At 32.0% G+C, this 57,671-nt stretch carries 65 protein-coding genes and 2 riboswitches (1 of these 67 running past the window's edge); of the genes, 12 read left to right on the forward strand and 53 right to left on the reverse strand.

Annotated features, from left to right (window positions below):
• Positions 1-405: 405 nt before the first annotated feature.
• The 10 genes from COJ46_RS11175 to COJ46_RS11220 form a co-directional block, all read right to left on the reverse strand.
• Positions 406-1,380, reverse strand: a complete 975-nt coding sequence (locus COJ46_RS11175) for a YpdA family putative bacillithiol disulfide reductase (RefSeq protein WP_097977967.1) — start codon at positions 1,378-1,380, stop codon at positions 406-408.
• 142 nt (positions 1,381-1,522) lie between these two features.
• The gene (locus COJ46_RS11180; protein ID WP_097977968.1) at positions 1,523-2,803 is read right to left on the reverse strand and encodes a Glu/Leu/Phe/Val family dehydrogenase; all 1,281 of its coding nucleotides are present in this window, start codon (positions 2,801-2,803) and stop codon (positions 1,523-1,525) included.
• A 237-nt stretch (positions 2,804-3,040) separates the two neighbouring features.
• A complete protein-coding gene (locus tag COJ46_RS11185) occupies positions 3,041-3,649 on the reverse strand; it encodes a genetic competence negative regulator (RefSeq protein ID WP_025672362.1) in 609 nt (202 codons plus the stop codon).
• A gap of 76 nt (positions 3,650-3,725) precedes the next feature.
• The gene (locus COJ46_RS11190; protein ID WP_097977970.1) at positions 3,726-4,634 is read right to left on the reverse strand and encodes a MerR family transcriptional regulator; all 909 of its coding nucleotides are present in this window, start codon (positions 4,632-4,634) and stop codon (positions 3,726-3,728) included.
• 33 nt (positions 4,635-4,667) lie between these two features.
• Positions 4,668-5,318, reverse strand: a complete 651-nt coding sequence (locus tag COJ46_RS11195; RefSeq protein ID WP_176522611.1) for a hypothetical protein — start codon at positions 5,316-5,318, stop codon at positions 4,668-4,670.
• Between the two features lie 372 nt (positions 5,319-5,690).
• The gene (locus COJ46_RS11200; protein WP_097977973.1) at positions 5,691-6,347 is read right to left on the reverse strand and encodes a CBS domain-containing protein; all 657 of its coding nucleotides are present in this window, start codon (positions 6,345-6,347) and stop codon (positions 5,691-5,693) included.
• Between the two features lie 112 nt (positions 6,348-6,459).
• Positions 6,460-7,077, reverse strand: coding sequence for a LysM peptidoglycan-binding domain-containing protein (locus COJ46_RS11205; protein WP_097977975.1), 618 nt, complete (start codon positions 7,075-7,077; stop codon positions 6,460-6,462).
• Positions 7,074-7,658 carry a CPBP family intramembrane glutamic endopeptidase gene (locus tag COJ46_RS11210; protein ID WP_097977977.1) on the reverse strand — a complete coding sequence of 195 codons (585 nt, stop codon included), beginning with the start codon at positions 7,656-7,658 and terminating at the stop codon, positions 7,074-7,076. Before COJ46_RS11210 ends, COJ46_RS11205 begins: the two co-directional genes overlap by 4 nt.
• A gap of 9 nt (positions 7,659-7,667) precedes the next feature.
• Positions 7,668-9,185: a RecQ family ATP-dependent DNA helicase gene (locus COJ46_RS11215; protein WP_098565928.1), complete on the reverse strand. Its 1,518-nt coding sequence runs from the start codon at positions 9,183-9,185 to the stop codon at positions 7,668-7,670.
• On the reverse strand, positions 9,172-10,245 hold the full coding sequence (locus tag COJ46_RS11220; protein ID WP_176522612.1) for a YpbB family protein: 1,074 nt from the start codon (positions 10,243-10,245) through the stop codon (positions 9,172-9,174). The genes COJ46_RS11215 and COJ46_RS11220 overlap by 14 nt, the downstream gene beginning before the upstream one ends.
• 320 nt (positions 10,246-10,565) lie before the next feature.
• Here COJ46_RS11220 and COJ46_RS11225 point away from each other — a divergent pair, with 320 nt between their 5' ends.
• Together COJ46_RS11225 and COJ46_RS11230 are read left to right on the forward strand one after the other, a co-directional pair.
• A complete protein-coding gene (locus COJ46_RS11225) occupies positions 10,566-10,814 on the forward strand; it encodes a ferredoxin (protein ID WP_025672247.1) in 249 nt (82 codons plus the stop codon).
• A gap of 635 nt (positions 10,815-11,449) precedes the next feature.
• On the forward strand, positions 11,450-11,989 hold the full coding sequence (locus COJ46_RS11230; protein ID WP_176522613.1) for a YpiB family protein: 540 nt from the start codon (positions 11,450-11,452) through the stop codon (positions 11,987-11,989).
• A 122-nt stretch (positions 11,990-12,111) separates the two neighbouring features.
• On the opposite strand, the gene COJ46_RS11235 is transcribed toward COJ46_RS11230, so the two are convergent.
• The 13 genes from COJ46_RS11235 to rluB all read right to left on the reverse strand — a co-directional run bounded on the left by COJ46_RS11235 (position 12,112) and on the right by rluB (position 25,456).
• Entirely contained in the window at positions 12,112-12,681 is a 570-nt protein-coding gene (locus COJ46_RS11235; RefSeq protein WP_025672334.1) for an ECF transporter S component, read from the reverse strand.
• A gap of 218 nt (positions 12,682-12,899) precedes the next feature.
• Positions 12,900-13,036, reverse strand: a riboswitch (FMN riboswitch).
• Between the two features lie 63 nt (positions 13,037-13,099).
• A complete protein-coding gene (locus tag COJ46_RS11240; RefSeq protein ID WP_097977983.1) occupies positions 13,100-14,008 on the reverse strand; it encodes a phosphotransferase in 909 nt (302 codons plus the stop codon).
• 105 nt (positions 14,009-14,113) lie between these two features.
• Positions 14,114-14,260 (reverse strand): hypothetical protein, encoded by a 147-nt coding sequence (locus COJ46_RS24470; RefSeq protein ID WP_176522614.1) that lies wholly within the window; start codon positions 14,258-14,260, stop codon positions 14,114-14,116.
• Positions 14,261-14,547: 287 nt separating this feature from the next.
• On the reverse strand, positions 14,548-15,117 hold the full coding sequence (locus tag COJ46_RS11245) for a cob(I)yrinic acid a,c-diamide adenosyltransferase (protein ID WP_097977985.1): 570 nt from the start codon (positions 15,115-15,117) through the stop codon (positions 14,548-14,550).
• A gap of 29 nt (positions 15,118-15,146) precedes the next feature.
• Complete coding sequence (locus COJ46_RS11250; protein ID WP_097977987.1) at positions 15,147-15,932, reverse strand: ABC transporter ATP-binding protein; 786 nt, start codon at positions 15,930-15,932, stop codon at positions 15,147-15,149.
• Complete coding sequence (locus tag COJ46_RS11255; RefSeq protein ID WP_176522615.1) at positions 15,929-16,981, reverse strand: FecCD family ABC transporter permease; 1,053 nt, start codon at positions 16,979-16,981, stop codon at positions 15,929-15,931. Before COJ46_RS11255 ends, COJ46_RS11250 begins: the two co-directional genes overlap by 4 nt.
• Positions 16,947-17,906 carry an ABC transporter substrate-binding protein gene (locus COJ46_RS11260; protein ID WP_097977990.1) on the reverse strand — a complete coding sequence of 320 codons (960 nt, stop codon included), beginning with the start codon at positions 17,904-17,906 and terminating at the stop codon, positions 16,947-16,949. Before COJ46_RS11260 ends, COJ46_RS11255 begins: the two co-directional genes overlap by 35 nt.
• A 123-nt stretch (positions 17,907-18,029) precedes the next feature.
• Positions 18,030-18,202: riboswitch (cobalamin riboswitch) on the reverse strand.
• A 145-nt stretch (positions 18,203-18,347) separates the two neighbouring features.
• Entirely contained in the window at positions 18,348-20,132 is a 1,785-nt protein-coding gene (locus COJ46_RS11265; RefSeq protein ID WP_097977991.1) for an ATP-binding protein, read from the reverse strand.
• Positions 20,132-20,851: a response regulator transcription factor gene (locus tag COJ46_RS11270; protein ID WP_097977992.1), complete on the reverse strand. Its 720-nt coding sequence runs from the start codon at positions 20,849-20,851 to the stop codon at positions 20,132-20,134. The genes COJ46_RS11265 and COJ46_RS11270 overlap by 1 nt, the downstream gene beginning before the upstream one ends.
• A 235-nt stretch (positions 20,852-21,086) precedes the next feature.
• Positions 21,087-22,253: a c-type cytochrome biogenesis protein CcsB gene (ccsB, locus tag COJ46_RS11275; RefSeq protein WP_097977993.1), complete on the reverse strand. Its 1,167-nt coding sequence runs from the start codon at positions 22,251-22,253 to the stop codon at positions 21,087-21,089.
• Between the two features lie 20 nt (positions 22,254-22,273).
• Entirely contained in the window at positions 22,274-23,890 is a 1,617-nt protein-coding gene (gene resB, locus COJ46_RS11280; protein ID WP_097977994.1) for a cytochrome c biogenesis protein ResB, read from the reverse strand.
• A 28-nt stretch (positions 23,891-23,918) separates the two neighbouring features.
• Positions 23,919-24,446 carry a thiol-disulfide oxidoreductase ResA gene (resA, locus tag COJ46_RS11285; protein ID WP_097977995.1) on the reverse strand — a complete coding sequence of 176 codons (528 nt, stop codon included), beginning with the start codon at positions 24,444-24,446 and terminating at the stop codon, positions 23,919-23,921.
• A 281-nt stretch (positions 24,447-24,727) separates the two neighbouring features.
• Positions 24,728-25,456, reverse strand: coding sequence for a 23S rRNA pseudouridine(2605) synthase RluB (gene rluB, locus COJ46_RS11290; RefSeq protein WP_098565929.1), 729 nt, complete (start codon positions 25,454-25,456; stop codon positions 24,728-24,730).
• 244 nt (positions 25,457-25,700) lie between these two features.
• On the opposite strand from rluB, the gene COJ46_RS11295 reads away from it, so the two are divergent.
• Positions 25,701-25,979 carry a hypothetical protein gene (locus COJ46_RS11295; protein WP_097977997.1) on the forward strand — a complete coding sequence of 93 codons (279 nt, stop codon included), beginning with the start codon at positions 25,701-25,703 and terminating at the stop codon, positions 25,977-25,979.
• 67 nt (positions 25,980-26,046) lie between these two features.
• Positions 26,047-26,319, forward strand: a complete 273-nt coding sequence (locus tag COJ46_RS11300; RefSeq protein ID WP_088010721.1) for a hypothetical protein — start codon at positions 26,047-26,049, stop codon at positions 26,317-26,319.
• A 364-nt stretch (positions 26,320-26,683) separates the two neighbouring features.
• On the opposite strand, the gene COJ46_RS11305 is transcribed toward COJ46_RS11300, so the two are convergent.
• The 13 genes from COJ46_RS11305 to COJ46_RS11365 all read right to left on the reverse strand — a co-directional run bounded on the left by COJ46_RS11305 (position 26,684) and on the right by COJ46_RS11365 (position 37,065).
• Positions 26,684-27,157: an S-ribosylhomocysteine lyase gene (locus COJ46_RS11305; protein ID WP_056466815.1), complete on the reverse strand. Its 474-nt coding sequence runs from the start codon at positions 27,155-27,157 to the stop codon at positions 26,684-26,686.
• Positions 27,158-27,185: 28 nt separating this feature from the next.
• Positions 27,186-27,827: a class I SAM-dependent DNA methyltransferase gene (locus tag COJ46_RS11310; RefSeq protein WP_097977998.1), complete on the reverse strand. Its 642-nt coding sequence runs from the start codon at positions 27,825-27,827 to the stop codon at positions 27,186-27,188.
• On the reverse strand, positions 27,828-28,982 hold the full coding sequence (locus tag COJ46_RS11315; RefSeq protein ID WP_097977999.1) for a bifunctional cystathionine gamma-lyase/homocysteine desulfhydrase: 1,155 nt from the start codon (positions 28,980-28,982) through the stop codon (positions 27,828-27,830). It abuts the gene before it with no gap.
• 3 nt (positions 28,983-28,985) lie between these two features.
• The gene (locus COJ46_RS11320) at positions 28,986-29,906 is read right to left on the reverse strand and encodes a PLP-dependent cysteine synthase family protein (RefSeq protein ID WP_097978000.1); all 921 of its coding nucleotides are present in this window, start codon (positions 29,904-29,906) and stop codon (positions 28,986-28,988) included.
• 189 nt (positions 29,907-30,095) lie between these two features.
• Positions 30,096-30,626: a spore maturation protein gene (locus COJ46_RS11325; RefSeq protein WP_056466828.1), complete on the reverse strand. Its 531-nt coding sequence runs from the start codon at positions 30,624-30,626 to the stop codon at positions 30,096-30,098.
• Positions 30,627-31,220 carry a nucleoside recognition domain-containing protein gene (locus tag COJ46_RS11330; RefSeq protein ID WP_097978001.1) on the reverse strand — a complete coding sequence of 198 codons (594 nt, stop codon included), beginning with the start codon at positions 31,218-31,220 and terminating at the stop codon, positions 30,627-30,629.
• Positions 31,213-32,358: a D-alanyl-D-alanine carboxypeptidase family protein gene (locus COJ46_RS11335; RefSeq protein ID WP_420488136.1), complete on the reverse strand. Its 1,146-nt coding sequence runs from the start codon at positions 32,356-32,358 to the stop codon at positions 31,213-31,215. The genes COJ46_RS11330 and COJ46_RS11335 overlap by 8 nt, the downstream gene beginning before the upstream one ends.
• Before the next feature lie 145 nt (positions 32,359-32,503).
• Complete coding sequence (locus COJ46_RS11340; protein WP_097978002.1) at positions 32,504-33,427, reverse strand: superoxide dismutase; 924 nt, start codon at positions 33,425-33,427, stop codon at positions 32,504-32,506.
• A gap of 152 nt (positions 33,428-33,579) precedes the next feature.
• Positions 33,580-34,566: an aromatic acid exporter family protein gene (locus COJ46_RS11345; protein WP_097978003.1), complete on the reverse strand. Its 987-nt coding sequence runs from the start codon at positions 34,564-34,566 to the stop codon at positions 33,580-33,582.
• 166 nt (positions 34,567-34,732) lie between these two features.
• Positions 34,733-35,227, reverse strand: a complete 495-nt coding sequence (locus COJ46_RS11350) for a DUF3907 family protein (RefSeq protein WP_097978004.1) — start codon at positions 35,225-35,227, stop codon at positions 34,733-34,735.
• 18 nt (positions 35,228-35,245) lie between these two features.
• Positions 35,246-35,641, reverse strand: coding sequence for a hypothetical protein (locus COJ46_RS11355; protein ID WP_097978005.1), 396 nt, complete (start codon positions 35,639-35,641; stop codon positions 35,246-35,248).
• A 72-nt stretch (positions 35,642-35,713) separates the two neighbouring features.
• Positions 35,714-36,295, reverse strand: a complete 582-nt coding sequence (gene scpB, locus COJ46_RS11360; RefSeq protein WP_097978006.1) for an SMC-Scp complex subunit ScpB — start codon at positions 36,293-36,295, stop codon at positions 35,714-35,716.
• Positions 36,295-37,065, reverse strand: coding sequence for a segregation/condensation protein A (locus COJ46_RS11365; RefSeq protein ID WP_097978007.1), 771 nt, complete (start codon positions 37,063-37,065; stop codon positions 36,295-36,297). The genes scpB and COJ46_RS11365 overlap by 1 nt, the downstream gene beginning before the upstream one ends.
• Positions 37,066-37,273: 208 nt before the next feature.
• On the opposite strand from COJ46_RS11365, the gene COJ46_RS11370 reads away from it, so the two are divergent.
• Positions 37,274-37,390, forward strand: a complete 117-nt coding sequence (locus tag COJ46_RS11370) for a YjcZ family sporulation protein (RefSeq protein ID WP_084006686.1) — start codon at positions 37,274-37,276, stop codon at positions 37,388-37,390.
• Between the two features lie 110 nt (positions 37,391-37,500).
• On the forward strand, positions 37,501-38,004 hold the full coding sequence (locus COJ46_RS11375; RefSeq protein ID WP_176522616.1) for a DUF309 domain-containing protein: 504 nt from the start codon (positions 37,501-37,503) through the stop codon (positions 38,002-38,004).
• A gap of 558 nt (positions 38,005-38,562) precedes the next feature.
• Here COJ46_RS11375 and COJ46_RS11380 read toward each other — a convergent pair.
• The gene (locus tag COJ46_RS11380) at positions 38,563-38,922 is read right to left on the reverse strand and encodes a GNAT family N-acetyltransferase (protein WP_097979055.1); all 360 of its coding nucleotides are present in this window, start codon (positions 38,920-38,922) and stop codon (positions 38,563-38,565) included.
• 329 nt (positions 38,923-39,251) lie between these two features.
• On the opposite strand from COJ46_RS11380, the gene COJ46_RS11385 reads away from it, so the two are divergent.
• Positions 39,252-39,878 (forward strand): cupin domain-containing protein, encoded by a 627-nt coding sequence (locus tag COJ46_RS11385; RefSeq protein WP_097979054.1) that lies wholly within the window; start codon positions 39,252-39,254, stop codon positions 39,876-39,878.
• A 408-nt stretch (positions 39,879-40,286) separates the two neighbouring features.
• On the opposite strand, the gene COJ46_RS11390 is transcribed toward COJ46_RS11385, so the two are convergent.
• Positions 40,287-40,724, reverse strand: a complete 438-nt coding sequence (locus COJ46_RS11390) for a peptidylprolyl isomerase (protein WP_069031815.1) — start codon at positions 40,722-40,724, stop codon at positions 40,287-40,289.
• Between the two features lie 223 nt (positions 40,725-40,947).
• Here COJ46_RS11390 and COJ46_RS11395 point away from each other — a divergent pair, with 223 nt between their 5' ends.
• Positions 40,948-41,781: a DUF1002 domain-containing protein gene (locus COJ46_RS11395; protein ID WP_286145507.1), complete on the forward strand. Its 834-nt coding sequence runs from the start codon at positions 40,948-40,950 to the stop codon at positions 41,779-41,781.
• A 470-nt stretch (positions 41,782-42,251) separates the two neighbouring features.
• On the opposite strand, the gene COJ46_RS11400 is transcribed toward COJ46_RS11395, so the two are convergent.
• The 11 genes from COJ46_RS11400 to COJ46_RS11450 form a co-directional block, all read right to left on the reverse strand.
• Entirely contained in the window at positions 42,252-43,712 is a 1,461-nt protein-coding gene (locus tag COJ46_RS11400) for a spore germination protein (RefSeq protein WP_097979053.1), read from the reverse strand.
• Positions 43,709-44,272, reverse strand: coding sequence for a stage V sporulation protein SpoVABEA (gene spoVAEA, locus COJ46_RS11405; protein WP_069031813.1), 564 nt, complete (start codon positions 44,270-44,272; stop codon positions 43,709-43,711). Before spoVAEA ends, COJ46_RS11400 begins: the two co-directional genes overlap by 4 nt.
• A 3-nt stretch (positions 44,273-44,275) precedes the next feature.
• Positions 44,276-44,626, reverse strand: a complete 351-nt coding sequence (gene spoVAE / locus COJ46_RS11410; RefSeq protein ID WP_097979052.1) for a stage V sporulation protein AE — start codon at positions 44,624-44,626, stop codon at positions 44,276-44,278.
• An 11-nt stretch (positions 44,627-44,637) separates the two neighbouring features.
• Positions 44,638-45,645, reverse strand: a complete 1,008-nt coding sequence (gene spoVAD, locus COJ46_RS11415; RefSeq protein WP_097979051.1) for a stage V sporulation protein AD — start codon at positions 45,643-45,645, stop codon at positions 44,638-44,640.
• Between the two features lie 13 nt (positions 45,646-45,658).
• Positions 45,659-46,111 carry a stage V sporulation protein AC gene (spoVAC, locus tag COJ46_RS11420; RefSeq protein ID WP_097979050.1) on the reverse strand — a complete coding sequence of 151 codons (453 nt, stop codon included), beginning with the start codon at positions 46,109-46,111 and terminating at the stop codon, positions 45,659-45,661.
• Positions 46,112-46,123: 12 nt separating this feature from the next.
• Positions 46,124-46,540, reverse strand: a complete 417-nt coding sequence (locus COJ46_RS11425) for a stage V sporulation protein AB (protein ID WP_097979049.1) — start codon at positions 46,538-46,540, stop codon at positions 46,124-46,126.
• Entirely contained in the window at positions 46,533-47,156 is a 624-nt protein-coding gene (locus COJ46_RS11430; protein ID WP_098565930.1) for a stage V sporulation protein AA, read from the reverse strand. The genes COJ46_RS11425 and COJ46_RS11430 overlap by 8 nt, the downstream gene beginning before the upstream one ends.
• 288 nt (positions 47,157-47,444) lie before the next feature.
• Positions 47,445-48,200: an RNA polymerase sporulation sigma factor SigF gene (sigF, locus tag COJ46_RS11435; protein ID WP_056466881.1), complete on the reverse strand. Its 756-nt coding sequence runs from the start codon at positions 48,198-48,200 to the stop codon at positions 47,445-47,447.
• 12 nt (positions 48,201-48,212) lie between these two features.
• Positions 48,213-48,653, reverse strand: a complete 441-nt coding sequence (gene spoIIAB / locus COJ46_RS11440) for an anti-sigma F factor (protein WP_097979047.1) — start codon at positions 48,651-48,653, stop codon at positions 48,213-48,215.
• Positions 48,653-49,003, reverse strand: coding sequence for an anti-sigma F factor antagonist (gene spoIIAA, locus COJ46_RS11445; RefSeq protein WP_069031806.1), 351 nt, complete (start codon positions 49,001-49,003; stop codon positions 48,653-48,655). Before spoIIAA ends, spoIIAB begins: the two co-directional genes overlap by 1 nt.
• A 129-nt stretch (positions 49,004-49,132) precedes the next feature.
• Complete coding sequence (locus tag COJ46_RS11450) at positions 49,133-50,296, reverse strand: D-alanyl-D-alanine carboxypeptidase family protein (RefSeq protein WP_097979046.1); 1,164 nt, start codon at positions 50,294-50,296, stop codon at positions 49,133-49,135.
• Positions 50,297-50,488: 192 nt separating this feature from the next.
• On the opposite strand from COJ46_RS11450, the gene COJ46_RS11455 reads away from it, so the two are divergent.
• Genes COJ46_RS11455 through COJ46_RS11465 form a run of 3 tightly spaced genes read left to right on the forward strand, consistent with a single transcriptional unit; the run spans position 50,489 to position 52,746 of the window.
• Positions 50,489-50,872, forward strand: coding sequence for a GntR family transcriptional regulator (locus COJ46_RS11455; protein ID WP_097979045.1), 384 nt, complete (start codon positions 50,489-50,491; stop codon positions 50,870-50,872).
• A gap of 1 nt (position 50,873) precedes the next feature.
• A complete protein-coding gene (locus COJ46_RS11460; protein ID WP_176527939.1) occupies positions 50,874-51,752 on the forward strand; it encodes an ABC transporter ATP-binding protein in 879 nt (292 codons plus the stop codon).
• On the forward strand, positions 51,745-52,746 hold the full coding sequence (locus COJ46_RS11465) for an ABC transporter permease subunit (protein ID WP_176527940.1): 1,002 nt from the start codon (positions 51,745-51,747) through the stop codon (positions 52,744-52,746). The genes COJ46_RS11460 and COJ46_RS11465 overlap by 8 nt, the downstream gene beginning before the upstream one ends.
• Before the next feature lie 74 nt (positions 52,747-52,820).
• Here COJ46_RS11465 and COJ46_RS11470 read toward each other — a convergent pair whose 3' ends face one another.
• Both COJ46_RS11470 and COJ46_RS11475 read right to left on the reverse strand, forming a co-directional pair.
• Positions 52,821-54,119 carry an NCS2 family permease gene (locus tag COJ46_RS11470; RefSeq protein WP_098565933.1) on the reverse strand — a complete coding sequence of 433 codons (1,299 nt, stop codon included), beginning with the start codon at positions 54,117-54,119 and terminating at the stop codon, positions 52,821-52,823.
• 362 nt (positions 54,120-54,481) lie between these two features.
• Positions 54,482-54,781 (reverse strand): hypothetical protein, encoded by a 300-nt coding sequence (locus COJ46_RS11475; RefSeq protein ID WP_098565934.1) that lies wholly within the window; start codon positions 54,779-54,781, stop codon positions 54,482-54,484.
• A gap of 293 nt (positions 54,782-55,074) precedes the next feature.
• Between COJ46_RS11475 and COJ46_RS11480 the strand changes: the two genes are divergently transcribed.
• Positions 55,075-55,548 carry a hypothetical protein gene (locus COJ46_RS11480; RefSeq protein WP_097979040.1) on the forward strand — a complete coding sequence of 158 codons (474 nt, stop codon included), beginning with the start codon at positions 55,075-55,077 and terminating at the stop codon, positions 55,546-55,548.
• 125 nt (positions 55,549-55,673) lie between these two features.
• On the opposite strand, the gene COJ46_RS11485 is transcribed toward COJ46_RS11480, so the two are convergent.
• Positions 55,674-56,618: a nucleoside hydrolase gene (locus COJ46_RS11485; RefSeq protein WP_097979039.1), complete on the reverse strand. Its 945-nt coding sequence runs from the start codon at positions 56,616-56,618 to the stop codon at positions 55,674-55,676.
• Positions 56,619-56,808: 190 nt separating this feature from the next.
• Positions 56,809-57,671, reverse strand: the 3' portion of a protein-coding gene (locus COJ46_RS11490; RefSeq protein ID WP_097979038.1) for a pyrimidine-nucleoside phosphorylase. 445 nt of this gene lie beyond the right edge of the window; the window shows 863 of its 1,308 coding nt (coding positions 446-1,308); the start codon falls outside the window, past its right edge; its stop codon occupies positions 56,809-56,811.

Consider the following 57,671-nt stretch of genomic DNA (forward strand, 5'->3'; position numbering starts at 1 on the left):
TTCCCGCTTATCCCATAGGAGTCGAGCACCCCTCCGTTCCAATCAACTTATTCAACAAAAAAAGTCTGCACTAAATCCTAATCAGATAGCCTTTTCTTAGAGTAATCTAACAGTTGTTTATTAATCAGTTTGTAGGTCAATTAATATCGAACATTAATTAATAAACTAATCAATTGAATTCGTTTTTCTAAAAATTAGCTCATAATATTTTTAACTTCTAAAAAAACTTACTTGTGTTATTGGAATCATAAAATCGCTCAAACATATTAAAATTTAAAACCATTAACAAATCATTCAAAAAATGATAATTTCATCAAAAATGCTCATTTAATGTCCGTTTTCCCTATTGACTACTTTATATTTCAACACTCTGAACGTAGCATAGCTACGTTTCATTTTTTGAATTTATTTATTACTAACTAAGTGAGAAACGATTAAGTCACCGTGAAAACGGCCATTTTCTATAAAAATTTCGTTTGCATTGTTTCCGGCAGCAATTACCCCTGCAATATAAATGCCTTCTATATTTGTTTCCATCGTTTCTGGGTTGAATAATGGTCTTCCTGTTAGATCATCTACTTTAACGCCCATACTTTTAATTAATGTATGATCAGGGTGGTAACCTGTCATGGCATAGACAAAGTCATTGTCAATCTCAACTATTTGTCCTTCTTTTTCGTATACTACTGATGATTCTTTTATTTCAAGTAAATTTGCGTTAAATTCCATTTTAATTGTTTCAGAACGGACAAGTGCCTCGAATTCTGGTAGTACCCATGGTTTAATACTTGGTGAATAAGAACTGCCTCTATAAAGTACAGTTACATCCGCTCCACACTTTTCTAGTTCTAGTGCTGCGTCCACACTTGAGTTTTTCCCACCAATAACGACAACCTTCTGATTAAAATGTTTATGGCCTTCAAAAAAGTAATGGGATACTTTATTAAGCTGTTCACCAGGTGTTAATAAGTAGTTTGGTTGGTCATAATATCCGGTTGCTACAATAACAGTTTTGGCTTCATAACGTTTTTCTTCACCGTTAATTGTAACTGATTCGATGATAAAATCACTTTTCTTACTAACCGTTTTTACCTCTTCATAAGCATTAATTTTTATTCTATTTCGTTTAACAACATCACGGTAATATGCTAGAGCTTGGTGTTTTTTTGGTTTTCTACCTTCAATAATAAATGGAATATTTCCCACTTCTAATTTTTCACTTGTACTAAAAAATGTTTGATGAGTTGGAAAACGACTGAGGGTATGAACTATATTTCCTTTTTCAATTATTAATGCAGAAATCCCCTTATTTTTTAATGCTAGATAAGCTGCAATACCACAGGGTCCTCCGCCAATGATTAGAACTTCAACTTTTTCCATTTGAAACATCTCCAATAAACTAGAGTCTTAATTATATTTACTATTACTATTTTACGTAAAATATTCAATTTGTCTAATAATAGTTAATCATAAAAAAACAAGATGGATTTTCTCCACCTTGTTTTTATCAGAAAATATAATCTTATACCCAGCCTCTGAATCGGCTAGCTTCAGCCATTTTACGCGCACCAACCATATAAGCAGCTAATCGCATATTTACTTTTCTATTTACACTTGTTTCATAAATATTATTAAATGAACGTACCATAACTTTTTCTAATCGCTCTTCTACTTCTTCTTCAGTCCAGTAGTAACCTTGGTTATTCTGCACCCATTCAAAGTAAGAAACAGTTACGCCACCAGCACTAGCTAATACGTCTGGTACTAGTAAAATACCGCGCTCTGTTAAAATCTTAGTAGCTTCAAGGGTTGTTGGTCCGTTAGCAGCTTCAACTACAATATTTGCTTTAATATTATGAGCATTATGCTTTGTAATTTGATTTTCAATCGCTGCTGGCACTAAGATATCACAATCTAATTCTAATAATTCTTTATTTGAAATTGTATTATTAAATAGTTTAGTAATTGTACCAAAACTATCTCTACGATCTAATAAATAATCAATGTCTAAACCGTTTGGATCATGAAGTGCACCATAAGCATCAGAAATACCAATAACTTTTGCGCCAGCATCATGCATAAATTTCGCTAAGAAGCTACCTGCATTACCAAATCCTTGGATAACAACTCGTGCACCTTCTAAGTTAATACCTCTACGCTTTGCTGCTTCACGAATTACAATCGTTACACCTTTAGCAGTAGCTGTTTCACGGCCGTGAGATCCACCTAATACTAATGGTTTACCAGTAATAAAACCAGGTGAGTTAAATTCATCTATTCTAGAATATTCATCCATCATCCAAGCCATGATTTGTGAGTTTGTAAATACGTCTGGAGCTGGAATATCTTTAGTTGGTCCTACGATTTGGCTAATTGCACGTACATAACCGCGGCTAAGTCTTTCTAACTCACGGAATGACATATCACGTGGATCACAAACGATTCCACCTTTACCTCCACCATATGGTAAATCTACAATTCCACATTTTAAGCTCATCCAGATTGAAAGGGCTTTAACTTCATTTTCTGTTACATTTGGATGGAAACGGATACCACCTTTTGTTGGTCCTACCGCATCATTATGTTGAGCTCTGTAACCAGTAAAAATTTTCACTTGTCCATCATCCATGCGAACTGGAATTTTTACAGTCATCATACGAACTGGTTCTTTTAAAAGTTCATACATTTCATTTGAATATCCTAATTTTTCTAACGCTTCTTTAATAACTACTTGTGTAGGCGCTAGTACGTCTAAATGTTCTTCTGTGTTGCTATTTTTCTCTGTAGATTTCTCGGCAACCATTGTAAACCCCCTAGAAATTTGAACTATGAAAAGATTCATTCATTCTGAAATTAGTATACAACTTTCCATCCCTTTTTGAAAGTTATAAACACATAGAAAACAAAATATAATATCCGTTTAATGTAAGCGTTTTCTAAGGTCATTATACTCCTATTTCCAAAATTTGAAAAGGAAAGAATATGAAGAAATACAATATATTAATAAAAAATTTACAAAAGTAAAACCTCTCGTAATAAATTACTGAGAGGCTTTATTTTTAACGAAATAAAAATGCAGTTGTTCAATAGCATTTTCTGAGATAAGTTCTTTACCATATTCAATAATACGGTAAATTGTTCTTGTGGAAGGATTACCATATTCAGCTAAGATCGCATAAAATGTTTCACGATCTAATCTTCCAATTTCATTCTCCTCGAACTTTAAGTAAAACGTATTTTCAAAAGAGAATAATCTCCCACCTAAAGCATCACATGAAACCAATTTTTCAGAAAGTAGGATTAGATCATCTAAAGTAGAAAACTCGTACAATATATGTTCACTTTCATCTAGGATTACTTCCATCGAGATAAAATCGTCTTGAAATTCATCTTCCTCTTCTTCAATTTCATCGGATTTTGTTACAATTACAACCATTCCTTGAGCTTGAAGAGAGAAAACTTCAACGGATACTTTTCCATCTACTTCGAAACCTAGTTCTACGCTAGCTTCATGCATCATATCTTGAAAAAGCTGTTGAACTTTTGGCGCATTATACCATAAGTCTTCTTTTGTCAGACCACGTTCAGATAAATCATCAGATGTAAGAAAAACTTTTATTTTATTGTAGTTCAACCGTTCCAACCTCATGAACTAGCCTCCTTGCTGCATTTACCATAGTACAGTTTATGTTTTTATATAATTTTGGTGATTCTAAAGTCAAAATTCATTTATAATTAAAATTCTGCTTTAACCATTCATCCCAGTTCGATTGTTGACTACCAATATAAAATTCCTGTATGGAATCCATAATTGGGCTCTCACAAGTTGAAACTGCGTGTCCACCAATTCCGATAATGATATCAGGTTTAATTTTTTTAATTATGATGGCTAGATCAATTGTTTTCTTTAAATTTTCTCTTAAAGTACAGGTCATGATAAATCCAGCTGGATTCACTTCATTTATTACTTGTTCAACATCGCTTGAATCAATTGATGCTCCTAAATAAATTACTTGAAAACCGATTCTTCTTAAATAAATCGTAAAAATTAATAAACCTAATTCATGCTTTTCTTCTGGTCCACAAACTGCGATTAACTTTGGCAAATGTTTATTGTTAGGTGAATTTTGATAAATCATCCCTAATCTCGTTCTCAAAAAAGATGTTGCAAAATGTTCATGAGCACTTGTAATTTCACCATTACGACATTTATCACCGATTAATATAAAAACCTTAGAAATAATTTTAAATAATACTTTATCGACAGAAAAAAGACTAAAAGCGTCATTCACATAATTGTGGGCTTCACTTTCTTCAAAAGATAATAATGAAGAAACAATTCGATTTACTAGCGCATCTGATTGAAGATTTTCAGTAAGAGAGCTGTCATTAGACGACTTATGCTCTTTAGCTTCGTATAAATTAATTGCTTGTCCAATTGTAAACCCTTCATTAACTTTTTGAACGAGCCATTTTAAAATGTAAACATGTTCCTCTGTATAAAGTCGATGGCCAGCATCATTTCGTACAGGACTTATAATATTATATCTTCTTTCCCATGCTCTTAATGTGCCTGGTAAAATCCCAACAATGTTAGAAATTGCTTTAATATTGTACTTTCCTATTTGGGCCAATTTTCTTTCCTCCTGCATGTAAACAACAAACACTTATTTCATAACTTCAAAATTTAGAACTGTTATTGTGTTTTGTTTGCGAATTCCTTTATTGTTGTGTAGCTCCAAATATACCGTTTTCTGATTTCGATGTACATTTAATTGACTTCTTTCAAACAGATAAACTTGAATACTTTCAAAATTACTACTATGACTATCCGTGACTTCAGTATAGCTTGTTAAAATACTAAGATCATCTTCATAACGCTCTTCAAGTGCAAAGTCTAAATGATCTCTCTTTGTTTTCACATCATCTAAACCAACAATCGAAAACTTCGTACCATTTTCAGTTTCAAATGAAGCACTTTTATTTTCTAAAATTGTAACTTTACAATCTAGTAATAATGCATTTAGATCCCTATAATTGCCACTATAGTCAAAATCATTCCACAAAAAATAAACAGGAGCAATAGAAGATAAATAGTGAATGTTTTCATCTTTATATTTTTTTGACTTCTTTTTTGAGTAACCACTTAAAAGAATTAATGTATTATGATTGCAAATTTTTTCAATCTCACTCAATTTAAAAGGAATATCGCCTATATTTGGAATCCATATAAGTTGAATTGACTGTAATGAATCATCTAAATTCTTTATTTTAATTTTTTTATGTATTATTTCTAGCTTACTTTTTCGATTAATCAATAGAATAATTGCTACAATTACTACGAATCCGATCAATGATATTATTTTTATTTTAATTTCCCCCTTGTAACTTAACCCAATAATAAAGTAAATGTCAGTAGTTTCTCTGATATTATTTCATTCAAAAAATCAACTTAATCTATTTCTTTTTGTTTCTGTTCAAAGTGCTTTTTTTTATTATACAAAAACTAGTAGAAATTGAAAAATTTTAAACAACAAAAAAACTTATGTCCATTGATACAAAATGGGCATAAGTTTTTAATTTAAGTGAATTATGTTTTAATCGATTTTAAAAGTCAATTTTCGTATGAGCAAAATAAGAGCATTAATCAATATTTAGTTTCAAAAAAATTGAAAAACAGATTTTCAATATTAGTGTTTAACTGTAGAATTTTCTATTTCATTCGTAACAGATACTATTCTTAGACCAATCTCTTCAAATTTACGTAAAATCTTATCGATATTTTTATTATCATCTATTTTTAAGACAATTCTTCTTAATAAATGATCTTTTGAATCAAAAGTTACTAGCGAAATTATATTAATCCTAAAATGGTGAAGATACTCAAGTAATCTTGCTAATTGCCCTTCCTTCTCCATACTTGTCATTGAAATTCTTATTCCTCGACAGTCCTTTCCAAGTACTTCTTGAAAAATCTCAATTACGTCATATCTAATAACTAGTCCAACAAAATTTCTCTCATCATCAACTACCGCAATTGATGGATATTTTTTTAACGAATTCATTGTACCTTCATATAGCTCATCCGCTTTAACACAAATTGTTTGATGTGTTGCGATTTCACCTATTTTTATCATCGTAATAAATTCTTCTTTTGGTAATTCATTATAAAAGCAACTTCTATAAATCTCTGCTTGAGAAATCATTCCAATATATTTATTCCCCGCTAATACGGGTACACTATCAATTTGCTTTTCCAATAAAAGTTTCATTGCATTTTCTACAGTATCATTTGATTGAACCGTTATGACTTGATGTTTTTGAAGCATTCGATGTTTTGCTAACACTCTTTAACACTCCCTTCACTCTATTTATAACATAGAAAGAAAGCATCCGAATAAAGAGGATTTGTCTAGATTTCGAATTTCAATTTCATTGGCTTTTATATATTACAGAACCTTATTTATCCACATCAACATTCAATGGGATTTTTAATATCTGGCCGGGCTTCACTTCGATCCCATTTAAATGATTTGCATCTTGAATAATTTCTTCTCCATCACGATTACCATAATATTTCATTGAAATAGTAAATAATGTTTCCCCTCTTTGAACTTCGTGATTAATCTCTTCAACACCTACAGTTTCACTTGAATCTGTTTGGGGTTTTATTATATTTTTTATCTCTTTTTTGATTGGAGCTTTTTTTTGAGATTCATTCTTTTTTTGTTTTTTTAAATGATCGGTAGTAGCTAATTCTACTTTTTCAAATTTATTTGAAGGAATGATTAAACTTCCTTTTTCAGTAAAAATTTTATCGTATTTACTATGTACAAATTTCACTACTCCAAATGGTAGCATGATAAAGATTATGACTAAAGCAGTTATTAAAGGATATTTTATTTTCCACCAAGGCCTTCGTTGATCCTCTTTTATTTTCATTGTTTCACTTCTTGGTGGTAGATTTAACAAATCAACGGCTTTATTTTGGTCATTTATTTTCTTATTTTTAAATTTCTTATTTTTATTCTTTCGACTTAAGTCAGCTATACTATTAGCCTGAAGCTCATTTTTCATTCTTTGTCTTCACTTTCCAAACTTAATTTCATATACATTCCTAAAACATAATCTAAAATAAAATGTGCGATAAATACTATCACAATATTATTCGTTTTCAAATATAAGTAACCTAAGAAAAAACTTTCAATTAATACAATTGTAAGTAAAATTGGTTTTTTCACATATCGAAAATGAACTAAAGCGAATACAACTGATGCAATAATTAGTCCAAATTTAGCTTGAATAAATCCTCTAAAAAATAATTCTTCTGATAATGCGATTAAAATACAAAGAATCGTCATTTCAGGGACTGAAAGTGACGTAAAGAATCTTTTATTAAATCCACCATCATCTAACAAACGCTCCGGAATCGTATAATTTAATAAAATATTAAATAGGACGAGTGAGAATCCAGCACCGAATCCATATAAATATGTTTTATAACTTTTAAATAAATGTAAATCATCTATAAATTTTTCTGTACCAATAAAAAAAGCAATACATAAAATAGCGATTACTAAAATGATAAACTGCGTACCATATACGCTTTTCTTCAAATAGTTAACTGGAATTTCTTGACGATTTAATTCGCTTTCCATATAGATTCCTCACAGCCCCAATTTATTTCTTAATTCTTGTTTCCATGAAAGTACTTTATCATTTTCATTTTTCTCATGATCAGTTGAACAATAGTCTTCAAACGATATACCACAAATATTACAGCAATTTTTTGGTCTCTGTACTAATATTTCATCAAAAAGTAAAAGATATTTTTCGCGATAACAAGTGGATGAAGCTAGAAAATCCATCATCGCTTTAAGTTTTAAATATTTTACTTTTTTTCGCTCCGAAATTAACTCTTTAATCGATTCTAATAAGTCATTATTTATTTTTTCTAAATGCAAGGACTCATCTACGATTACATTAAATTTAACCATTTCAGAGTGAAGCGTTGTCCACTGTATTTCACTAAATTGAAAAACTGCTTTCCAATTAGATACGAGCGTTTCAGTCAATTTGATCGGATTTTCTTCTAATCTTTTTAAATACGCTAGAAAAGACTCAACTTGATTTACAGAAAGGATTTCGTCATCAATAAGCCTCAGTGGTAATTCATGATCTTCTTCACAAACAATTAGTATCGCAATACTTGGCTCACCATCTCGGCCGGCTCGTCCAATTTCTTGAAGATAATTCTCGATGTTTGAAGGATACTGATAATGAATAACAAACCTTACATTTGGCTTATTAATCCCCATACCAAAAGCACTTGTACAAACTATGATATCTATTTGATTTTGAATAAATTGTTGCTGAATTAAAATTCTTTGTTCATGTTCCATTCCACCATGATAATAAGCGACTTTGCAATTTAAATTTTCTCTTATGGTATGTGAAATTTTCTCGCAAGCAGCCCTTGTACCACAATAAACGATGCCTGGACCAGTTAATTTAGAAAGATGATCAGTTAAAGACTTCATCTTTTCCATTTCCGAATCTACTTTTTCAACTTGAATTGCTATGTTCTCCCTGTTAACTGAATTGATATATTTTTGAACATGTTTTAACTGTAAAGTTTCGATTATTTCTTCCCGTACATTTTTGCTAGCTGTAGCGGTTAAAGCTAAAACCGTCGGATTATTTAATTTCCGCTTTATTTCCCCTAAAGTTTTATATTCTGGTCTAAAATCATGCCCCCACTGTGAGATACAATGTGCCTCATCAACAACAAATAACGAGATCCTAGACGCAGAAAGCTTTTGTATTAAAAATTGATTTTGTAACATTTCAGGCGAAACAAAAATAAACTTATAGCTGCTTATATTATTAAATAAATATTTTTTTTGCTCAAAGCTTCTAAAGCTATTTAGCGCAATAACTCGTTTATCCCCAAATGCTTTAATCTGCTCTACTTGATCCTCCATAAGGGAAAGTAATGGTGAAACGATTACTACAACGCCTGGCAAAAGTAGCCCTGTTAATTGATATAATAATGATTTACCCCCACCTGTAGGGAGCATTGCTAAAACATCCTTCGAGTTTAACAAATCATTAATAATTTCTTTTTGGTTAATTCGAAAACTTGAATAACCGAATTTTTCGTATAGAAGTTTATTTAGGTCCATGTAGATCACCCATTCTTGCAAGAGTAATACGAATTTGAAAATATGTTACCTCATTTAATAAAGCTTCTTTAATAATTTTTAATTTCCTTGTATTTAGTTCAATAATTTTATTTTTTATTAAAGTAAATTGCTTTGTTGTAATAAATTGATTAATTGGCAATAACTTATCACCTAAAACACACTCAACTATATGATCCTCTATTGTACTAATCTTTAACTTACGAATCTCAGCTATTTCTTGAATTGTTTTACCATCAGTAAATAATCTCTTCGTTTCAATAGAGGTATTCGTAATATTAGTACTCTTATCTCCATTTACAAATTTACTTAACAAAGGATAATTATTGTTTGGTACAACCAAAATAGTGATCATATGATGCAAAGTATTAATCGAATTGAGATAAATTTTTTCAACACTCACTTTGTGTTCTGATGCAATTTGCTCAAAAGTCATGCCATAAGCATTTGCTCCAGACAATCGATTCACAAATAGTAATGCGTCTTCGTTACTTATATTTTCTAAAATTGTATGCAATTCTTTGTAAAATTGATTAACTAATTCGTTTTTATTCCCAGTATAATTAAGAATCTCATTTTTTACCCAATCTTGTATATCTTGATCTTGAATAACTGCCCTAAAATATTTTAAATTCATATTCAGATTGGAGACCGTTTGAAAAAACAATGAAAATCTTTTCCAAAATATCTTTTGAATACTAGAAAACCTTAGTCCGTTTATATATGTAAATTCCATAAACTGTATTTTTTGATTTGCTAGATAAGCTTGACCATTTTTATTTAACAAATAGATATTTTTATTTTCAGACTGACCTATATACCCCTTAACCTCTAACCCATTTATAATTTCTTGCATATTCTGATGTGTAAGGAAATGAAAAAGTCCGAAAAATGATGTCACTTGATAAAAATGAGAATCTTGAATAATTTGAGCACTTTGTTTACCTTTTAATAAATACATTATACCTTGGATCGTTCGTTCACCATTATATCGATGAAGTAAAAAAAGGATGATTTCCTCTAATATTGATAGCTTAAACATCATAAACCTCTCAATTAAAATTATTCCATTAATATATTTAAATATTTTTCCGAATAATAATTAGTAGTACAAAAATATTTGTGCATTTTTTCTAAATAGTTTTTATTTCTTCTAGCTTATCATATGTATCAATAACCAAACCATTTTAAACATATAAAAATCATTATTTATTTTATTTGAGATTTCATCATTTCTCGTTTTTTTCAAAACCTTGTACAATTATATTGAAAAGTTTTGGAAACCGTTTTAAAATGTTTACAGGTACATTACAAAAATAGTATCTGTAACAAAAACAGGGAATAATTTGGGAGGTCAATACAATGGCAAAATATACAATCGTTGATAAAGACACTTGTATCGCATGTGGCGCTTGTGGCGCAGCTGCACCTGATATCTATGACTATGATGATGAAGGGATCGCATACGTTACTCTAGATGATAACCAAGGAATCGTTGAAATTCCAGACGTTTTAGTTGATGACATGATGGATGCATTTGAAGGATGCCCAACAGACTCAATCAAAGTTGCTGACGAAGCATTCGATGGCGACGCTTTAAAATTCGAATAGTAAAAACTGCGGCGAAGTTATTTCGTCGCTTTTTTTATTTTTTCAAATGAAAACACGAGCTCAACATACCAGCTCGTGTTCTATAATCGTTCAAGGATTATCCACTTATAAGCATTAGGTTTCTCCTTTTTGATTCCATCGTATAATTCATTGTGAATGAACCAGCTAATTGATTATCTTTATCGATTAAGTCAATCCTAGTTGATGATAAATCTTCTTTAACATCGACTAACTTAAATCCCCTATTCTTCGCTTCTTGTATAATTTCTGAATCACTTCTCGTATAAAATTCTGGACCTAATTCTTTTAATAAAATCGCCTTGATCCATGAATCCTTTTGATTTAAAGTTTCTTGATCTTTCTTTGAGAATTAGTCATCGTTCATAATTAACTCCCCTATTGAATTTGATATTTAATTACTATTCCCATTTCATGATCAGTTCAACAAAACAGATGCGTTAGTTACATAAAGTGATTCACAATATCACATTTCAATTCGAACTTATAAAACCTTTTCCTAAAAAATGAAGACAGTGCACCCAAAGTCTTGATACAAATTATTTCCTTATTTTACATATTCAGAATTATCTAATAACTTGCTATAATAAATAAAACATCATGAGAGGATGAACAGCATGGAACAGATGACAATTACCGAGAAAAAGACGTTTTTAAACAAGTTATTAGAGAAAAAACAAGTAAAAAAAGACATCGAATTGATTTTACAATATCTCCTTGCTGTTGATGAAGTACTAGCAAACATCTCGTTTGTCGAAGATGCAAAAAGTACACCAAATGGCATTGTCTTTAATTTTCGAAATGATAACTACTCATATCCTCAGTTTTCTTATTATGAAAATAATAAGAAGGTCGATTTGTCACCAGAAACGATTTACCATAAACTTCGATTACATGGGAAGGAAACAAAGTTTTATATTGAGTTGTTATTTGATGTGATGCCGATCGAGTACGCTTTGATCTTAGATATTAATCCGTTTTCGACGACTACCTTTGAACCCAACGAGGAACTACAAACAGAAATCGATGAGTTTCTTTCATCTCTTATAGCTCAAACTACACACACACTTCTTCTTCGTCAAATTGATAAAGCACTAGATGAGAGAGACGAACAACAATTTCTTTTGTTATCTTCTCAGCTAATAAACTTAAACTAACAAATAAACCATCTATCATTCGATAGATGGTTCTCTTTTTTTAGAAATTGATATCTCTCTCATCCAAGGGACTCAAAAAACAAAAAAGTGTCTACCAAAATTTAGTAGACACTTTCATTTATTTATACGTTATGGACATTCATTCTTTGAGTTAACCAAACCTTTAATTTTGGGTAGATAACTAAGAATAAGATCATGATTAATAAACCTTTAATTGCATTAAATGGCATAATTGATGCAACAATTACTTCATTTGGTAGCTTAAAATTCATGAAATGTGCATATGCAGGTAATAACACGAAATAATTTAAAAGACTTAATATTCCAGTCATCACAACTGTACCAACGATTAATCCAAGAGTTAGCCCTTTTACTGAACGGTATTTTCTAAAGAAATACGACGCAGGTAAAATGTATAATACTCCCGCACTAAAATTAGCAAATTCTCCAATTGGTACACCAGTCATACTACCATTAATCACATAATGTAGGATGTTTTTTATTAACTCTATTCCTATTCCTGCTACTGGGCCAAAAACTATTGCTCCTATTAGTGCTGGTACATCACTAAAATCAATTGTAAGCCATACTGGAAATGCAGGAAGTGGAAAGTACAGCATCATGAGTACATAAGAAATACTGCTTAGCATTGCCACTATCACCATTTTATTTACTTTGTTGCGTTGTTGCATATTACCTCTCTCCTTTTTCCCGATCATATCAAGAAAAATGAAAGGTTCGCTTAAGTTGCGTTATTATTTGCACATATTATAATAAGTCCGAAATAAAAATGAAAAATAATATAAAATTTTGCAAATAAAATAAAATCCCCTATTTTTTCGAAATAGGGGAGAATTTTCAGCACGCCAAATAAGCGTTCAAAAAGAAATAATTTTTTGAACTTGCGAACCTCCATCTTCTCCCATCCAGACTATACTGTCGGCTCTAGAATCGCACTAGATCCTGCCCGAAAAATCAGGCTCGCGGGCTTATAAGCAATGCTTAATTACCGCCGGTGGGGAATTTCGCCCCGCCCCGAAGATAGATCGTTTATTAAATTACAGTTTAATGTTACTAAATTAAATACAGTTTGTAAATAAAAATCTCTGGCTAATCATTTAAAGCATTACTTAGGTTTTCTTGACAAAAACTTACCAACGAATCATCCTTTTGATCATCCGCATATAACAACAGCATAACTGTTATAAAGACGGCTCTAAACTGTGCTAGTTTCTTTGACACTTCCGATACATTACCATAAATCTCAAAAAACTTCCCTCTCATATCGTTCGGAATTAGACTATAAATAATTGATAAATCTAATTCACGATGTCCGATATGAGCATCACCCCAATCAATAATTCCTTTAAGTTGGTTTTGTTCATTGACGATCATATTCTTAAAATGTAAATCACCATGAACAAGTACTAATGGTGTCTCACTTTTTATTTCGACTAAGCTTTCAATATAATGATTAATTTTCTGTTCATCTTCAATTAGTTTCTTCTGTATTGCCTGTTGTATAAATTTTTTAGCCTGAGGTTTACGGAAGTTTATATCTAATCTCTTCAACTCATCATACGGTAAATTAATATCCTTTAATTCATCGAAATTTATTGAATGTAAATTTTTCAAGAAATTCGCGATTGGTTCAATCATTAAAATTCTCTCAGTCCTATTTAAATTAGTTGGAGGCTTTCCTGCAATGAAATTATATCCTAAAAATGGCCAAGGAAATAATTCAGATGGTTTTCCATCGAGTATTGGTACTGTAGTCTTCAATTCAAAATGATTAAATATAATTGGGAGTAACTTTCTTTCAACGTTTAAAATTGCTACAGCTATTTCTCTTCGCGGAAATCTTAGTAAAATTTCATCATTTAAACAAAAAACAGTATTATCAAATCCTTCGCCAATTTTTTTTATTACGTTTATTTTTATTTTAGGAAATTGTATCTTTACTATTTCTGTCGCTAATTCCTCTTCCATTACAATTGCTGGATCCCATATATTAGTCATTTTTTTCTCCTTAAATCAAAAATAGAACTTCACATATAAATGTACTTTACCAAATTTATTAGTAAATTACATTTAAAATAGAAGTTCTAAAAACAAATACTATTATTAAGGATTTGAAACTATTTTTAATTCATGAAAATTTTTATCTGATATAATATCCTTTAATTTTTCTCGATTTCCTCCGATAAATAAAAGGCCAATCGTTAAAACAAACACCACAATCAACAAACATCTCCTAAGAAAATCAAACATTATTTACCTCCCACCTGAAAATGTAAAAAGTGTTTAATCTGCCCAATAACTCGTGGACTAACAACTGGTAATTCAGAAAAAAATTGGACTAAGTTCCTAACTCATTTCAAACCTTTAACTCTTTATGTATATTACAAAAGATGTATTGAGCAAATCGAAAATGTAAACGACAAGAAGTACTTTTACTAAACATACACTCAATCATTCTATGATGGAAAAATCTTATTTATACAAAAAAATAGCGATTGATTAGAAAAATTTAACTATTCAATCACTATTTTTCTTATTTATTTTTTATCAGTTCGAAATACGATTGCTCCTCGCTCGTATTCTACATCCTTAATATTTAAACGTGTGTTGATTAACCTTGCAAGTGCAAAGAAATAATCAGATAATCGATTCAAATATAAAAATACTGGAAGATGAATATTTTCTTGCTTCATTAATGTTACGACCGTTCTTTCGGCACGTCTCGTTACCGCTCTTGCTTGATGAATGATTGCAGCAGGCTTTGACCCACCTGGTAAAATAAAACGTTGTAATGGGGGAGTTGCTTCCATATATTCATCGATTAATGTTTCAAGCTCTTCAACCATTTTCTCTGTCGTTTTAAAAGGGATGCTATCCTTTACTACTGCCAAATCTCCACCACAGTCAAATAGTTCATGTTGGATCTTTTGAAGTGAATTGTAAATATCTCTCGTATCTTCATGATCTAAATATGTCATTGCGTACCCAACGATTGTATTTACTTCGTCAATTGTCCCGTAAGACTCTACCCTTAAATCATCTTTGTCAACTCGTTTGCCTACTAAGCTAGTCTGACCTTTATCCCCAGTTTTTGTATAAATTTTCATGAAAAACCTCTCCTTTTTTCAATTTTAATTTACAATACATTACTTTTATAAATAATGACCTTTTTATTCGTTTCGGGATTATCTAAAATTTGAAAAGATGTGTCATATAAACCTTTTAATAAATCTTCACTTAAAACTGAGTCTGTTTTTCCTTCGATATAAATTTTTCCGTCCTTTAATCCTACTAATCGATCACAGTAAAGACTTGCTAAATTTAAGTCATGAAAAACAGTTACGATCGTTTTATTCTCTTGTTTTTGTAATTCCTTTAAAACATCTAAAATTTTAATTGTATGCATTAAATCTAAATGGTTACTTGGTTCGTCTAAAAAAATATATGGTGTTTCCTGAGCAAAGCATTGAGCAAGAAATACTCTTTGACGCTCACCACCACTAATTTCATTTATGAGGCTTTTTTCCATCTTCTTAGTACCAGTCATCATCATTGCATTATTGACTGCAGTTTCATCGAGTGTGGACCAGCTAGGAAAAAAGGAAGACGAATGAGCAAGACGTCCAAGTTTAACTGTTTCTTTTACCTCATAAGAATATGTATAGGAATTTTGTTGTGATAAAACAGCAATCTTTTTTGCTATTTGTTTATTAGACATACTAGATACAAATTCTCCATCTAACATGACATTTCCTTTAGACGGTTTAAAAAGTCCACTAAGAATATTTAAAAACGTTGACTTTCCACTCCCATTTGGACCAATAATTCCTAGCCATTCTCCTTGATTAATAGAATAAGACAGTTCATCCAAATCAGTATGAATTCCATCATATGAATATGAGATATCTTGACATTTAATCATACTTTTCCCCTATTTCTTTTCAAAGATAGTAATATTAATGCAAATATTGGAGCACCAATTAATGAAGTAATTACCCCGATTGGTAACTCTCTTGGGGCTAATACAACTCTTGATAATATGTCCGACCCGATTAAAAATATTGCGCCATTGATCATTGATAACGGAAGTAATTTTTTATGTAATGGCCCTACCAAAGTTCTAGTAAAATGCGGAACAACTAATCCTACAAATCCAATTGTTCCAGAAACAGCTACTGCTGCACCAGACAAAATACTACCAGTTAACAAAATTAAATAAGTGGATTTTTTTACATCAATTCCGATATGTTTTGCATTTGTGCTACCAAATGTCATCGCATCTAGCTGCCTATTTTGACTAAATAAAATTAAGAATGAAATGATTAAAAACGGTAATAAACTAAGAGAGTACTGAATGCCCCTCCCACCGATATTACCCATTAACCAGCCAATTACTGTACGTAATTCATTATTTGAAAAAGTTATAAATAATGATAATAATGCAGAACAAAACGAACTTATTATAATGCCACCTAGTATGATTGTCTCTACATTAAGAGATGGATCTAGTTTTCGAACAAATAGTAATAATAAGATGAGTGTTCCAAATCCAAATAATATACTAACAACTGGCAAAGTAAAATAAGTTACAAAAGGTAAGCTTATTTGAAAAAATAAAACAACCACCGCTCCTACAGAGGCACCTGAAGAGACACCTAATGTAAAAGGATCAGCTAATGGATTTTTAAGTATCCCTTGAAATGCAACACCTGCCAACGAAAGGCTAGCACCGACTAATCCAGCTAACATTACCCTTGGCACTCGTATATTCATGACAATTGTTTGAATATCAGCTGGAACATAATCAGTTTTAAATAGAGCATCTGAAAAGCTAGAAATAATAGAAGAAAAGGGAATCGATGTAGACCCAATCGAAACCCCTAAAATAAATAAAAAAATTAATAAGATAATTGGAATTAAAAAGATTAAATATCTATTATTTATAAAGCTCTGGGTAAACCGCCTTTGCAATTGCTTCGACTCCCTCTGCAAGTCTTGGACCAGGTCTAGATGTTGTATCTGAATTAACATCATATACACGGTGATTTTTAATTGCGTTTACTGTTTGCCAGTTTTTTCTAGCCATTACAGTTTTTTCTAAATTTGGAACATAATATCCATAAGTAGTTAAAATCACATCAGGATTCGCTTTAATAGCTGATTCCTCACTATACTTAACCCAACCTTTTTCACTTTCAGCTACGTTTTTAGCATGAACAATCGAAAGCATTTCATCTAAGAACGTACCTTTACCTGCTGTATATATTTCTGGTGGTCCTGATATTTCAAGCCAAACCTTTGGATTTTTATTTGCTTTAGCTGTTTTTTTGCTAATTTCATCTAATTTTGTTTTCATACCAGTTACTACTTTTTTCGATTGCTCAGTTTTTCCAGTTATTTCTCCAACTTGTTGAATTGTATCATACACGTCATTAATAGTTGCAGCATTTTTTACAACAAAAACATTAATCCCCGCTTGTTTGATCTGTTCTAAACCGTCAGCAGAAATTCCTAAACTTGATTCATGCGCTAAAACTAAATCAGGCTTTAATGAAATAATTTTTTCAACATTATAAGTCATATCGGCATTATTTCCGCCAACTTTATCAATTGATTTTACTTCTTTTGGATAATTGTCAAAATCCGTTACCCCTACTACATCCTTGCCATCACCAATAGAAAACAAGATTTCAGTATTACTTGGAATAAGTGATACGATTCTTTTAGGTGCTTCTTTAAAGCTAACTTCTTTGTTCGTTGCATCTTTTACAGTCATTGGAAAAGTTGCTTGTTCATTCTTACTTACATTCGATTTTTTTTGTGTCGTATCATTATTACAACCAAATAATCCTAAACACAATAACATAATGATAAAACTTGATAAAAACTTCTTCATTTAAATCCTCCTAATATTTTGGAAAGCATAAAAAAAACCCATTCATTTTGAACGGGGCTGAAACAACATATAAATACAAGAATTCTTGCAACTGCTGCTTCAAATTCTTACTCCCCGAAGAATTGAACAAGGATGAATTTAGCAGGTCTACTGACTTTGTTTCAACCTACTCCGACCTTCCCATTCTTAAAGAACAGTGGCTATTCGTTTCGTCCACATTACAGTTGCGGGGACAGTTCTGGATTATACCAGATTCCCTTTTAAGCAATACTTGCACTAAACTCATCAATATTTCATTAATTCAATCGTAAGATAAATTTGGTAAGAATTCAATTATTTTCTTTATATGTTTATTATTTTACTAATTTTTTTTGTTTTTTGTGTGTTTTGCAGTGATATCGTCTCTAAACTTAAAGGTAATATGTTTTATATGAAACAAGATTACTCTACATCTTTTTCGTTCATTCGTAAATTATGCGGTATTTTAACTTTAAATGTCGTTCCCTGTCCTACTTCACTATAGACCTGAATCGATCCACCATGTGCTGTCACAATATTTTTAACGATTGATAAACCTAAACCCGTGCCACTTCTACCTCTTGTACGTGCTTTATCCGCTTTATAAAAACGTTCAAATACAAATGGTAAATCTTCTTTTGAAATCCCTGCACCTGAATCAATAAAATTAAATGTAGTTGATCTTTCATTTTGATTTACTGAAACAATTATTCTTCCATTTTCATTTGTATGTCTTATTGCATTATCAATTAAATTTGTAAAAACCTGTTCCATCCGATCCTCATCTATGTAGATATTTAAATGCGGAATGTTGTCGATTTCTCCAAATAACTTAATATTTTTTTCCTTTGCTAAACCTTTAAACTTGCGTAAAATCCGATCTACAAATTGTACAAGAGGAACGAAGTCTCTATTTAATTCAGTAAATCCGTTCTCCATTCTTGCTAAATCTAACAAATCATTTACTAATCGACCCATTCTAAGTGACTCATCATAAATGATTTGTGACAATTCTTGCATCTCTTCCTTGGATTCTGCTACACCATCAACAATCGCTTCGCTATAACCTTGTAATAAGGAAATAGGCGTTCGAAGTTCATGAGAAACATGCGCTATAAAATCTTTTCTCATCTTTTCTAAACGTCTTTGTTCTGTAACATCGCGAATCACCGCTACAACGCCTCTTATATTTGTTTGATTATAAAGAGGCGACATTAAAACTTGCCAATTGCCTTGATCGAAATTTAATTCTATAAATTGCTTTTTCTCACTTTCGACGACTAATACAAATAAATCTAATAGTTCCTTCGTTAAAACAAGTGAAGAAGGTTCTTCAAATTGATCATCATTAAGCATTTTCAAAAAGCGTTCAGCTGGTGGATTCGTTGTCACGATATGACCTTCTTTATCAATCGAAATTACACCATCTACCATACTTGTAATAATATTAGAAACCTTCTCCTTCTCTTGTTTTAATGCATTCATATTAAAATTTAATTGTTTACTCATCTTGTTAAATGAATACGCAAGTTCTCCAATTTCATCACTTGAATGGATTGGTACTTTCACATTAAAATTCCCTGAAGTCATACTACTTACAACTTCTTTCATCTTTCTAAGAGGAGCTGTAATTTTAGAAGAAAGAAAGAATGAGAAAAATGTTGTTAACACGATCCCAATCGATGCCGCGAGCAAGACAAAATTAGTCGTTTGGTGAATCATCACTTTTACAGGTTGTAATGTTTGGTATATAAATACAGCTCCATTTTTTGAGTTTGTATGTAATGGAACACCTACTACTAATTTTTCTCTCTCGCTATTTTCACCATAAACAAGTCTTTTACTGACCTCTTTATGATCAGTTAACGTTTTATTTAAGATTTCATCATTTTTAATTTCTTTAAATGGTAGCTCCTGTATTCCATATGTATTATTTGAATACCATGGCTCTTGACCGTCAATAGAAATGATTACTCTTGAATATCTACTAACAATATTATTTGATAAATACTCAATATCGGAGAGTGGTTGACCATTTTCTATTAATTGTGCAATTTTTGTGGCATCATCCTTCATATTTTGTACTTGAAGGTCAATATAAAATTTTTCAAAGAATCCTATTAAGACAAAGGTCAAGAATGATAATACAAGAGAGACTAGTAAGATAATTGTCAGCCAAAGCTTTCCAACTAAACTTCTTACGATCATTACTCCTGACCTACTTCAAATTTATAACCGACACCCCAAACAGTGACGATCATTTTCGCAGCATCCTCAGAGCTTTTACTCAGTTTTTCTCGCAGACGTTTAACATGTGTGTCTACTGTACGTAAATCTCCGAAAAAATCATATTGCCAAACTGATTTTAATAATGTTTCACGATCAAATACTTTGTCAGGTGCCTTAGCTAAAAACATCAGTAGTTCGTATTCTTTTGGCGTTAAACTGATCTCTTCCCCTTCAACAATTACTTTATGCGCGTCATTATCAATCGTTAGATGCGGAAACACAACGATATCCTTCGCTGAAGAATTGTCGGAAGTAAATACTGGTACAGGGGAAGAACGTCTTAATAGAGCTTTAACTCGAAGAACGACTTCACGCGGACTAAATGGTTTAACGATATAATCATCTGTCCCTACTTCAAAACCTTGAACACGGTTTGTTTCTTCACCTTTTGCCGTTAACATGATCACAGGAGTTGTTTTTGTTTTTCGTAATTCCCTACAAACTTCAATTCCATCAATTTTAGGCATCATCAAATCTAATACGATTAAGGAATATTCATTCTTCAATGCTAAATTTAAAGCATCCTCGCCGTTTTCAGCCTCATCAATACTATAACCATCACGTTCCAAATACATTTTTAATAATCGTCTAATACGATCTTCATCATCTGCTATTAATATTTTTATATTTTGATCCATAATTTCGACCCCCTCTTCATAATTCTACATAATAAAAATTGTATATTCTAGTATAATTTGTGAACATTTTTACATAATTCTTAGAATTTATTATTTCCATAAAATAGTGAAAAAAAACTAGGAAGTATGTGTACCATTTCTAGGTAACCAAATTTTAATTCATGTAGATCGAAAATATAAATTAGAAAAAAAGCCCTGTAAAGGAAAGTTTATCCTTTACAGGGCTTTTTATTAATTACGCATAAGAGTGTAAGCCTGCAATGATTAAGTTAACAGCAATTAAGTTAAACATAATAATCGCAAATCCTAGTACGGCTAACCAAGCAGACTTTTCACCTTGCCAATTCCGTTTGAAACGCAGATGTAAGAATACTGCATAGAATAACCATGTTATTAATGCCCAATCTTCTTTTGGGTCCCAGCTCCAAAACTTTGTCCAAGCAATTTGAGCCCAAATCATAGCAAAGATTAGTCCACCAAGTGTAAATACCGGAAAGCCAATTGCTACAGCACGGTATCCGATTTCATCTAATAATTCACTATCTACTTTTTGTACAAAAGGCTGTAAAAATGCACCAATTCGTTTTCTTAAAATTAAACGGATGATTGCATATAATGCTGCTCCGGCAAAAACTGACCAAATTACAGTGTTCAATTTTTTAGCATTAACCATAGCTGGCATTTCAGTAAGGGCTTCAAATCGATCTTTTGTAGTCAATTCACCTTTATGTGGACCAACAAGTGATGGAAGATTATAGACCATTTCTTCTTGTATTTTATCTTTATTAATCCAATTATATTTTGCTTCGTATCCAGATGCAGTAAATGCTGTTGAAATAACAACGAAACCAACAACAGTTACTAAGAAATATAAAACTGCTTCTAGCCAAAAAGTTTTCTTTGTTGATACTTTTTGATCAATATTTTTAATTAAATAAATTAGTCCTGTTATAAAACTAATTGCTAAAATAGCTTCCCCTAAAGCTGCTGTCGTTACATGGATATGTAACCAATAGCTTTTTAAAGATGGAACTAATGGTTTGATTTCATGTGGAAATACTGATGCATAAGCAATGATGATTATTGACAATGGTAATGCGAATAATCCAATTATATTTAAACGATACATAAAATAAATCATGATAAACGCAAAAATTAACATCATGCCAAAGAATGTAATAAATTCAAATAGATTACTTACAGGTGCATGTCCAGCTGCAATCCATCTTAAAATAAAATAAGTAATTTGAGATAAGAATCCAATTAATGTAACCGTAATTCCAATTGTACCCCATCTATTTGGACCATTATCATTTGTTTTCAAAGAGCCGCCAAAAAAGAAAGTAGCTACAATATAACAAATAAACGCGATAAATAAAAAATTACTACTTAGCTCGTACATATTTTCCCCCTAGTTAAACACTATTCATTAGCTTGTTGATCAATCGGCAATTCTATTTTTGTGTCTTTAAACACTTTCTTTAATTCCATCTTTAAACCATAATAGTTTTTATTTGTAAATGCCGCAACCCAAACTTCTCCATCTTGATTTTGGATCCAAACACGTCGGTGATACCAATACATCCCTTGAATTACACCGATCATAAAGATTGCTCCTCCAAGTCCTAGTAACCAAAGAGTTAAATCTTTACGTACTGTTAAACCTGTTGAATCTTTTGTTTCAATACCTGCAAATGACATTTTATATTTGTTTTCACCATTTGGTTCAATATTTTGTTTGATCGCAACGAATGCTACTTCACCTTTTGGTGTTTTTGGAGTAGTCATTTTAAATACAAACGCTGGATTGTTCGGTTTTCTCGTTTTTGTATCAGGTTGACCATCAGAGTTAAAATAGAAATCTGGAAAATAATTTTTAAGTTCTACTTTATATCCATTTTTCAAGTCATATACTTCTTTAGGATTTTGTAAATCTACTGTTATTGGCCCTAATTTTTCACCTGTTTGTTTATTTTGTAATGTAAATAAAAATGCACTAAATTCACCAATTCGATAATCTACTTGATATAGAGCGAAGTTTTGGAACTTTAGAGGTTCATTAACTTTAATACTATAATCTTTTACTTTTTTAAGTTTTGGATCTTCTCCTGGTATTAAATTTCCTTCGCGTTTATACAACGTCACATCAGCTTGATAGTTTTTAGGAATTTTATCATTTCCAAAGCGCTCAATCGCTTTTTTATAAACTTTACCCTCTTTATCTTTATCATACGTTTCCATATGGAAATCATTTAATTTAATATAATAGTTTTGGTTTGTACCTACGACAGGTTTTAATTCGCCTTCTTGAACCCAAAGAGCTTTATCCATATACATACCTGGTACATATCTCATCATTACCCCAATAAGGAAGATAATTAACCCTATATGGTTTACATATGGACCCCAACGAGAGAAACGACCTTTTTCAGCTAAGATATTGCCGTTTTCTTCACGAATTTTATAACCTCTTTTACGCAAGTTAACTTTAGCTTTTTCTATTTCGTCTGGAATCTGTTCAACCCTACTAATTCCAAACATTTTTTGTCTTTTTAAAAAGTTTGGATGTCTAGTAACAGTTTGTTTGTTTAGAGCTTTATAGAGTGGTAAAATTCGATCTAAACTACAGATTACTAGTGATATCCCAATCGATGCAACAAGTAACATGAACCACCAAGAGTTAAACGTATTATCCAAACCAATTGCATCGTATATTTTACCAAAGATTCCATATTCATCGTGATAATACGTTGCAGGATTCGCAGTAGGCGGTAGTAAATCTCTTTGCGGAAAAATAGTACCTAATGCTGCTGCTACTAGCGTAATTAGAATGATTACAACAGCTACTTTTACAGATGAAAAAAACGTCCATATTTTATCTATATAAGTTTGATTATTAACGATTGATCTTCTAGCAGTCCCTTCATAGCGCATATCAAGTAATTCGGTTGCTTTTTCATCTTGAGGTTTACCACATGACTCACATATTACAGTACCTACATGATTAAGATGACCACATTCACATTTAAAAGTCTCCATTTTATTTCCCCTTACTAATGTACACTCATCATTTTGGTAATATTTCTTTAATATAACTTTCAAAAGAATTCGGTGTCATTTGACCAGTTACGATTCTTTTTATTGTCCCATCCGGACTTACAAAAAACGTAGTTGGTAAAGGGTTAACACCATATATATTTAAAACCTCTTGATCTTTATCTATTCCGACTGGAAAATTAAGTTTATAATCGCTTACAAATCTTTGTACTGAAAATTTCGATTCATCTGCGTTCATTGCAAGTAACTCGATCCCTTTTCCTTTATATTTCGAATAGATTTCATTCATAAAAGGCATTTCTCGCTTACATGGCTCACACCAAGTACCCCAAAAATTAACAATTACGCCTTTTCCTTTTTCACCTGAAAGAGTATAGCTTTTACCAGTATTCAGCTCCGTCATAGCAAAGTTTGGTGCTTTACTTCCTTTAGTAATAACTTCATCTTTCTTAAAGAAATTTATGTAAAAAGTATAACCAATTGCACAAACCAAAACTAATAAGATAATTGTTCGAATTAACGTTCTATTTTTCTTCATATATACAGTTCCTCCCATATGATAGAATATCATTATTTCCTATTCTTGAATAGAAATTTGATACGTTTCAAAAAAGACTAAATTTTCAATCTTTTATCCAAAAATATTAAATGTTTCAAGCAAAGAAAAAACTCGGTATTTACCGAGTCGTAGTGGAAATAATAGGGTATCAGACTGAATTAAAACACAGTTTCTAAAAATGTTAACCGGATTATAAATAAGTACGATTAATAGGTGGGGTAACTAAATAAGAAAACAGTGATCAATAGTCTGACTTATCATTAGCGTGGCTTTGCTGTAGCCATTGCTCTTAGTTTTTTCACTTCATGAGGTGATAGTTCTCTTGCATCACCAGGAGTTAATCCAGTCAAATCTAAAAACGCATATCGTTCACGTTTTAACTTCATAACAGGTGTACCAATCGCCTCAAGCATTCTCTTAACTTGACGGTTTCTACCTTCATGAATGACCAGTCTTATAATTGCAGTATTTTTGCCTTTATCAAGTGAAATCATTTTAACTTGAGCTGGGGCAGTTTTCCCATCCTCAAGTACAATTCCTCTTTCTAATTTACGTAACTGCTCTTTAGTTGGAATCCCTTTTACTTTTGCAATATATTCTTTATCTATTTCATATTTTGGATGTTGAAGTAGATTTGAAAATTCTCCATCATTTGTTAATAGAATGATGCCTGATGTATCAAAATCCAATCTACCAATTGGATAAATACGTTGTTTAATCATTGGAAAAAAGTCTGTTACAACTTTTCTACCTTTATCATCTGAAACACTTGAAATTACACCTGATGGTTTATATAAAAGGAAGTAAACTGGTTCTTCTTTATCAATCGGAATCTCTTCCACTTCAACACGATCGTTACCACTTACTTTTACACCTAACTCAGTAACAACCTGACCATTTACCTTCACTTTTCCTTCTTTAATTAACTCTTCTGCTTTACGACGAGAAGCAATTCCCGCTCTAGCAATAACTTTCTGTAATCTTTCCATTCGATCATTTCACCTCTTCAACCATCATACAGATTTATACAATTGAAAACAAGTGGCAGCTACAAGGTTTTTTGTGAATAAAGTGCGTTAAACACCAAATCTAAACCATAATTTCATTTTTTAAGTCGTGCCCAATCATCATTCTTCGCCTTAATCCCTTTTTCCTTTATTCATTCTCTCAATATCATATTTTCTGGAAATCTATCATATAATTTACTAGATTTGCAGAAATGAGGTAATAGATATGAATTTAACTTTAAAACACTCCTCAGCCTTTGACCGTTCTAAAATTATTACGCCAGGTAGTGTGCTTATTACTAAAAAGAATGAAACAATCTATATGCTTGTTTATGAAGAAAATGAAGACGATTTTCCATATGTACTTGTCTCATTATCCGATGCAAGACTAGTCCAAAATTATGACATTATGCCAACCCTAGGAGATATTGAAGATTGGATTGGTGAAGTCACAATGGTAACTCAAAAAAACAAACTATCTATTACAATTCAAGCAAATTACTAGTTTGCTGTTTAATCTATTAAAAACCCGTCAATAATATAATAAGTAAAATGAAAAAGGAGCTTACTATATGAATTATTCTTTTAATCCAGCAGTAAAATATAATTCAGTTGGTTCGTTTAAATTAGGCGATGTATTTTTCACTTCCGATAAACCTTCAAAAGCATACAAGTTAATCTATGACTCTACAGAAACAAACTTCCCTTATATTTTATTATGCTTAGATGATGCCATTTCAATTCAAAGCTTTGATGATATTCCAACAATTGAAGATATTGAAGAGAATATTGGAGAAATTAAATTCACCGTTCCAAAAGAGAAATTACTTCTTGTGATCAATTAAAAATAAACGTCATAAATCAGTTAATCAAAAACGCCATCAAAATTAGGATGACGTTTTTTTATTTTTTTGAAAAACTCTCCTGCATGAGTTTTATTACTACGTGATGCACAATTTCCTTTGGGCGAGATTTTTGTATTTTTTATCTTTTTTAATTGATATTATTTTGATTTGTTCATTTCTCAATTCAATTTACTATTAATCATCGAGATTCTTGCTGTTTTCACTCAAATTTATTAATGATTCGTGATCTTATTTGCAGTTCGCCTTATTTTAATTGCAGTTTCACTTTTTTATTTGCACTCTACAATTTTCTTTATTCCAACAATATAAAAAACGTCATCCATTAAGATGACGTTTTTCACGATTAAGCAAATACGCTTTCCAACGTTTCGTCTGTTTGTTCGCTCCAATATTTTAACCATTTTTTTGCGCCTTCAAGGTCATGAAGTTTTGCTTGGCCGCATTGAAGCTCATTTGCAGCAGGTACTTCTTCAACTTGTTGTCCTAGTTCAGCTGTTTTACGTAATAATGTAATTACTTCTGAAATTGAAGGTGTACCAGCAATGATTAAATAGAATCCTGTTTGGCATCCCATTGGTGATAAATCAATAATTTTAAAAGGGTCACCCGCAGGTACTGCTTCACGAACGTTTAAAGCTAATAAATGTTCTAAAGTGTGAATTGTATCTGGCTTCATTGCTTGCTTATTTGGTTGGCAAAAACGAATATCATATTTTGTAACGACTCCGTCTGTACCAACTGCATGAGTACCACAGTGTCTAACGTAAGGAGCAACAACTTTTGTGTGATCTAATTCAAAACTTTCAACTGATGGCATATTTTATTTCCTCCTAAATTAAATCTCTCTATTTTTTTGTAGCTTCAACGATCCATACAAAATCATTATATTGTTCGAATTTTACATCAAATCCATTTTTTTCAAAATGTGAACGAACAACTGGAATTAATGGATAATATTCTCTAATTAAATCATCTCTTAGATTGATATAATTTGCATTTTCTGCTTTTGTAATTTCATTCTTATAATCGTTTTCTGTTAAAAACATTGTATCCGCAAATACGATCTTCCCATTTGAGTTCAATAATGAGCTATATATTTTAATAGCTTCATATTTTTCTTGATCAGTTAAATGATGAAAAACGTATGAACTTACAATTGTATCGATCCCGGCCTGTGGTTTAGGAAAATCAATTAAATCTCCATCGTGAATCATAATATTCTCGCCTAATTTCTTAGAGGCAATAATTCTCATCTCAGGAGATGGTTCGATAGGAAATACAGTTTTTCCTTTATCAAGAAGTAACTTTGTTAAATTCCCTGTACCAATTCCAAATTCAAGGACGCTGTTTCCACTTCTATTAACAATTTCATTCAGTATTTCATCATAACGTCGAAATGCTTCTTTATATTCTGGGTCATGGCCTTGAACAAAAGAATCGTAACTATCTGCCCAACCAGTAAATACATCTAAAAACTCTCTACCCATTTATCTCACCTTTGATGTTTGAAATATTAATGCTTGTTCTAGGTCTTCAATTAAATCTTCTAGATCTTCTAGACCAACTGATAATCGAATTAATTCATCAGAAATTCCTGATGCAATTCGTTTTTCCCTTGGTATTGAAGCATGCGTCATTTTTGAAGGGATACCTACAAGACTTTCAACTGCGCCTAAACTTTCAGCTAATGTAAACCACTTTAATTTACCTACAAATTCTTCCGGATCTAATCCTTCTTTTAATTCAAAAGATAACATGCCACCAAATCCACTGCTTTGTTGTTTTGCTAATTCATGATTTGGATGTGTGGATAATCCAGGATAGAATACTTTATTTACATTTGGATGGTTCGATAAGAACGTCACAATTTCATGCGTATTTCTTTCATGCTCTTCCATTCTTATTCCAAGTGTTTTAATACCACGTTGTAATAACCAGCTATCGTTTGGTCCTAAAACTCCACCAATCGAGTTTTGATAAAACGCTAATTCTTCAGCTAACTCTTCTTTATTCGTTACAACAATTCCTGCTACTACGTCACTATGTCCTCCAAGGTACTTAGTTCCACTATGAACAACAATATCAGCACCTAGAGTAAGAGGTTGTTGCCAGTATGGAGTAGCAAAAGTATTATCTACAACCGTTAATAAGTCATATTCATTTGCAAGTTTCGCAATTGCTTTAATATCAGTAATTTTTAATAATGGATTACTAGGTGACTCAATAAAAATTGCTTTTGTATTTGGTGAAATAACATTTTCAACTAATGTAATATTACTTGTATCAACAAATGTAGCTGTTATACCTAAATTTGATAATACTCTTGTAAGTAATCGGTAAGTACCACCATAAACATCATCGCCGACTACGATATGGTCACCAGTCTTGAATAAACTAAACACAGTATGAATAGCTGCCATTCCAGACGCAAATGCAAACCCTGCAACACCGTGTTCAATATCTTTCATTAACTCTTCAAGAGCATGTCGTGTCGGATTGCCTGTTCTGGAATATTCAAATCCCCTATGTTTGCCAACAGCATCTTGTTTATACGTACTAGTTTGATAAATCGGAACACTAACCGCACCAGTTGCTTCATCTCTACTAATTCCCCCGTGTATTAACGCCGTCTTTTTCTTCATATTTTATCCCTCACTATATATGTTTTTACTTAAGTATCTTTCACTACTATCTGGGAAAATCGTTACGATTGTACTCCCTGGCTTTGCTTTTTTTGCTTCTAATAAACTTGCATATAACGCAGCTCCTGAGGAACTGCCAACTAAAAGTCCTTCTTTCGTTGCTAGTTCTTTTACTAAACGAAATGCATCTGAATCAAGTACTGTGTGAATATCATCAAATAAGTTTGTATCTACAAAGGCAGGAATGAATTCCATTCCAATTCCTTCAGTATCATGCGAACCTGGCTTTCCACCATTTAAAATTGATCCTTCTGGTTCAACAATAACTGTTTTTACATTTTGTAATTTATCTTTTAAATACTGAGCTGTTCCAGTAAAAGTTCCTCCACTACCAGCTCCAGCAACAAATACATCTATTTTTCCATCGAGTTGGTCAACTAACTCTGGACCTAATGTTTTGTAATAAGTTCTTGGATTTGCCTCATTACTAAATTGTGAAGGCACAAATGAATTCGGTATTTCTTTTGATAGTTCATTTGCTTTTTTAATTGCACCTGTCATTCCATCTTCTGTAGGTGTGTTCACAATTTTTGCTCCAAGTGCTTTCATTAACGTTTGTTTTTCAATACTGAATTTTTCAGGAACAACAAATATCACATTTACGTCATATTTTATAGCTGCTAGCGCTAAACCAATTCCTGTATTTCCGGCGGTTGGTTCAATTACTGTACCACCTTTTTCTAATTTACCTTCATTAAGTGCACTTTCTAATAATTCCATTCCAAGTCGATCTTTTACACTTCCACCTGGGTTACAGAATTCTAGTTTTGCAAATAGTCTTGTTCCTTTTGGTAAAGGGAATGTTGTAATTTCAAGCAATGGTGTTGATCCGATCAGCTCGTGTACTGACTTTACAACTTTCATAATTTCAAGCTCCTTTATGTCACAAAAAGGTTAGTTTCTTCCAATCCATTATATGCAACATGGGTAAAATTGAATGTTGTCTTAATACCAACTATTCTTATTGGTATTATAAGATATTAATTTTAAATGCGCAATAAAAAAGTACTTTTATCCTAAAATAAAAGTACTTTTTTATTCGTATGAGTTGAGTTAAGAAAAGAACATCGTCACAAAAATGATTGAAAAAATAATACTGATTGCATCTGCGATTAATCCTACTTTTAATGCATCACCCATTTTACGAATACCTACCGCTCCAAAATACACCGTTAGAACATATAGCGTTGTATCTGTACTTCCTTGCATAGTTGAAGCTAGTCTTCCGATAAATGAATCCGGTCCATATGTTTTAATTAAATCCGACGTAATCCCTAAAGCAGCCGAACCGGAAATAGGTCGAATAATTGCCAGCGGAAAAACTTCTGCAGGAATACCTAGTGAACTTAATAATGGGCGCATGAGTTCTACACAAAACTCTAGAGCACCTGAAGCTCTAAAGATCGAGATGGATACTAGCATACCTACTAAAAATGGGATTAATTGCACAGCAATTGTTACACCTTCTTTTCCACCTTCTACAAAAGATTCATACGTCGGCACCTTTTTCCAAGTTCCATGTATTAAAATGACAGCGATAATAAATGGAATGATATAAAGTGAGATCGTATTCATATATCCCATTTATTTTCTCCCCTTTCGATTTCGCCTACTTGCAAAAAAACTATTTACCGCGAGTCCCCCCATAAATGAAACGACCTGTGCAAGTATAGTAACACCTACTATTTCAGTCGGATTTGAAGAATGATAAGACATTCTAACTCCTATGACAGTTGTAGGAATTAACGTGATTGCACTTGTATTTAACGTTAAAAATGTAATCATGTCATCACTTGCTTCATTACTATTTCTATTTAAAACTTTTAGTTGTTCCATCGCTTTTATACCTAATGGAGTTGCAGCATTTCCTAAACCGAATAAATTGGCTACCATATTTGACATAATATAACCAAGTGCTGGATGGTCTTTAGGGATTCTCGGAAATAAGAATGCTAGAAATGGTTGAAATAATTTCGAAAGAATTTTTAATAATCCTGATTCTTCTGCAATTCGCATTAAACCTAACCAAAAAACAAGAACACTAACTAGTCCAATAATAATGGTAATTGCTTGCTTTCCTCCGTCAAATACAGCTTTATTTACTTCGTCCATCGTGCCATTAATCATCGCAAAAATAAAACCAATTATTGTAAGAGCAACCCAAATTATATTAACCATCTGAGTGCTCTCCCATTAAGTTTAATAAAACTTGTTTTCCATTTTGGATTATTTCTTTCGTAAATACTTTGACTTTACTATCACTATAAAAAATATTTCTAAATCCAATTTGTTCACCTTCTAATTCGATAATCGCTTTACCAACAATTGCATCATTAGCGATTTTTTTCTTAGTCGGCTTTTGCATTTCAATTGTGATTCTTACTTGATCTCGTTCTTTTTTATCTAATGGATAAGAGAAGTCATTTTTCATATAAACATGCCCTTTATATTTTTTATTTGTGACTTCCTTTATTCCACCTTTACTTAATACTTTCGTTAAAGGATAGTTACTGAAACCATATTCGAATAGTGACATATGATCTTGCCAATCTTGGCCATCATTTAGTGTTACAACTATTAAATCCATTCCATTTTTTGAAGCAGTTGAAACAAGCGTTCTTCTTGCTTTTTTAGTAAATCCAGTTTTTCCTCCAGTACTATACTTGTACATAAAAGTAAGCAACTTGTTTTTATTCTTCCATACATAATCCCAAGATTCTGCCGTATTTGGGGCACGGTGTACTTTTGTACCTGCAATTTTTGCATATTTAGGATTTTCCATAGCGTATCTCGTTAATAACGCCATATCATAAGCAGATGAGTAATGCTCTTTGCCTTGTTGATCAAGTCCTGATGGATTGCTAAAATATGTATTACTCATTCCGATTTCTTTTGCTTTCTCGTTCATCATATAAACAAATCCTTCGATGCTACCTCCTACAGCCTCGGCAATTGCATTAGCCGCGTCATTCCCAGACCTAAGCATTAAACCATAAACTAAATCTTCCAGCTTAATTTTTTGTCCAGGTTTTAAATAAATGGATGATCCTTCTGTTTGAACTGCTCTTGAACTAATTGTTATCGTGTTTTGCATTTTACCGGACTCTACAGCAAGTATTGCAGTCATTATTTTTGTTATGCTGGCGATTCTTTCAGAGTCATGCATTGCTTTACCATATAAGATTCGTCCAGTTTTTTGATCCATCAAAACAGCATTTCTAGCACTAACTCCTCCAAATGCTTTAACATTATTCGTCGGAATCATAATCCCGATTAAAAATAAGCCAATGATTCCTACTACTAGCCATTTTTTCATCTTTCGCATCAACTCCACAGTTAGTCCTAATTAGTACAAGTTTACGAATTACATTATAAAAAAATGACTTTTTTTAAGAAAAAAAGTGCTGAACTTGTTCAGATATACAACCTGAGCAATTCCAGCACCTACTATTTTTCGCAAATTAATAAAAGGGTTGCCATTTTAATTGACTAGCATAATCGTATCGATAATTTACATCTGGCCAATTAACGATGTTCCAAAAATTTGTAATATATGCGTCTTTATCAAATTTATACTGTAAATAATAAGCGTGCTCCCAAACATCCAAAACTAGCAATGGTATTGTATCCCATTGAGTAAAGAATTGATGTTTTTCTGTTTGAAGGATCTCCAACCGATTCGCTCTTGGAACCCAAACTAAAATCGCCCAACCGACACCTTCCACTTTTTTAGCCGCTTGTGTAAAATGCTCTTTAAAATCTTCATAACTTCCGAAGTCATCTTCAATTTGTTTTAAAAGAGCTCCATGAGGTTGCCCTCCACCTAATTTACTTAAATTATTCCAAAATATAGTATGCAAATAATGACCCGACCCATGAAATGCAAGCTCTCTTTCCCAATGCTTTAATAAATCGTATTTCTTATTTTTTCTAGCCTTTTCTAATTCAATCTCAGCTTTATTTAAACCATCTACATAACTTTTATGGTGCTTATCATGATGAAGCATCATGATTTCTTTTGATATATATGGCTCGAGCGCATTATATGGATAGGGTAGTGGTGGAAGCTCATGTTTACCAATTCCAACCCTTTCTTCAACTTCGATTACCCGATACGCATAACTATCATCATATTCCTCTTCATTTAAAATTGAAATTAATCGTTCTTGAATATCGTCCACATCCGTACTAATTTCATCTAAAAAGGAATTTTGATCTACATAATGACCTTTTGTCCCCATTCTGTTTAACAATAGTTTTACTTTATATTCTAATAGTTCTTTTTCTTGAATATGGTCAAATCTTTCAGACAGCAACTGTAATACATTCGCACACCAGATTTCTACCTCCTGAAAGTAAGTGACGAGTTCAGATTGATTTAACATCATACACCTCCATCAGAGAAAATAAATTTCTCTTCTACTTTCCATTGTATGATATTAAATTTATAGCTATTACCGGTATTCACGTGTTTCACGCGATAAATGGAATTCGTATAATTAAGATATTAATTCCACATGTTCTTATAAAAAAATGATTAGTTTAGTTTCTCTAAAACAGTTTGATTTTCTGAGTAAAACTCCATTTTTAATGAAATCACTTTTTCCAATTCATAAACAACCATCATTAAACTAGCTCTAGTCTCAAACTCATCTCTTGATTCAGGTAATGGCATCTTTCTAAAGTCATTCATCATATGGCTGAATTCCCCTAATAATTCAATCCCTGTAGATTTTTCTTTTAAGTAAACACCTGTATCCTCAAAAAATTCAGCGACAATTTTTGAATGCGGATAATTTAACGTAACCTTTTTTAATAATGGAATGATTTGATTCGATATGATTTCAAATTGACGTTCTCTCATTTCAAAATAATTAATATAATATAAGTTCGATTTTATAAAACTATTTTCAACTTGCCTATAAGCTAACGTTTTCGCGATTTGTAAAAGCATTTTAGTTTCATCAATTAAATCATTTTGTGAATCTTCATCCTTACCCTTCATTTTTAAAGCAATCCCTAGCAGTAACATTTTAAAATTTTGCTCGATTTTCTTTTGAGATTCAATCATCTTCTTCTCAATACTCGGCATATATGTATTCATTATTAATGCAATTAAAATCCCAACTGCTAAAATTTCAACTTGATTAAATAAGAAAGATATTGATTTATTGTTACTCACATAGATTTGCAAAACAATCACAGAACTTGGAATAATTCCCTCTTGTAACTTTAATGTGACTAACAAGGGGATAGTTAAAAGAAAATAAATGACAACTGTTAATGGAGTATAGCTTAAAAATTCAAACATCATCCATCCTATTAACATGGCAATAACTGATGCAACAAATCTTTGAATTGCAACAATAAATGATCTACGTTTTGTATTTTGAATACTTAATAGTGTAACGACAGCTGCAGTACTATAATTTTGTAAATGTAGAGCTTCTGCAATTAATAGGGAAATACCACTTCCGATTGCTGTTTTGATAGTCCTTTGTCCAATCGAATACATTTGTTTCATTTTTAATCCTCTTCTCTTACAAAGAAATTTCTATAGTATTGTAACGCATATTAGATAAAAATTACTAGATATATCCATTTTTTTGTGTTTTGTACAAAATGAAAAGACTAGAAAGTTTCTAGTCTTTTTCTCTTAACATTACTATTTACATTTAACTATTTTCTAATTACTGTTTGTATTGTTGCATAAGTTTTGTTGAATAATCTGTTTCATAATACTCAAGTTCTTCACGCATTTGTTGAAAAACTTTTTCTAATGAAGAGAATAGGTCTTGGACTGAACCTGGCACAGCTTTATAGAATGTAATTGCTTGATTACCAGTGTATGCTGCACGACTATTTTCATACCATGCATCGTTTTTAGGAGAGAAGAATTCTGCGATACATCTGTGATAAATTTTATGTAAAGTATCTTCAGCTGTTGCTTTATGGAACTGTCCACTTAGAATTTTCTCACAAACCTCTTTAGCATCCTCACAATATACTGTAATTCTACGTAATGAAGAAAGTATTTTTTCTAAGTAGTTAAGATCCACTGCTTGGTTTTCATGTTGAAATGACGGTAAAGAATTCTTATTTAAAAACAAATTACACTCTAGACCAACAATCCCTAATTGATTACCAACAATCTTTAATTGATGCTCTACCATCTTATTCGACATTTTTTTCCCTCCGTTAAATTAGATCGAAATTTCAATTTTATTTGAATTTTGTTTAATACTTCTCACATATCCTACCAATTTATCAAGATCAGCACCTTGTAGCTCTTTTACAAATTGATCTAATTCATTAATATATATTCGCTTTCTTCCACGATAATCAGGATTTTTAATAATTAGCGCAAGAGCCACTATATCACGGAAATCTACTGAATGATCGCCATTTTCATATAATCTAGTTGTTTTTAAATCACTTACTTCAGAAAGTTGTTCTTCAAAAAAGCGAACATATAAGACAGAAGTTACAATTTTTTGGCCATTATATTCATATTCAACTTCAGAACGATTAAAAAAATCTTCCGAAGTATTTGGTTGAGCCTTTACTAATTCATACCCATGACAATTATAAATTAACAATTCTTTCACCCTCCAAGATTTCCATAGTATTAGTTTAACATAGGATACATACAGATTTGCAGAATTTTTTAACTAATCTTTTTTTTCAAATTTGCTAAAAAATAAATCTGCTTCTTCTTCAACCTCTTCCATTTTTAAATCTTGAGGTAGTGGAGGTAATTCTTTAATGTTTTTTAGACCAAAATAATCTAAAAACTCAGAAGTAGTTCCATATAAAATTGCACGTCCAGTACCTTCAGCCCGTCCAACTTCTTTAATTAAATATTTCGAGACAAGAGTTTGAATTGGTTTTTCAGTCTTAACTCCACGAATATCTTCAATTTCTGTCCTCGTAATTGGTTGTTGATAAGCAACAATCGCTAAAGTTTCTAATGCTGCTTGTGACAACGAAGAGTTCGATGGACTTTCAACTAATTTTTTGAAAAACTCACCATGTTCCCTCTTTGAAGTAAGTTTATATCTGTTCGCTAAAATTCTAATTTGTAATCCTCTGTTAGGATTTTCATATTCTTTTTTTAGACTCTCAATTAATTCTAGAGCATCTGTTTGACTTAATTCTAAAGTTTCCGATAGCTCGACAATCGATATTCCTTCATCGCCAGCTACAAATAAAAGTCCTTCTAGAACTCCTACTAAATTTTTTTCCTGTTCCATTACAAGTACACCTCAGCTTGCTTATCTTCAAAAACCTCCCGTGATGTTAGAAAAATTTCTGAAAAGTTTTGTTCCTGTTCTACTACAATGTCTTTTGTTTTCATTAACTCCAAAATCGCTAAAAAAGTAACTACAATACTTTCTTTATCATTATATGGAAATAAACTGATGAAATTAGTTCTCTTTTTTATACTTTTTAAATAAGTAATAATTTCATCCATTCTTTTTTCGATTGATATTTCTTCACGAACAATTTTAGTTTGAAGCGGTTCTTGTAGCTTTTTACGTTTAAAAAGCTTTTGAAGTGCACCAAACATATCGTAAATCGTAACATCTGTCGGCATGACAATATCTTCTGGTCTAGGTCCATATTCGGACAAATCAACTGGATTTCGGGTAAAAATCATCGCACGTTCTGATTCTTTTTCCTGAAATACGATCGCCGCTTCTTTAAATTGCTTATATATAATTAATCGATTCATTAATTCTTCTCTAGGGTCTTCTTCAAGTACAGCATCCCAATCAGCTTGTTCTTCATGATTTGGTAAAATACTTTTACTTTTCATCGCAAGTAATTCAGCCGCCATCACTAAATATTCACTTGCAATATCCAATTCTAATTCTTTCATTGTATGAATATATGAAACGTATTGATCTGTTATTTCAGATACAGGTATATCATAAATATCAATTTCAAATCGTTGAATTAAATGAAGTAATAAATCTAATGGCCCTTCAAATGCATCAATTTTAACTTCATATTGCTTCACAAACTACTCACCAACTTACTTTAAAATAAAAATATACTCTATAACAGTATAAAGTATTATTTCATAAAACTATATAACAGAAAAGGTTTTTTCATCGATGAAGTTACTTTGTTCCTAAATTTTTAGTTTTGCGCCTATACCATTTTCTTAAAATTTTCATAAGATATCAGTGCAAGAAGAATTATTTTTTTGGTAAGGAGGTTATTTCATGAGTAAAGGTGCTGTTTCTCCAGAGTTCGGCGGTTTCGGCCACGGCAGAGGCTTTGCTTTAATCGTAGTATTATTTATTTTATTAATCATAGTTGGATGTGCTTTCGTCTGTTAATTTAACCCCGTGAATAAACAAAACGTGAAAGTCTAGACATTGCTCTAGGCTTTCTTCTTTTTAAATAATTCCATTTCTGATAAAATTTTAGTAATAAAGAGGTGAAAAACTTGGTCCATTATAATAAAAACGAGCGATACATAAAATATCTATGCCATTTCCATTTTGATCAAGATTTTTTTGAATGTCATGAAATCCTTGAGGAACAATGGAAACTTGAATTAAATCATCAATATAAAAAGGTCTGGTTAGGTTTAATAAGACTCTCAGTAGTGTTATATCATTATAGAAGAAGAAACTTTACTGGTGCTAAAAAATTATTTCGACACGTCATTACTTTTTCAAATGATTCTAATTTATTGGAAATGGCTGGTATCGATCAATTACAATTTCAACAAATCATAACAGATTTACGGCTAAACCTTCAAAACGAAAAGGAATTTCTCCCTTTCGATCTCCCAATAAATGACCAAAAATTGTTTGAAAGATTCCAAAATCAAAAAGAATATTACTCGTCTTTTACGGCAGATTTAATTAATAAACATTCTACAAGAGATCGAACAGATGTCATTTCGGAAAGATTAAAGCAATTAGAACTACGAAGAAATATTTAGCGTTATAGGAAAAGGTGCTCAAAATTTTGGGCACCTTTTTCAGTATGGTCGGAATAGAAGTTCGTACATGCTCATGACTGGTTTATGAGGAGGCATAATACCTTTTTGTTGCTTCGTACTTCCTCATAACTGGTTCATGTGGAAGCATAATACCTTTTTTGTTGCTTCGTACTTCCTCTTAACTGGTTCATGAGGAACCATATTAGCTTTTTGTTGCTTCGTACTTCCTCTTAACTGGTTTATGAGGAAGCATAATACCTTTTTGTTGCTTCGTACTTCCTCATAACTGGTTCATGAGGAATCATAATACCTTTTTGTTGCTTCGTACTTCCTCATAACTGGTTCATGAGGAAACATATTTGCTTTTTTGTTGCATCGTACTTCCTCATAACTGGTTCATGAGGAAGCATAATACCTTTTTGTTGCTTCGTACTTCCTCATAACCGGTTAATCAGTATGAAAAAATAGCAGTAAGTTGAAAAATACTTACTCATGACTTCTTCATAAATAAGCACTTTTTTCTACAAAAAAAATGCTCAAAAAAATTGAGCACCTTTTCTATAATACTTTCAAACTAACATGACAATGTTCAATAAATGAAGCTACTTCCTGCGTTGTTACGATTGTATAGTCTATATACTGAGATCGAATAGCATCGTAAAGTGAAGTTGCAATACCTTGATTTCGGAATGAAGGGTTTACACTTAAATGTTTAATCAAAATAACCTTATCTGGTAGTAGTTGTATTCCAATAATCCCAACAATATCGTCTAATTTCCAAAGGAACAAATGATTATCATCTTTAGTTTCATAATCTTTAATTGTATTTACTAAGCTCTTCACATTCTTTTCATTCGGCATAAACGAAAGCAGGCCCATTGCAATTTTCTCATATGTTTTCTTATACCTAATTAACATGTTAACCCCTCTTAAAAATTATTAAAACTCTAATTAGCTTCTAAACCAATACATAATATATGATTGATTATCCCTCTATAGTACGGTAAATATAAAAATTCGTTCCAAATATATCAATATTTCAAATATATAATTCTCACATTTTTCTGTCAAGTCAGAAAACCAGAGAGAAGGAAAAACGGGATAAATGGTATAGGAGTAATTTAAAATGATTTAGCGTACTAGCCAAGTATTCTTCCTGCCAACCCAAACTTATAGGCTTTTGTCACCAATTAGATAAATTTGAATAAAGTAAATTTTAGTTAAAGTTATATAAAAGGGTGATCATTATGAGGTTGGATTTAGATTATACATCGCCAAGTATTCAATTTACTTTTGATATAAATAAAAACCAAGCCTTTGTGAAGGATAGTCAAAACTTTATCAATCAATTAAGTGTTAATAACTTGAATACTTTGGATAATTTGTCTTTATTGGATATCTATTTAAGTGTAAATAATGTTGTAGAACCACATTATCATCAAAATTCATCAGAATTAGTATATTGTATTTCTGGAGCCGCAGTTGTATCGATTTTGAATCCTTATACAAAGCAACTATTAAATTTTCCAATCACGCCTGGTCAAGTTGCAAACGTACCTCAAGGATGGTGGCATTATGAAATTGCAACTGTTGACAATACTCATCTATTAGCAATATTCAATGCACCTTCCCCTGATGTAATTTTATTCTCTGATTTATTGAAATTTACACCTTCAAATATCGTCTCACATACTTACTGTCTTGATGAAAACCAATGGAAAAATGCTACAGCAAATTTACAACCTTCTATATTTATAGGACCACCAAAAAACTGTAATCGCCAAGTTCAAAACCAGCATGAATTTGCAAATCAACAGAACCAAAATTATTATCAAAATTCCTATTACAACCAGCATTATTATCAACAGCCTTGAAGATCAAGATGGAACAGTTAGTGCAATTAAACTCAAGTGAACAGCAATTAAATCGGAGTTTGTGCAATAAAAAAAGCCAAAACAGCAATTAAATTTAGGGAATCTGCAATTAAAAAAATCATAACTGCAATTAAAAATATGAAAACTGCAAATATGGCGATGAACCATGTGGAATTTGATTATAAGAATCAAGAATAGTGAAGAAATAACATGAAAATAGAATGAGAAACAATAAAAACGAAACATCTTTGAAAAAAAAAAAAATCTTCTAATTTAGAATAGCGAAATGCTATAAAATATTTCACCGTTTAACCAAACATGAACATGTTAAAAACCACAAGGAAAAATTTTTTCCCTTGTGGTTTTCTTCATTTGAAGTCTTTTTAAAATGACCTCACATTGGTTTGACTATTCTTCGTCCCAAACTTTAACTTCTTGCATAACATCGCCGTTACGCATTCTTAAAACTGTATCCATACCTTCGATTACTTGACCGAAAACTGTATGTACGCCATCTAAATGTGGTTGTGGCTCGTGTACGATAAAGAATTGGCTACCGCCAGTATCTTTTCCAGCATGTGCCATTGATAAAGCTCCAGCTTTATGTTTTAATGGGTTACCAACAGTTTCACATTTAATTTTGTATCCTGGACCACCTGTTCCATTACCGTTTGGATCTCCACCTTGCGATACAAATCCAGGAATTACACGGTGGAAAGTTAATCCATTGTAGAAACCTTCACGGATTAATTTTTCAAAGTTTTCAACTGTACCTGGTGCATGCTCTGGGAATAATTCGATTAAGATTTGTTCACCATTTTCAAACGTAATACTTGCTTTTTTCATAATAAAAATCCTCCTTATGTATGTACAACTTTATAAGACTTAATTGTCCTATATTTTTTCATTACTGAATAAATTAGTAACGCTGATATTATCATACAAAAAACAAAAAGTAATGACAAGTTTTCGAAAAGTACTATAATAGGGTTGTAAGATGTAAAATTTGGATTATTGTAAAGGGAGTGTCTCTTTGTTAAAACGAAAGTTATTAGCGTTCACCATCTCAATGGGATTAATAGCTATGCCTTTATCGGTATTTGCTGATTCTGTTCCTGGTGATACGATTGTTACTCTTGGACAAAATTTGTCTGAAACGCAAAAGAAATCATTATTAGCTGAAATGGGTGCACCATCTGATGCTAGAATTGTGACTGTTTCAAATCAAGAGGAGCATAAATATTTAGATGGTACTGTACCTAGTGCTCAAATCGGTACTCGAGCTCTTTCATCTGCTATGATTACAATCGGTGAAAAAAATACAGGCATCGTCGTTCAATCAAATAATATTTCATGGGTTACTAACTCAATGTATACAAATGCCTTAATCACAGCTGGATTAAAGGATGCAAATATTGTAATTACTGCACCATTTCAAGTTTCTGGTACAGCTGCTTTAACTGGGATTATGAAGGCTTATGAGCTAAGTTCAGGTCAAGTTATACCTGATGATGTTAAAAAAGTAGCAAATGAAGAAATGGTTAAAACTGCCGAACTTGGTGATTCAGTAGGTAATGAAAAAGCTGTACAACTTGTCACTAAAGTGAAAGAAGAGCTTGCTAAAAATCCAAACATGTCTACCGATGAATTAAAATCATTAATTGATCGATTAGCAAAGGATCTTGGTATTACATTAACTGCTGATCAAAAGGCTAGTTTGATGTCTTTATTTGAAAAAATGAAAGATTTAAATATTAATTGGGATCAAGTAGGAAACCAATTAACAAAAGCTAAAAATAAAATTTCAGATTACCTAAATTCTAAAGAAGGTCAATCTTTTATTCAAAAACTTAAAGATTTCTTCTCCGCATTATTTGATGCGATTCTTTCATTCTTTAAATAATAATGAAACAAACCCGGTTACTTAATATAACCGGGTTTGTTGTGTTAAAAACGAGCTGCAAAGAAAGGGTGCGATTGTACAAATAAATCGTGGGGTGCAAATAAAATCTGAAAATCGCAATTAAAATTAGTGAAACTGCAATTAAAATTTGAGAACTGCAATTAAATTTAACAAAACTGCAATTAAATTCCATAGAATCGCAATTAAAGATAATAGTTACCCATACCAGTTCAGGTAATATGAGTTAAAGATCATACAATATCAGCTTATTTCAAATGGATAGCCCTATTTTTTTCTTTTTCCAATAAAATCTGATAAAAAATTTGGCTATTTCTATAAAAAAGATCGAATTTATCGACTACAAATGAAAAGCGCTGTAGAAATACCTCCCCAGCGCTAATTTTGAGGCCGTCCTATTTGTCAGTTAATCTGACTCTTAGGACAGCCCCCTATTTTATTTTATACGGATATTAAATGGTAGCATCACCAATTGTTTTCCCACCTTTTTGATGTTGACTTTCACTAGCTTTTGTACGGACAACTAAATGCCAGAAGGCTCTGCCATCAAATGGGATAAATGGCCAAAAATAAGGTGTATTTAAAGTATTGAGACTTGCTAAAAACAGTATAAATAATGTCGAACCAATCATAAAGCCTTTAATACCTAATATTGCAGTTAAAATTAATATAAAAAATTTGGCCAATTTATTTGCAAGTGCTAGCTCATAACTTGGCGTCGCATATGATCCAATCATTGACACAGCTGTATATAGTACTACTTCCGGTTGGAAAAGGCCAACATCAATTGCGACTTGCCCAATTAATACGGCTGCAATAATCCCCATCGAAGTGGAAACTGCATTTGGTGTATGTATACTTGCCATTCTCAGGAATTCAATCCCCATATCGGCAATTATTAATTGTAAATAAATTGGAATATTACTTGTTTCTTTTGGACCAATATAACTTAATGATTTTGGTAATACCTCTGGGTAATTACATAATAGTAACCAAAACGGTAATAAAAAGACTGACATAAAAATTCCTATATAACGGCACCATCGAAGGAATGTTCCGACTGTAGGAGTTTGTCTGAATTCTTCAGCATGTTGCATATGGTGGTAATACGTTGCAGGCGTAATAATTACACTCGGAGATGTATCCACGATAATACATACATGCCCTTCAAGAATGTGGTTTGCTACAACGTCAGGTCTTTCAGAATATCTAACTAAAGGAAATGGATTATATCCTTGCTTTAAAATAAATTCTTCTAATTTCTTATCTGTCATTGTAAGACCATCAACGTGAATACCTGTAATTCGATCCCGAACTTCTTTTACAAGTTCCGCGTGCGCTAAACCTTCTATATACGATAAACATACATCTGTCTTTGAACTTTCACCTACCTGAAGAATTTCATTTCTTAAATTCTCATCGCGAATACGTCTTCTTATAAGGCCAGTATTATTAATAATGTTTTCAGTAAAACCATCTCGTGATCCACGTACTACTCGCTCGGTATCTGGTTCTGTTGGACCACGTCCAGGATAACTCCTAACATCGACTGCAAGTCCTTTATCTTCTCCATCAACTAATACTACAATTAAACCAGATAATACTTTCTTTATAACATCTTCAAATGTTAAAACGATCTCTACTGATTGATGGACAATTGTATCCTCAATATTTTTAAACATTGATTTATTTTTCTCGACTTTTTCTAACCCAATTAAGTCATCTAAAAATCTTTGAATAAAGCTTGTATCCGTTAATCCGTTAACATAATATAGATTAACTTCAACTTTATTTACAAAAATCACACGTTTACCGACATCAAAACTTACTCCAAAACCTATACGATCACTTATTGTATGAGCATTTGTAACTAGTTTATTTGTCAGTTTTGTCGGCTCTTTTTTCGTAGTCATTGGAGTTCACTCCTCTCGAGGATATATTCAATAGCTTTTCTTGTAATGGGTGAACCGATTTCAATATCATCTCTTCCACCCATTTTTCCAATATCGCCGATTCCTAAAATGAAGGGAATATTTAGTTGATCTAAATTGTAAACGGTGTCTCCATTTATTCTTCCGATTTCAATATCAGGCACTCCATACTTATCGACACCGTATTCAGTTAAATTCCCTTCGTTATCAATGCTTACATCCACTTTTGTCCATTCTTGATGATGTGTATTTGATGCTACTGCTAGTGCAGCAATAACTTCAATATGTTTATCACTCGCCACATATTTTAAAGCTTTCTCTCCAGGACCTTCTCCCATAAAGCCACTGTCATCAAACAATACAAATACTGGTTCTTTTTGTGCTTGCATTATGATTTCAACCATTCTCTTTCCAGAGAACTTAGTGGGATTACCTTGCGATTGTGATATTGTGCATCCGCCAAATTGTTTTGCCAAATACTCAATACTCCGATGTGCATAAACATCTCCGTCGGTTACGATAATGATCCTTTTCTTTTTCATAAGTTAACCTTTTGGCTTAAAAATAAGTGCAATTATAAATGAGAATAAAATTGCTGCTGAAATTCCAGATGAAGTAAGTGAAAAGATCCCCATTCCAATACCAATAAATCCGTGATCACTTGCTTCTGCCATCGCTCCATGTAATAAGGAATGCCCAAAACTAGTAATTGGAACGGTTGCACCTGCACCAGCAAATTTTATTAGCTTATCGTAAATTCCAAATCCATCTAAAATTGACCCAATTACTACAAATATGCACATCACATGCCCTGGTGTTAATTTTGTAAAATCAAAAAATAATTGGCCAATTACACAAATTAGACCTCCTACTATAAAAGCATTAACAAAATCCATCTGAACACCTCCTAACAGCTTTCGAAAACGACAGCATGTGAAATAGTTGGAATTGATTCTTTCTGTTGAATCATTGTTGGGCTTAAAAGAGCGCCGGTTGCCGCTACTAAAATTCGTTTATAAGTACCTTTATTTAACTCTTGAAATAAATGACCATATGTTACAACTGCTGAACAAGCACATCCACTTCCCCCAGCAAAAACTTCCTGATTTTCTCGATCATAGATTAGCAATCCACAATCATTATATTTCCCTGCCATATCATATCCTTCTTCTCTAACAAGTTGTTCGCAAATTGGTGCGCCTACTGCTGAAAGATCTCCAGTTACGATAAAATCATAATCATCAGGTGTCGTATTTGTGTCCTTAAAGTGTTGTACGATTGTATAGGCTGCTGCTGGTGCCATTGCAGAACCCATGTCGAATGGATCTGTCAAACCTAAATCCTGAACTGTACCAATTGTGGCGCATTTTACTTTTATTTTGCTTTTTTTATTCGAAAGGAGAACACTTCCTGCTCCAGTTACTGTAAAAGTTGCTGAATCTGGTTTCTGTCCACCATATTCTGTCGGATATCTATATTGCCTTTCAGCAGTAGCATTATGGCTACTTGTTGCTGCCAATGCCATTTTTGCATAACCACTATCGATTAACTGTGCGCCAAGTGCAGCCGTTTCCATTGATGTTGAGCAGGCACCAAACATACATAAAAAAGGTAGTTGCAATTCCCTTGCCATAAAGTTCGCAGTAACATTTTGATTTAGTAAATCTCCTGCTAAAAATACATCAATATCTTCTACGGTTTTGTTTGCTTTTTTTAGAGCAACCGAAATTGCATTTCTCATTAATGCTCTTTCTGCTAATTCCCAATTATCTTCATTACAATGAAGATCTTCATAAGCATAATCAAATTTGCCACCTAACAGTCCCAAGTTTTCTCTTGGTCCTACAGCAGTTCCAGACGCTTGGACATAAACACCATTTTGAAACTCCCAAGTTTGTTTACCGACTAAAGCCATATGTACTCACCTCCTAAAAGAATACTTTAAATGCGTATCGTATCATTCCAACGACGTATGCCGAAACAACTCCATAAACAATTACACAACCAGCTAGTTTAAACATATTTGTTGCAACCCCTAAAACGAGACCTTCACTTCTATGTTCCATAGCAGCACTCGTCATAGAGTTGGCAAAGCCTGTTACAGGAACAGCAGATCCTGCGCCTGCAAATTGTCCAATTTTGTCATATATACCTAACCCTGTAAGTAAGCTAGAAATTAAAACAAGTGTAGCTACTGTTGGATCACCAACATTTTTTTCAGTAAAGTTAAAATAGTTAATATAGATTTTCGTAATACACTCACCTAAAAGACAGATAAATCCTCCAACTAAAAACGCTTTAATACAATTTTTTAATACCGGTTTTTTCGGTTGGTATGGTTTTATATTCTCTTTATAATTAGCTTTTAATTTCCCACTCATTTCATCCATCCTTTACTCTATAAAATAAATCCAATGAAATAACGACCCAAAAACTTTACCTAGTGCAATTGCCATTAATAAGTACACAATTTTCTTTTGAATGCCAATTCGTTTCGCTAAGATTGGAAAAACGTTTAATACTTCGGTTAACGCTGCAGCTAACATTCCAATAAAAATACCTGCTAACAGCCCGATAAAAACTGAAAAGATATTCGGCAAATTAAAAACGGTATTTCGTAAACTAATCCAGCAACCAAAAATTGCCCCCAAAATAACTGCAAACTCATAAGCTCGAATTTTTTTAATCGTTTTTGTTAACTGCGTTAGTCTTGGAATAATACCAATAACCGATAAAAATGCTACAAAGCCAGTACCAACGGCAATACCTCCTGAAAAACCTACAAACACTGTAAACAAATCTCTAATCATCGGTATTCACACTTTTGTTTGGCTTTTTATTTTCGTTTACTAACACATATTCATCCATTGAGCGTTGATACTGATACATTTCTACTTCAAGAGGACTCGGTTCTTCGTTTAATCTAGTCTTAAACCATTGATTAAAAAATAAAATCATCCCAATTCCTAGTCCAAAAGAATATGGTACTTGAAGTAATAAAGGCTTATGATTATGTTCTCCTGTAATCATATAGTAAATTCGTTGTTGAACCTGTTGCATGCTAACATCTTCGTGGAAATAAATAATTGCTAATGAAGAACCTGTAAATAACAAGATCCAAACGAAACAAAACAGAAAAAAACGATCCTTTGAAACTTCATTTTTAAGTTCTATTATGCACATTGTCACTCCAACGATCTCGAACGAAATATCAGGCTCAATTTCAAGAATTAATGGTAAAAGCTCTAGAATATCAATAACTGTATGTGTACCATCCTCCCTTTTTGATTCATGTACAATGATGTTTTGAATTTTGGTTAAATCAACATTAATCCCTTGTAATCGTGCAATCTCTCCTAGATGTACACTTTTACCTACTTGTACAACGATTCGATTGAGTAATTTAATATATAGAACCTTATTCATACTTTCCCCTCAGTTTCAAAGCTTTATGAATTCAATTACAACTAGTATGTGAAAACTTCCCAAAAATATAAGTCCAGTAAGATTGATCTGAGTAGTTCGGTAAGTAAAAATAGGAAAAGTTAGTCGTCAGCCCTTTTGAAAAAAAAGCATCTGAAAGGGGAACTTGAAGATGTTCATTATTATTTGAAACTAGAGTTACAGTAAAAACACAAAAATAAAGACAAAATAAAAAAGCTGAAAAATCGTATTATATTTCCTACGATTCTTCAGCTTTTTTAGCTCAAGATTTTATTTAATTTTATCTTTCATCTGTTGGAGAATCTTTTTCTCTAGTCTTGAAACTTGGACTTGAGAAATTCCTAATCGTTCAGCAACTTCTGATTGAGTTTGATCTTTATAATATCTTAAATAGACAATTAATCTCTCTCGATCATCTAGTTGTTTTATCGCTTCTTTTAATGCAAATTTTTCAAACCAATTTGTTTCATGGTTATCAGCAATTTGATCTAACAATGTAATAGGATCACCATCATTTTCATACACCGTTTCATGTATTGATGAAGGAGCTCTACTAGCCTCTTGTGCAAGTACAACATCCTCTGGTGTAATTTCCATATGAGTAGCAATCTCGTTAATTGTAGGCATTCTTCCAAGCGTTTTACTTAATTCTTCTTTTGCTTTTCGAATCTTATTATTCGTTTCTTTTAATGAACGACTCACTTTAACCGTTCCGTCGTCTCGAATAAATCGTTGGATTTCTCCGATAATCATCGGAACAGCATATGTAGAAAATCGTACATCATATGATAAATCAAATTTATCTACCGATTTCAATAATCCGATACAACCAATCTGAAATAAATCATCTGGTTCATATCCACGGTTAATAAAGCGCTGAACAACTGACCATACAAGTCTCATGTTGTGCCCGACGATGCTGTCTCTAGCCAATTGATCTCCAGCCTGACTACGCTTAATTAACTCTTTTAATTCATGATCCTTTAACTGCGCACGGGGTTGATCTTGCTTGACTTCTACGTCCATAGGCGATTCTCCTTAATTACTTAAAACATTGCTATTTGATAAGTACTTTTTAACCGTAATCGTTGTACCAACATTGATAGTGGACACAACTTCACATTTATCCATGAAATTCTCCATAATCGTAAATCCCATGCCGGATCTTTCTAAATCTGGTTTTGAAGTGTATAAAGGTTGCATTGCTTCATCTAAATCAGCAATACCTATCCCTTCATCTCGAATTGTTAAAGTTACTGTTTGATCTTCTAGAAGAACTGAAATGAATACGATACCTTCAGGATTATTTTCATAACCATGAATAATCGCATTTGTAACAGCCTCAGATACTACAGTTTTAATCTCAGTTAATTCATCTAATGTAGGATCTAGCTGGGTAATAAATGCAGCTACAGTTACACGAGCAAATGATTCATTTTGACTTAATGCGGAAAATTGAAGGTTCATTTCATTTCGCATTATGCCACCCCCAATACATTAAGTCCATTTGACTCATCATCAGCTAAATGAACAATCTTAAATAAACCAGACATATCAAACAACCGCTTAATTGATGGAGAAATTGAACATACAACCATTTCTCCACCTTTATTTCGAATAACTTTATATCTACCTAAAATGACACCTAAACCAGAACTATCCATGAACGTTAGATGTTCAAGATTTAATAAAATATGTTTGATAGTCTGTGACTCTAATACCTCATTTACTTGTAAACGTAAATCCTCAGCAGTGTGATGATCTAGTTCCCCTGCAAGTCTTACACAAAGGATTGCATTTTTCACTTCAAGTTCAATATTAAGACTCACTACAATAACCTCCTTATTTGACGGTTATTCTAGAGTTTCGTTAAAACTAAACCGAATTCCTTCACGTGTGACAAAACTAGTGGCAAAACGCCAAATCTTTTAGTAATACTCGAAATTAGTCGGAAAAAATCAGTTGAATCCTCCAACAGTACGCTTAAATAAATCGTACCAATTAGCTTTATTTACTGATTTATTAGCTACCAAGTCTGTTTTAGATAAAACTTTACTACCTTGTTTTAATATTAAAACTCCGACAACTTGCCCTTTTTTAATTGGAGCCTGAATATTTTTGTTCAGCTGAATATCTTTCGTAATTTTATTCATCGCTTCACCCTTCTTCAATACAACTGAAACTGGGCTTTTAGTGATAACATTTACACCTTTAGACTTACCTTTGCTTATACTAAGCCTTTCGATATTCTCACCTTGTTTAATTAATTGTTTTACTTGATATTGATTAAATGCATAATCAAGTAAATTTGTCATTTGTGCATTTCTTTCTTTAGAGGTTGGTGCACCCATAATTACGCTAACTACTCGCATGTTGTTCTTCTTAGCAGTTGCTGTTAAACAATATTTTGCTTCTGCAGTAAATCCAGTTTTCAAGCCATCCGCTCCTGGATAAAAACGAACTAGTTTATTTGTATTAACTAGCCAAAATTGTTTTTCAGTATCTTTTCTCAAGTAATCTTCATAAGTACCAGTAAACTTTGTGATTAGTGGATATTTTAAAAGCTCTCTTCCCATGATTGCCATATCATACGCAGATGAATAATGACCAGGTGCAGGTAGCCCAGTTGGATTTTCAAAATGTGTATTTTTTAATCCTAACTGTTTTACTTTTTTATTCATTAGAGCGACAAAGGCCTCTTCTGTACCTGCAATTTTCTCTGCCATTGCGACCGATGCGTCATTTCCTGATGCAATTGCAATCCCTTTTAACATTTCTTTTACTGTCATCTCTTCGCCAGGTTCTAAAAAGATTTGTGATCCACCCATTGACGCAGCATGTTCACTTGTCATTACTTTATCATCTAATCTAAGTTTTCCTTTATTGATTTCTTCCATAATAATAAGCATTGTCATAATCTTAGTCATACTTGCTGGTGGAAGCTCTTTTCTAGCGTCTTTTTCATATAAGATTTTCCCAGTATCTTGTTCAATAATTACGGAAGATAATGCACTTTTTGCTAAACTTACATCATTATTTTGTGTCTCTCTTGCATCTACTTTAGGTAGTGATAAAGAAAAGATCATAACACTACTTAAAAGAGTTAGTAATACCCTTTTCATCTATAACCCTCCATTCTTTTCATACATATTTTTTCCAAATATAAGTAGTTTAATCAACCTGTGAAGAAAATATTAGAAAGAATGGAACTATTTACATACATGAGAACATATGATACAAGTAAAGTGTATTAATTACACTCATACACTTAATACACTCCATACACTTAAGAAAACATTTGAGGTGATGATCTCTTGATTATTATTTTAGACCCAAGAAGCCATTTACCCCTTTGGGAGCAAATTGTTCTACAAACAAAAGAACAAATGTTAAGAAAGATTTTGGTAAATGGCGATAAACTTCCTTCCGTACGTGAATTAGCAACTACATTGGTGATCAATCCAAATACTGTTAGTAGAGCCTATCAAGAACTAGAGCGCACTGGAGTCATCGAAACGATAAGGGGTAAAGGAACATTTGTCATTGGTTTAACAAAAGAGACGGTTTCAACAGATTCCCTTTTAAAATATAAAAATAAACTTTCCAATTTATTAATTGATTGTTTAACAGATGGCGTAAAAGAGGAAGAAATAATGAAATGGGTAAAAGAGTTTTATTCTAATAAAGGAGCTGAATAGTTTGTTGAAAATCCATCATTTAAGTAAAAAACTCGATGAACATGAAGTGTTAAAAAATCTAAACTTTCAAATAGAAAAAGGTAAAATCACAGGCTTAATCGGTAGAAATGGAGCTGGTAAAACGACTCTTTTAAGGACAATCGTTGGCATTCTATCACCAGATGAAGGCTCAATAAGTATTGACGATAAAGAGATTAACGAATCACCTAATACTAGAAGACAAATTGCATATATGAGTGATTCTACAAATTTCATTAATCAATACAGTGTGAAAGAGCTTATTACGATCTATGAAAATTCATATCCAAACTTCAATAAACACAAATTTCAAGAAGCATTAAATAAATATAAATTACCAAATACATCTCTGCGTAAATACTCAAAAGGGATGAAAACACTCATCTATTTATTATTAACCTTTTCAACAGATGCAAAATATGTCATTTTAGACGAACCAACTAATGGTTTAGATGCAGTCGTTAAACGGACTGTTTTGCAATTAATCATTGAATATGCAAGCACAAACTCAGTCGGAGTGATTATTTCTTCACATCATCTTGCTGAGCTAGAAAAAATAATTGATCAATATTTATTTATTAAGGATGGAAGAATTAATTCAATCTCTACAATGGAAGAAAGTACGAGTCAATTTTACAAATTACAAGTAGCATTTGAAGATGGTTTACCTAAAATATTTGAAGATGACCCGTCTATTACTGTATTCTCAAAAACTGGCAAAGTAGCAATCATCATTATTAATGGAAATAAGAACGAATATATAAAACGAATGGAAAATGAAAATCCACTTCTTCTAGAAGAACTTCCATTGACATTAGAGGATTTATTTTTCATAAATGATGGAGGGGACTTATATGTTTAGTAAAGCATTGTGGCTAATAAATTCCAAACAATCTAGACTTGCACTTATTTTATTATATCTTGTCTATCTGATTATTCTTCCATTTAGCTATTACAATAACACTGATGAATTACATCGAGCATTACTAACTAATCCTAGTGATCCGTACCTTTATATATCTGACTTTAGTATGCTAGCATTTATTTCACCGATCATTGTATTAATATTAAGTATTTTATTAATAGGAATTGGACGAAATACAGGAGGAATTGATTTTCAATTTTCACTTCCTTACTCACCAAGACAACTTTATTTATCAAAATGGGTGTTTGGAATTACTCATATTTTTATGGCGACTGTTGGATTAATAATTTTAACTCTATTAATCCATTACAATACGAATCTACACAAATATATTGATGCTTCATCATTTGTATCCATTTTTACTGTCATATTCCTATTTACGATTGCTTTTTTTACAATAGGTCTATCAATTGGAACACTTACAGGTCATTATTTTTCTCAAACACTTTTCACTATTTTTACGATTTTCTCACCAAGTATTATCTATTTTAGTATTTATTCAAACTTAAATGGGATCTTTAACTATAAATTACCTGACATTAGCTTTGAAAAAACGATTACTAGTTGGTCTATTCCATATCAAACAGGTCCACTATCAATTTCAAAGGATTTTAATGAACAAATTGTTCATTATCCAACTATAGATTACGGAAATTTATCGATCATTATCCTCTATATCGTTGCATTTCTAATAATCGGTTTATTATGTTATAACAGATCTGCGAATGTCAATAATGGCAAATTATTCGTTTATAAAAAATTCGGTTTATTCGTAAACGTCTTATTTGTATATCTTTCAGCGACATTAATCGCTTTATTAACATCTACAATTGCCAATGGAAATAACACGATTATTTACGTGATTGGATTAATAATTGGTACCGTTGTTGGCTATTTCTTCTATAAACGATTAAATAAATTTTTTGATTAATGTTTTTCAAAATCTAAATATCAAAAAACAACAAATTAAAAAGCGCTGGTTCTTAGAAGAATCAGCGCTTTTTTTTATGCAATAAAGTTTAATGCAAATCGTACAAAGAATAATGCTGAAATTGCCACCATATATGGTGTGATTTCAGTTTTCTTACCTGCTGCCATTTTTACTAATGGATAAGCAATAAAACCGAATGCAATTCCGTCAATAATACTATATGTTAAAGGAATGAATGCTAAAATTAAGAAGGCTGGTATTGCCTCAGTAGGATCATCCAATTGAATATCTGTAATATGTTTAACCATTAATGAACCGATTATGATTAAGATTGGTGCAATCGCAGATGTTGGAATATATGCTATTAATGGCATAAAGAGTAAACATCCTAAAAATAAAAATCCAGTTACAACTGAAGTAAGACCTGATCGACCACCAGAACTAATACCTGCACTACCTTCAACAGCAATAACTGTTGGGCTAGTTCCAAGTAAACCGGATAAAATAATACCAAACGCAGTTCCTTGAACAACCTTTTGTTGCTTATGCTCTTGGTTCATCATGCTTAATTGACCATGAATAATACCGATTGATTCGAATAATACAACCATCGTTAACGAAAATACTGCAATCCAAAATGGAAAACTCAATAAATGAGTAAAGGTCAGTTGTCCGACAACTTCACTAGCAGATTTCATTGTAATATTTGTTGTATCATGTGCTTTTTCAATTCCACCATGTAAAATGAAAGAAATGATTGTACCTAAAATAACTGTAATTAAAAAGTTTGCAGGTACATTTTTAATAAAAAGATAAATCGCAATACCTAGTGTAATAACTGTTGCTAAAACATCCACGTTTGTAAAATTTGCAATCGATACGAACGTACTTTCATTTTTTACAACAATCCCACCAGCTTGAAGACCGATAAACGTTAAGAAAAATCCAATTCCAACTGTAATTGCACTTTTTAGTGATAATGGAATCGCAGTTGTTAATTTCTTAATTAATTTTGTGAATGATAAAATTGATAATAAGATTCCACTTACAAATACAACAGCAAGTGCTTCCTTCCAATTCATTCCCATTTCTCCAACCATTGTATAAGTAAACAATGCGTTGATGCCCATTCCCGGAACTAATACTAAAGGTGAATTACTCCATAATCCCATCATAACGCTTCCAAAGAAAGCTGACAAAATTGTGGCAATCATTGCACCTTGGAACGGTATACCTGCATCATGCAAAATTGTACTATTAACGGATAAAATATAGACAAGTGTTAGAAATGAAACTGCACCTGCAATCAACTCCGTTTTAATGGTCGTACCGCTACCTTCAAGATTAAACTGTTTGTTCAATAAATTTTTCAAAGAAATTCCTCTCTTTTAGTGTCTCCCTCTCCCACCCATGCAACAAGGCACGATTACAATTATACTAAATTTAATCAAATAATTAAACAAGAAAATAATTTTCTTTAGTGTTTTGATTTACAAAAGCTTCATAATCACAACAATACTAACAGTTTCTCATCTTGTAAAAACTTATAGTTTTTTAGTGTTTCGTTTATGAAAATTTTTTTGATGAGCAAGTTGATTGGAAATAAAAAGTACTGGATTCATATAAGAAATACACGGGCTTGAGATCTCAAGCTGTTAGGCAACAGCTTAGGTCCCTATTGCCCGGAGAATGCGAGCATCTTTTGTAGTAATCTCCGGACTTGAAACAATAAATATTAAGCATTTCCGTAATAATCAGCTACATAGATAAAACCTTTTTTTCGAAGGATATAATTTTCTTCATTTAAAGAATAACATTTTGCTTGTTCATTTTTTAGGAATTCCTTATCACCTTGATTATGTTCTTGGTCATCTGCACTTTCAGACTTCAAGGCTAAAATAGGATGACCATCAAAAAATACATGAGTCCTCAATGCAATTGATGGTGAAGAATGTAACACAAAAAATAAAATGATAGGTATTAATATTACCGGACTAAATATCAGCATTATTTCTTTCCACGTCGTTTGCCTCAACTTTACACCTCTTATTAGAATAACTTTATTAGAATAACTATTTATTATTCTTCTGGTTAAATTTTCCTTCATTATGTGATAATTCGCTAAAAACTTTATAACTCCTTTTTTCGACAATCACCTTCTATTTGAAATAAAAAGGCCGATTATAGATTAGTACTTATGTAACTTAAATATGCATTAGTTGTATACCGATTATGTTAAAACAATATAAGGATTCACTAATTTCTCCTATATTTTTCTTGTTTCTTCTCTTAAGATAGAACTAGAGAATAAAATAGGAGTGTTTTTTTTTGAAGGAATTATTTAAGAAAGTGTCAGCAACAATTGGTTTTACTTTGCTAGTTACAAGTCCCATTATCTTCCCAATGTTGTTATTTATATTTGGGATGTCAACTGACGCCGATGGTACTGGGGCTGGTGGGGAATTATCAGGATCCTTTTACTTTACGATGTACTTGTTAATCTATTTTATTGCCATCATACTGATAACTGCTATTATTACTAAATTGATAATCAATAAAAATATTGTATTTAAGCTTATTAGCTGGACTGTTTTGTTGTTTTTACCCTTTATTTTACAGAAATTTTCATTCACTGAAATGTATGGCTTCCTATTCATTCCAATTGGGGTTATTTTATTAATCACTTTTGCAATCTATAATAGACTTGATACGTGGAAGAAGCCTTTTGTATGGTTTTTAATCATCTTTCCATATATCATTTTTGTACTTATGTTATTAGGAAGCTTAAGCTTAAGTATTTAGAAAAATAAAGGCTTAAAAATAAGCAAAAACAAACCCTTGCGTAATATGGCAAGGGTTTGTCAAAAGTAGCAATAAAGCTAAAGTTCCAATCAATTAACTTAAAAATTTCTCTATTCATTTTTAATCTAGAACTTCTCCCCAGTCATAATTGACATAAAATCCTTATAAAACCCTTCATAATCGAGGCCTACTGCGATATGTTGTTTCGGTCTTCCATCAAATTTCTCAGGAGTATCCGTTACTCGAAAATCTGCAATACTTTGCCCCCTAGCTACATCGGTTGAATCAATTACAACAGCCGAAGTATAGAATTTAAATAAATCGCTACGTATGACTGCCATGAGCGTTACAGCATCATGAACTGGGCTCCCTTTTATGCCGGGTACCTTCTTTTGATAGAAGTTGAAATAATAATAATCTAATAATGGTTTTACAAGATCAGTCTTCCCTTTAGAATGAATATAATTGGCCATGGAAGGAGTTACGATGGCATTTTGCGTTACATTTAATGGGAAAATATATGCACCACTTACATATTTCATAACGATATTAGCTGCTATCGGATCACCATGAAAATTCGCTTCTGCTACTGGTGTAACATTTCCAGGATAAAGAAAAGCTCCGCCCATAATATAGTAAGAATTCACACTTTTCATCAAATCTTCGTATAAGATAAATAGGGTCGCTAGCGAGGTTAACCTCCCAGTATTTACGATTATTAGTTCATCCTTATATTGTTCAATCAAATTGATCACTTCACAAAAGTTCTCTAAGTTCTCTAACTTTAACCCTGGATCAATTGGACCTAAACCAAACGGTCCATGTATATCAAGATAATAGGTCGGGATTTCTCCCGTCATTGGTTTCTCAGCACCCCCATAAACTTTAATATATTCTTTTCCTGACCTTTTAAGTAAAAACCGAACATTCCTTGTCGTTTCTTTTTTAGATACATTCCCATAATCCGCTACAATCCCAATTATATCAATATCTTCTGTTAATCGTGCATAAACCAAAGCGATCGCATCATCAATTCCTACATCACCAAAAAATAACACTTTCTTTACCATTAGCTTAGCTCCCTTTAAATCAAAACTTTGGAACATTTTTTTATTATTAATTCCTTTGATATAAAGGTATGTTGCTATCTTTTTGAAAAGTATATAAAAAAGATCGTATATGATTAACTTGAAAAGTAACCTGCCATTAAGAAGAACAAAAAAAGCTATTCTCATCACTGAGAATAGCTTTTAAATATTTTTAAGCTTCCATAATTAAATCATAAACTAATGTAGGTTCTTCTACTTTTTCAGTAGAAATTTTAATGTTTTCTAATAAGTCTTTTTCAACTTCACTAATATCTTCTGTGCTTGAATATACAGTAACTAATGAATCTCCTTTTTTAACTGCTTCGCCTACTTTTTTGTTTAGCATTAATCCAACAGCTAAGTCGATAACTGATTCTTTTGTTGCACGTCCTGCGCCTAATTTCATAGCTGCTGTTCCAACTGCATCAGCAACGATTTGTGAAACATACCCGTCTTGCTTTGCTACTACTTCTTGTACATATTTAGCTTGTGGTAGTTTTGATGGATCATCTACTACTGAACCGTCTCCACCTTGAGCTACTAAAAATGCTTTAAATACTTCTAAAGCTTTTCCGTTTTTCATATTTTCTAGAAGTTTAGCTCTTGCTTCTTCTAATGTTTCAGCTTTTTTAGCTAGTACAACCATTTGGCTACCTAATACTAAGCATAATTCTTCTAAATCTTTTGGACCTTCACCTTTAAGAGTGTCAATTGCTTCTTTCACTTCTAATGCATTTCCAATCGCAAAACCTAATGGTTGGCTCATATCAGAAATAACTGCAACTGTTTGTCTTCCAACGTTGTTCCCAATCTTAACCATCGCTTTAGCTAAATCGCGTGCATCATCAATATCTTTCATAAATGCACCTGCACCAGTTTTAACATCTAAAACAATAGCGTCTGCACCAGCAGCGATTTTTTTACTCATAATTGAACTTGAAATTAATGGGATTGAGTTAACAGTTGCTGTTACATCACGTAGTGCATATAACTTTTTGTCAGCAGGTGTTAAATCTCCTGTTTGTCCGATAACGG

The organism is Bacillus sp. AFS077874, from assembly GCF_002566505.1.
Classification (GTDB): domain Bacteria; phylum Bacillota; class Bacilli; order Bacillales; family Bacillaceae_G; genus Gottfriedia.

Bases quoted from the DNA above. Each gene is read 5' to 3' on its own strand.
- COJ46_RS11175 (WP_097977967.1), bottom strand. From the start codon at position 1,380: ATGGAAAAAGTTGAAGTTCTAATCATTGGCGGAGGACCCTGTGGTATT.
- COJ46_RS11180 (WP_097977968.1), bottom strand. From the start codon at position 2,803: ATGGTTGCCGAGAAATCTACAGAGAAAAATAGCAACACAGAAGAACAT.
- COJ46_RS11185 (WP_025672362.1), bottom strand. From the start codon at position 3,649: ATGAGGTTGGAACGGTTGAACTACAATAAAATAAAAGTTTTTCTTACA.
- COJ46_RS11205 (WP_097977975.1), bottom strand. From the start codon at position 7,077: ATGAAAAATGAGCTTCAGGCTAATAGTATAGCTGACTTAAGTCGAAAG.
- COJ46_RS11210 (WP_097977977.1), bottom strand. From the start codon at position 7,658: ATGGAAAGCGAATTAAATCGTCAAGAAATTCCAGTTAACTATTTGAAG.
- COJ46_RS11215 (WP_098565928.1), bottom strand. From the start codon at position 9,185: ATGGACCTAAATAAACTTCTATACGAAAAATTCGGTTATTCAAGTTTT.
- COJ46_RS11220 (WP_176522612.1), bottom strand. From the start codon at position 10,245: ATGTTTAAGCTATCAATATTAGAGGAAATCATCCTTTTTTTACTTCAT.
- COJ46_RS11225 (WP_025672247.1), top strand. From the start codon at position 10,566: ATGGCAAAATATACAATCGTTGATAAAGACACTTGTATCGCATGTGGC.
- COJ46_RS11230 (WP_176522613.1), top strand. From the start codon at position 11,450: ATGGAACAGATGACAATTACCGAGAAAAAGACGTTTTTAAACAAGTTA.
- COJ46_RS11235 (WP_025672334.1), bottom strand. From the start codon at position 12,681: ATGCAACAACGCAACAAAGTAAATAAAATGGTGATAGTGGCAATGCTA.
- COJ46_RS11240 (WP_097977983.1), bottom strand. From the start codon at position 14,008: ATGACTAATATATGGGATCCAGCAATTGTAATGGAAGAGGAATTAGCG.
- COJ46_RS24470 (WP_176522614.1), bottom strand. From the start codon at position 14,260: ATGTTTGATTTTCTTAGGAGATGTTTGTTGATTGTGGTGTTTGTTTTA.
- COJ46_RS11245 (WP_097977985.1), bottom strand. From the start codon at position 15,117: ATGAAAATTTATACAAAAACTGGGGATAAAGGTCAGACTAGCTTAGTA.
- COJ46_RS11250 (WP_097977987.1), bottom strand. From the start codon at position 15,932: ATGATTAAATGTCAAGATATCTCATATTCATATGATGGAATTCATACT.
- COJ46_RS11260 (WP_097977990.1), bottom strand. From the start codon at position 17,906: ATGAAGAAGTTTTTATCAAGTTTTATCATTATGTTATTGTGTTTAGGA.
- COJ46_RS11265 (WP_097977991.1), bottom strand. From the start codon at position 20,132: ATGATCGTAAGAAGTTTAGTTGGAAAGCTTTGGCTGACAATTATCTTA.
- COJ46_RS11270 (WP_097977992.1), bottom strand. From the start codon at position 20,851: ATGGATCAAAATATAAAAATATTAATAGCAGATGATGAAGATCGTATT.
- ccsB (WP_097977993.1), bottom strand. From the start codon at position 22,253: ATGTACGAGCTAAGTAGTAATTTTTTATTTATCGCGTTTATTTGTTAT.
- resB (WP_097977994.1), bottom strand. From the start codon at position 23,890: ATGGAGACTTTTAAATGTGAATGTGGTCATCTTAATCATGTAGGTACT.
- resA (WP_097977995.1), bottom strand. From the start codon at position 24,446: ATGAAGAAAAATAGAACGTTAATTCGAACAATTATCTTATTAGTTTTG.
- rluB (WP_098565929.1), bottom strand. From the start codon at position 25,456: ATGGAAAGATTACAGAAAGTTATTGCTAGAGCGGGAATTGCTTCTCGT.
- COJ46_RS11295 (WP_097977997.1), top strand. From the start codon at position 25,701: ATGAATTTAACTTTAAAACACTCCTCAGCCTTTGACCGTTCTAAAATT.
- COJ46_RS11300 (WP_088010721.1), top strand. From the start codon at position 26,047: ATGAATTATTCTTTTAATCCAGCAGTAAAATATAATTCAGTTGGTTCG.
- COJ46_RS11305 (WP_056466815.1), bottom strand. From the start codon at position 27,157: ATGCCATCAGTTGAAAGTTTTGAATTAGATCACACAAAAGTTGTTGCT.
- COJ46_RS11310 (WP_097977998.1), bottom strand. From the start codon at position 27,827: ATGGGTAGAGAGTTTTTAGATGTATTTACTGGTTGGGCAGATAGTTAC.
- COJ46_RS11315 (WP_097977999.1), bottom strand. From the start codon at position 28,982: ATGAAGAAAAAGACGGCGTTAATACACGGGGGAATTAGTAGAGATGAA.
- COJ46_RS11320 (WP_097978000.1), bottom strand. From the start codon at position 29,906: ATGAAAGTTGTAAAGTCAGTACACGAGCTGATCGGATCAACACCATTG.
- COJ46_RS11325 (WP_056466828.1), bottom strand. From the start codon at position 30,626: ATGGGATATATGAATACGATCTCACTTTATATCATTCCATTTATTATC.
- COJ46_RS11330 (WP_097978001.1), bottom strand. From the start codon at position 31,220: ATGGTTAATATAATTTGGGTTGCTCTTACAATAATTGGTTTTATTTTT.
- COJ46_RS11335 (WP_420488136.1), bottom strand. From the start codon at position 32,358: ATGAAAAAATGGCTAGTAGTAGGAATCATTGGCTTATTTTTAATCGGG.
- COJ46_RS11340 (WP_097978002.1), bottom strand. From the start codon at position 33,427: ATGTTAAATCAATCTGAACTCGTCACTTACTTTCAGGAGGTAGAAATC.
- COJ46_RS11345 (WP_097978003.1), bottom strand. From the start codon at position 34,566: ATGAAACAAATGTATTCGATTGGACAAAGGACTATCAAAACAGCAATC.
- COJ46_RS11350 (WP_097978004.1), bottom strand. From the start codon at position 35,227: ATGTCGAATAAGATGGTAGAGCATCAATTAAAGATTGTTGGTAATCAA.
- scpB (WP_097978006.1), bottom strand. From the start codon at position 36,295: ATGGAACAGGAAAAAAATTTAGTAGGAGTTCTAGAAGGACTTTTATTT.
- COJ46_RS11370 (WP_084006686.1), top strand. From the start codon at position 37,274: ATGAGTAAAGGTGCTGTTTCTCCAGAGTTCGGCGGTTTCGGCCACGGC.
- COJ46_RS11380 (WP_097979055.1), bottom strand. From the start codon at position 38,922: ATGTTAATTAGGTATAAGAAAACATATGAGAAAATTGCAATGGGCCTG.
- COJ46_RS11385 (WP_097979054.1), top strand. From the start codon at position 39,252: ATGAGGTTGGATTTAGATTATACATCGCCAAGTATTCAATTTACTTTT.
- COJ46_RS11390 (WP_069031815.1), bottom strand. From the start codon at position 40,724: ATGAAAAAAGCAAGTATTACGTTTGAAAATGGTGAACAAATCTTAATC.
- COJ46_RS11395 (WP_286145507.1), top strand. From the start codon at position 40,948: ATGGGATTAATAGCTATGCCTTTATCGGTATTTGCTGATTCTGTTCCT.
- COJ46_RS11400 (WP_097979053.1), bottom strand. From the start codon at position 43,712: ATGACTACGAAAAAAGAGCCGACAAAACTGACAAATAAACTAGTTACA.
- spoVAEA (WP_069031813.1), bottom strand. From the start codon at position 44,272: ATGAAAAAGAAAAGGATCATTATCGTAACCGACGGAGATGTTTATGCA.
- spoVAE (WP_097979052.1), bottom strand. From the start codon at position 44,626: ATGGATTTTGTTAATGCTTTTATAGTAGGAGGTCTAATTTGTGTAATT.
- spoVAD (WP_097979051.1), bottom strand. From the start codon at position 45,645: ATGGCTTTAGTCGGTAAACAAACTTGGGAGTTTCAAAATGGTGTTTAT.
- spoVAC (WP_097979050.1), bottom strand. From the start codon at position 46,111: ATGAGTGGGAAATTAAAAGCTAATTATAAAGAGAATATAAAACCATAC.
- COJ46_RS11425 (WP_097979049.1), bottom strand. From the start codon at position 46,540: ATGATTAGAGATTTGTTTACAGTGTTTGTAGGTTTTTCAGGAGGTATT.
- COJ46_RS11430 (WP_098565930.1), bottom strand. From the start codon at position 47,156: ATGAATAAGGTTCTATATATTAAATTACTCAATCGAATCGTTGTACAA.
- sigF (WP_056466881.1), bottom strand. From the start codon at position 48,200: ATGGACGTAGAAGTCAAGCAAGATCAACCCCGTGCGCAGTTAAAGGAT.
- spoIIAB (WP_097979047.1), bottom strand. From the start codon at position 48,653: ATGCGAAATGAAATGAACCTTCAATTTTCCGCATTAAGTCAAAATGAA.
- COJ46_RS11450 (WP_097979046.1), bottom strand. From the start codon at position 50,296: ATGAAAAGGGTATTACTAACTCTTTTAAGTAGTGTTATGATCTTTTCT.
- COJ46_RS11465 (WP_176527940.1), top strand. From the start codon at position 51,745: ATGTTTAGTAAAGCATTGTGGCTAATAAATTCCAAACAATCTAGACTT.
- COJ46_RS11485 (WP_097979039.1), bottom strand. From the start codon at position 56,618: ATGGTAAAGAAAGTGTTATTTTTTGGTGATGTAGGAATTGATGATGCG.